General features: G+C 70.5%; 53 protein-coding genes and 1 riboswitch (2 of these 54 running past the window's edge). Of the genes, 23 read left to right on the top strand and 30 right to left on the bottom strand.

Annotated elements, in window-relative coordinates; genetic code table 11:
* From QFW77_RS08275 to QFW77_RS08245, 7 genes are all read right to left on the bottom strand, one after another.
* On the bottom strand, positions 1–56 hold the 5' portion of the coding sequence (locus QFW77_RS08275) for a glycosyltransferase family 2 protein (protein WP_280574014.1). Its footprint begins 892 nt before the window's first position; only the first 56 of its 948 coding nucleotides appear in the window; it begins with the start codon at positions 54–56; its stop codon lies off the left edge, out of view.
* A complete protein-coding gene (locus QFW77_RS08270; RefSeq protein ID WP_280574013.1) occupies positions 53–835 on the bottom strand; it encodes a hypothetical protein in 783 nt (260 codons plus the stop codon). The genes QFW77_RS08275 and QFW77_RS08270 overlap by 4 nt, the downstream gene beginning before the upstream one ends.
* A gap of 143 nt (positions 836–978) precedes the next feature.
* Positions 979–1,593, bottom strand: coding sequence for a class I SAM-dependent methyltransferase (locus QFW77_RS08265; RefSeq protein ID WP_280574012.1), 615 nt, complete (start codon positions 1,591–1,593; stop codon positions 979–981).
* Between the two features lie 168 nt (positions 1,594–1,761).
* Positions 1,762–2,877 (bottom strand): non-hydrolyzing UDP-N-acetylglucosamine 2-epimerase, encoded by a 1,116-nt coding sequence (gene wecB, locus QFW77_RS08260; protein WP_345782117.1) that lies wholly within the window; start codon positions 2,875–2,877, stop codon positions 1,762–1,764.
* A 70-nt stretch (positions 2,878–2,947) separates the two neighbouring features.
* Entirely contained in the window at positions 2,948–3,886 is a 939-nt protein-coding gene (locus QFW77_RS08255; RefSeq protein WP_280574009.1) for an electron transfer flavoprotein subunit alpha/FixB family protein, read from the bottom strand.
* A 97-nt stretch (positions 3,887–3,983) separates the two neighbouring features.
* Positions 3,984–4,730, bottom strand: a complete 747-nt coding sequence (locus QFW77_RS08250; protein ID WP_280574008.1) for an electron transfer flavoprotein subunit beta/FixA family protein — start codon at positions 4,728–4,730, stop codon at positions 3,984–3,986.
* A 98-nt stretch (positions 4,731–4,828) separates the two neighbouring features.
* Entirely contained in the window at positions 4,829–5,740 is a 912-nt protein-coding gene (locus tag QFW77_RS08245) for an ATP-grasp domain-containing protein (protein ID WP_280574007.1), read from the bottom strand.
* Between the two features lie 96 nt (positions 5,741–5,836).
* Between QFW77_RS08245 and QFW77_RS08240 the strand changes: the two genes are divergently transcribed.
* From QFW77_RS08240 to QFW77_RS08230, 3 genes are all read left to right on the top strand, one after another.
* Positions 5,837–6,568 (top strand): CoA transferase subunit A, encoded by a 732-nt coding sequence (locus QFW77_RS08240; RefSeq protein WP_280574006.1) that lies wholly within the window; start codon positions 5,837–5,839, stop codon positions 6,566–6,568.
* A 143-nt stretch (positions 6,569–6,711) separates the two neighbouring features.
* The gene (locus QFW77_RS08235; RefSeq protein WP_280574004.1) at positions 6,712–7,344 is read left to right on the top strand and encodes a CoA transferase subunit B; all 633 of its coding nucleotides are present in this window, start codon (positions 6,712–6,714) and stop codon (positions 7,342–7,344) included.
* Between the two features lie 129 nt (positions 7,345–7,473).
* On the top strand, positions 7,474–8,811 hold the full coding sequence (locus QFW77_RS08230; protein ID WP_280574003.1) for a UDP-glucose dehydrogenase family protein: 1,338 nt from the start codon (positions 7,474–7,476) through the stop codon (positions 8,809–8,811).
* 36 nt (positions 8,812–8,847) lie between these two features.
* Here the strand turns inward: QFW77_RS08230 and QFW77_RS08225 are convergent, their stop codons facing one another.
* Positions 8,848–10,479 (bottom strand): electron transfer flavoprotein-ubiquinone oxidoreductase, encoded by a 1,632-nt coding sequence (locus QFW77_RS08225; protein ID WP_280574002.1) that lies wholly within the window; start codon positions 10,477–10,479, stop codon positions 8,848–8,850.
* Between the two features lie 258 nt (positions 10,480–10,737).
* Here QFW77_RS08225 and QFW77_RS08220 point away from each other — a divergent pair, with 258 nt between their 5' ends.
* A complete protein-coding gene (locus tag QFW77_RS08220; RefSeq protein WP_280574001.1) occupies positions 10,738–11,328 on the top strand; it encodes an alpha-ketoglutarate-dependent dioxygenase AlkB family protein in 591 nt (196 codons plus the stop codon).
* 162 nt (positions 11,329–11,490) lie between these two features.
* Here QFW77_RS08220 and QFW77_RS08215 read toward each other — a convergent pair whose 3' ends face one another.
* From QFW77_RS08215 to metF, 4 genes are all read right to left on the bottom strand, one after another.
* Positions 11,491–12,402 (bottom strand): branched-chain amino acid transaminase, encoded by a 912-nt coding sequence (locus QFW77_RS08215; RefSeq protein ID WP_280574000.1) that lies wholly within the window; start codon positions 12,400–12,402, stop codon positions 11,491–11,493.
* Positions 12,403–12,506: 104 nt separating this feature from the next.
* Positions 12,507–13,757 (bottom strand): M12 family metallo-peptidase, encoded by a 1,251-nt coding sequence (locus QFW77_RS08210; protein WP_280573998.1) that lies wholly within the window; start codon positions 13,755–13,757, stop codon positions 12,507–12,509.
* A gap of 245 nt (positions 13,758–14,002) precedes the next feature.
* Entirely contained in the window at positions 14,003–14,590 is a 588-nt protein-coding gene (locus tag QFW77_RS08205) for a DUF4124 domain-containing protein (protein ID WP_280573997.1), read from the bottom strand.
* Positions 14,591–14,644: 54 nt separating this feature from the next.
* A complete protein-coding gene (gene metF / locus QFW77_RS08200) occupies positions 14,645–15,484 on the bottom strand; it encodes a methylenetetrahydrofolate reductase [NAD(P)H] (RefSeq protein WP_280573996.1) in 840 nt (279 codons plus the stop codon).
* Positions 15,485–15,602: 118 nt separating this feature from the next.
* Here metF and QFW77_RS08195 point away from each other — a divergent pair, with 118 nt between their 5' ends.
* Positions 15,603–16,730 (top strand): GGDEF domain-containing protein, encoded by a 1,128-nt coding sequence (locus QFW77_RS08195; protein WP_280573995.1) that lies wholly within the window; start codon positions 15,603–15,605, stop codon positions 16,728–16,730.
* Between the two features lie 92 nt (positions 16,731–16,822).
* On the opposite strand, the gene ahcY is transcribed toward QFW77_RS08195, so the two are convergent.
* The gene (gene ahcY, locus QFW77_RS08190) at positions 16,823–18,277 is read right to left on the bottom strand and encodes an adenosylhomocysteinase (RefSeq protein WP_280573994.1); all 1,455 of its coding nucleotides are present in this window, start codon (positions 18,275–18,277) and stop codon (positions 16,823–16,825) included.
* A 50-nt stretch (positions 18,278–18,327) separates the two neighbouring features.
* Positions 18,328–18,424, bottom strand: a riboswitch (S-adenosyl-L-homocysteine riboswitch).
* A gap of 206 nt (positions 18,425–18,630) precedes the next feature.
* Between ahcY and QFW77_RS08185 the strand changes: the two genes are divergently transcribed.
* Positions 18,631–20,349 (top strand): LysM peptidoglycan-binding domain-containing protein, encoded by a 1,719-nt coding sequence (locus QFW77_RS08185; RefSeq protein ID WP_280573993.1) that lies wholly within the window; start codon positions 18,631–18,633, stop codon positions 20,347–20,349.
* A gap of 16 nt (positions 20,350–20,365) precedes the next feature.
* Here QFW77_RS08185 and metK read toward each other — a convergent pair whose 3' ends face one another.
* Positions 20,366–21,586 carry a methionine adenosyltransferase gene (gene metK / locus QFW77_RS08180; RefSeq protein ID WP_280573992.1) on the bottom strand — a complete coding sequence of 407 codons (1,221 nt, stop codon included), beginning with the start codon at positions 21,584–21,586 and terminating at the stop codon, positions 20,366–20,368.
* Positions 21,587–21,855: 269 nt separating this feature from the next.
* Here metK and olsF point away from each other — a divergent pair, with 269 nt between their 5' ends.
* From olsF to QFW77_RS08165, 3 genes are read left to right on the top strand one after another with little or no spacing between them, the layout of a single operon-like run.
* Positions 21,856–23,577: a bifunctional ornithine lipid synthase OlsF gene (gene olsF, locus QFW77_RS08175; RefSeq protein ID WP_280573991.1), complete on the top strand. Its 1,722-nt coding sequence runs from the start codon at positions 21,856–21,858 to the stop codon at positions 23,575–23,577.
* A complete protein-coding gene (locus QFW77_RS08170; protein WP_280573990.1) occupies positions 23,574–24,389 on the top strand; it encodes a UDP-2,3-diacylglucosamine diphosphatase in 816 nt (271 codons plus the stop codon). Before olsF ends, QFW77_RS08170 begins: the two co-directional genes overlap by 4 nt.
* Positions 24,390–24,426: 37 nt before the next feature.
* Positions 24,427–25,521: a metal-dependent hydrolase gene (locus tag QFW77_RS08165; RefSeq protein ID WP_280573989.1), complete on the top strand. Its 1,095-nt coding sequence runs from the start codon at positions 24,427–24,429 to the stop codon at positions 25,519–25,521.
* Here the strand turns inward: QFW77_RS08165 and dusB are convergent.
* The 5 genes from dusB to QFW77_RS08140 form a co-directional block, all read right to left on the bottom strand.
* Positions 25,470–26,480, bottom strand: coding sequence for a tRNA dihydrouridine synthase DusB (gene dusB, locus QFW77_RS08160; RefSeq protein WP_280573988.1), 1,011 nt, complete (start codon positions 26,478–26,480; stop codon positions 25,470–25,472). The two genes, QFW77_RS08165 and dusB, sit on opposite strands and share 52 nt — an antisense overlap.
* 60 nt (positions 26,481–26,540) lie before the next feature.
* Positions 26,541–27,485, bottom strand: coding sequence for a ribokinase (locus QFW77_RS08155; RefSeq protein ID WP_280573986.1), 945 nt, complete (start codon positions 27,483–27,485; stop codon positions 26,541–26,543).
* Between the two features lie 10 nt (positions 27,486–27,495).
* Positions 27,496–28,791 (bottom strand): NupC/NupG family nucleoside CNT transporter, encoded by a 1,296-nt coding sequence (locus QFW77_RS08150; RefSeq protein ID WP_280573985.1) that lies wholly within the window; start codon positions 28,789–28,791, stop codon positions 27,496–27,498.
* Positions 28,792–28,866: 75 nt separating this feature from the next.
* The gene (locus QFW77_RS08145) at positions 28,867–30,000 is read right to left on the bottom strand and encodes a GGDEF domain-containing protein (RefSeq protein ID WP_280573984.1); all 1,134 of its coding nucleotides are present in this window, start codon (positions 29,998–30,000) and stop codon (positions 28,867–28,869) included.
* Between the two features lie 40 nt (positions 30,001–30,040).
* A complete protein-coding gene (locus QFW77_RS08140; protein WP_280573983.1) occupies positions 30,041–30,604 on the bottom strand; it encodes a TMEM165/GDT1 family protein in 564 nt (187 codons plus the stop codon).
* 309 nt (positions 30,605–30,913) lie between these two features.
* Here QFW77_RS08140 and QFW77_RS08135 point away from each other — a divergent pair, with 309 nt between their 5' ends.
* From QFW77_RS08135 to QFW77_RS08115, 5 genes are all read left to right on the top strand, one after another.
* Positions 30,914–31,885, top strand: coding sequence for an aldo/keto reductase (locus QFW77_RS08135; RefSeq protein WP_280573982.1), 972 nt, complete (start codon positions 30,914–30,916; stop codon positions 31,883–31,885).
* Positions 31,886–31,942: 57 nt separating this feature from the next.
* Complete coding sequence (locus QFW77_RS08130) at positions 31,943–32,158, top strand: hemin uptake protein HemP (RefSeq protein ID WP_331487898.1); 216 nt, start codon at positions 31,943–31,945, stop codon at positions 32,156–32,158.
* A gap of 161 nt (positions 32,159–32,319) precedes the next feature.
* Positions 32,320–34,536: a TonB-dependent hemoglobin/transferrin/lactoferrin family receptor gene (locus QFW77_RS08125; protein WP_280573981.1), complete on the top strand. Its 2,217-nt coding sequence runs from the start codon at positions 32,320–32,322 to the stop codon at positions 34,534–34,536.
* 2 nt (positions 34,537–34,538) lie between these two features.
* Positions 34,539–35,189 carry a Hemin transport protein gene (locus QFW77_RS08120; protein ID WP_280573980.1) on the top strand — a complete coding sequence of 217 codons (651 nt, stop codon included), beginning with the start codon at positions 34,539–34,541 and terminating at the stop codon, positions 35,187–35,189.
* Entirely contained in the window at positions 35,186–36,160 is a 975-nt protein-coding gene (locus QFW77_RS08115) for a DUF6607 family protein (protein ID WP_280573979.1), read from the top strand. Before QFW77_RS08120 ends, QFW77_RS08115 begins: the two co-directional genes overlap by 4 nt.
* Before the next feature lie 22 nt (positions 36,161–36,182).
* On the opposite strand, the gene QFW77_RS08110 is transcribed toward QFW77_RS08115, so the two are convergent.
* The 4 genes from QFW77_RS08110 to QFW77_RS08095 are packed head-to-tail and all read right to left on the bottom strand — an operon-like array spanning position 36,183 to position 38,798.
* On the bottom strand, positions 36,183–36,434 hold the full coding sequence (locus QFW77_RS08110; RefSeq protein ID WP_280573978.1) for a hypothetical protein: 252 nt from the start codon (positions 36,432–36,434) through the stop codon (positions 36,183–36,185).
* Positions 36,431–37,552, bottom strand: a complete 1,122-nt coding sequence (locus QFW77_RS08105) for a PDZ domain-containing protein (RefSeq protein ID WP_280573977.1) — start codon at positions 37,550–37,552, stop codon at positions 36,431–36,433. The genes QFW77_RS08110 and QFW77_RS08105 overlap by 4 nt, the downstream gene beginning before the upstream one ends.
* 24 nt (positions 37,553–37,576) lie before the next feature.
* Positions 37,577–38,149 carry a hypothetical protein gene (locus QFW77_RS08100; RefSeq protein ID WP_280573976.1) on the bottom strand — a complete coding sequence of 191 codons (573 nt, stop codon included), beginning with the start codon at positions 38,147–38,149 and terminating at the stop codon, positions 37,577–37,579.
* A complete protein-coding gene (locus QFW77_RS08095; RefSeq protein WP_280573975.1) occupies positions 38,142–38,798 on the bottom strand; it encodes an RNA polymerase sigma factor in 657 nt (218 codons plus the stop codon). The genes QFW77_RS08100 and QFW77_RS08095 overlap by 8 nt, the downstream gene beginning before the upstream one ends.
* A 122-nt stretch (positions 38,799–38,920) precedes the next feature.
* Here QFW77_RS08095 and QFW77_RS08090 point away from each other — a divergent pair, with 122 nt between their 5' ends.
* Entirely contained in the window at positions 38,921–39,880 is a 960-nt protein-coding gene (locus tag QFW77_RS08090) for an SPFH domain-containing protein (protein WP_280573974.1), read from the top strand.
* Between the two features lie 3 nt (positions 39,881–39,883).
* The gene (locus QFW77_RS08085) at positions 39,884–40,318 is read left to right on the top strand and encodes an NfeD family protein (RefSeq protein WP_280573973.1); all 435 of its coding nucleotides are present in this window, start codon (positions 39,884–39,886) and stop codon (positions 40,316–40,318) included.
* A gap of 165 nt (positions 40,319–40,483) precedes the next feature.
* Here QFW77_RS08085 and QFW77_RS08080 read toward each other — a convergent pair whose 3' ends face one another.
* The gene (locus QFW77_RS08080; RefSeq protein WP_280573972.1) at positions 40,484–42,319 is read right to left on the bottom strand and encodes a M48 family metallopeptidase; all 1,836 of its coding nucleotides are present in this window, start codon (positions 42,317–42,319) and stop codon (positions 40,484–40,486) included.
* Positions 42,320–42,366: 47 nt separating this feature from the next.
* A complete protein-coding gene (locus QFW77_RS08075) occupies positions 42,367–42,969 on the bottom strand; it encodes a LemA family protein (protein WP_425603296.1) in 603 nt (200 codons plus the stop codon).
* An 82-nt stretch (positions 42,970–43,051) separates the two neighbouring features.
* Between QFW77_RS08075 and QFW77_RS08070 the strand changes: the two genes are divergently transcribed.
* Positions 43,052–44,443, top strand: a complete 1,392-nt coding sequence (locus QFW77_RS08070) for a serine hydrolase domain-containing protein (protein ID WP_331487895.1) — start codon at positions 43,052–43,054, stop codon at positions 44,441–44,443.
* Between the two features lie 118 nt (positions 44,444–44,561).
* On the opposite strand, the gene QFW77_RS08065 is transcribed toward QFW77_RS08070, so the two are convergent.
* The 4 genes from QFW77_RS08065 to QFW77_RS08050 all read right to left on the bottom strand — a co-directional run bounded on the left by QFW77_RS08065 (position 44,562) and on the right by QFW77_RS08050 (position 49,231).
* Positions 44,562–45,020, bottom strand: coding sequence for a hypothetical protein (locus QFW77_RS08065; protein ID WP_280573970.1), 459 nt, complete (start codon positions 45,018–45,020; stop codon positions 44,562–44,564).
* Between the two features lie 1,127 nt (positions 45,021–46,147).
* Positions 46,148–46,543, bottom strand: coding sequence for a glycine cleavage system protein GcvH (gene gcvH, locus QFW77_RS08060; protein ID WP_280573969.1), 396 nt, complete (start codon positions 46,541–46,543; stop codon positions 46,148–46,150).
* A gap of 140 nt (positions 46,544–46,683) precedes the next feature.
* Entirely contained in the window at positions 46,684–47,790 is a 1,107-nt protein-coding gene (gcvT, locus tag QFW77_RS08055; protein ID WP_280573968.1) for a glycine cleavage system aminomethyltransferase GcvT, read from the bottom strand.
* Positions 47,791–47,974: 184 nt separating this feature from the next.
* Positions 47,975–49,231 (bottom strand): 6-phosphofructokinase, encoded by a 1,257-nt coding sequence (locus QFW77_RS08050; RefSeq protein WP_280573967.1) that lies wholly within the window; start codon positions 49,229–49,231, stop codon positions 47,975–47,977.
* Positions 49,232–49,364: 133 nt separating this feature from the next.
* Between QFW77_RS08050 and QFW77_RS08045 the strand changes: the two genes are divergently transcribed.
* The 4 genes from QFW77_RS08045 (at position 49,365) to QFW77_RS08030 (ending at position 52,554) form a co-directional block, all read left to right on the top strand.
* Positions 49,365–49,946 (top strand): adenylate kinase, encoded by a 582-nt coding sequence (locus QFW77_RS08045; protein WP_280573966.1) that lies wholly within the window; start codon positions 49,365–49,367, stop codon positions 49,944–49,946.
* A gap of 3 nt (positions 49,947–49,949) precedes the next feature.
* On the top strand, positions 49,950–50,459 hold the full coding sequence (locus QFW77_RS08040) for a hypothetical protein (protein WP_280573965.1): 510 nt from the start codon (positions 49,950–49,952) through the stop codon (positions 50,457–50,459).
* A gap of 70 nt (positions 50,460–50,529) precedes the next feature.
* Complete coding sequence (gene mpl / locus QFW77_RS08035; RefSeq protein WP_280573964.1) at positions 50,530–51,903, top strand: UDP-N-acetylmuramate:L-alanyl-gamma-D-glutamyl-meso-diaminopimelate ligase; 1,374 nt, start codon at positions 50,530–50,532, stop codon at positions 51,901–51,903.
* A gap of 72 nt (positions 51,904–51,975) precedes the next feature.
* Positions 51,976–52,554 carry an LON peptidase substrate-binding domain-containing protein gene (locus tag QFW77_RS08030; protein ID WP_280573962.1) on the top strand — a complete coding sequence of 193 codons (579 nt, stop codon included), beginning with the start codon at positions 51,976–51,978 and terminating at the stop codon, positions 52,552–52,554.
* Positions 52,555–52,566: 12 nt separating this feature from the next.
* On the opposite strand, the gene QFW77_RS08025 is transcribed toward QFW77_RS08030, so the two are convergent.
* Positions 52,567–54,576, bottom strand: coding sequence for a bifunctional DedA family/phosphatase PAP2 family protein (locus tag QFW77_RS08025; RefSeq protein WP_280573960.1), 2,010 nt, complete (start codon positions 54,574–54,576; stop codon positions 52,567–52,569).
* A gap of 109 nt (positions 54,577–54,685) precedes the next feature.
* Here QFW77_RS08025 and QFW77_RS08020 point away from each other — a divergent pair, with 109 nt between their 5' ends.
* Both QFW77_RS08020 and QFW77_RS08015 read left to right on the top strand, forming a co-directional pair.
* Positions 54,686–55,348, top strand: a complete 663-nt coding sequence (locus QFW77_RS08020; protein WP_280573958.1) for a protein kinase family protein — start codon at positions 54,686–54,688, stop codon at positions 55,346–55,348.
* Positions 55,349–55,447: 99 nt separating this feature from the next.
* A protein-coding gene (locus QFW77_RS08015; protein ID WP_280573957.1) for an SDR family oxidoreductase crosses the window boundary here: on the top strand, positions 55,448–55,905 show its 5' portion. Its footprint extends 361 nt past the window's final position; only the first 458 of its 819 coding nucleotides appear in the window; it begins with the start codon at positions 55,448–55,450; the stop codon falls past the right edge of the window.

Here is a 55,905-nt window from a genome sequence, read left to right as displayed (position 1 = left end):
CTTGTAGCGAGCGTCTCGGCTTCATTCCAGCATGGGATCTGGATAATAAGCTTCATCTGCCGGCATCCTCTCTCTTGTTGTCTGGCCTTGAGACGCGATAGCGTGAGCCGATCAAACTGCCGGCGATAAACGCGACGAAATCCCCGCCAAGGGTGATAAGTCGAAATAGTACGATGGACGCAGCGACAGCTGCCTCCTGGGGACTATGGCCGGCACCAATTGTCAGCGCAGCTTCCCTGACCCCCGCACCAGCAGGCGGTCCGGGAATGATGAAGCCGACGACCCAAGCAGCTGCAGCCGAGCCGACTACAGCTACGAGGTCGGGCGGTGACCCAGTGACCCATGTCAAGGAGAATACATAAAGGACGCCGAACATGAGAAAAAAGGTCAGGTAGCAGGCACAGACTGCAGCGACCGTTGCAGTGGGCATACGAGGAAGCCAACGCAATCTGGGTGCGAGCCGGCCGGGTAGCGAGACGGCAAAAGCAGCAATCAACGGAAACGCACCGAGCCACTTGGGAAGCGACGGCCACGCAGGAACCGCGTCCGCCAACGCCACTGTCCCCGTGGCGATCGCTAGTGCTCCCCCGCAACAAAGAAGCAGGTAGATCTCGGCGAATGCGGCTCCGACGAGGCCTTGGTGGCTTGCGCCAGCGGCAGCCCCCATGCCGTGCCGCGCTGCATATTGAAAGATGTTGCCTGGAAGATACTTCGCGAATTGCCCCACTAGGTAGCTTGCCATGAGCGCCAGAGGTTCCGCACGCCCGGCATCCACGCGCAACATGCGCAGCCAAGCCAACGCCAGTACGAATACCGCGAGGGCGTAGGTGATCATACTGCCAATCAGGAAGCCCGCGGTTGCGCTCGCGGAGCGATCCGGTACAGCCAAGCCTACCTGCGCGACATGACGTATGAAGAAGACCAAACACGCCAAACTCAGGATCCAACCGGCGATTCTCGCGAGCTTCTTAAGGGGCATTAACGTCTGGGGCGGCAAAGCGCCATCGTCCAGGGGAGAGGTCGGCGTAGTTCTACAATTTCAAAGCGACGTTCAAGGAGGGCAACGAAGGCTCCGCTCGACCAGTGCTGGTAGTGACCAGGCGTGTTTCCGAAGTCTCGCCAGTACTTACCGCGCGCCATGTTCAGGATCCTCCATAGTGGCTCGCGCGGCACGCTCGCGATCAGGTATTGGCCGCATACAGAAGCAAGCTTGTCGATCGCGACGTTCGGTTCGTCCAAGTGTTCGAGGACTTCACAGCAAATCACCAAATCCGCACTGTCCCGCTCAGGCACGAGTTCATAGATACTGTCCGTGCGAAGGTCAACACGATTGGACAACTCCGCTGCCGCAATACGCCTTTCCGCCTCTGCTACGACATTGGGGGAGATGTCGAACGCACGGATGCGAGCGCCAGTGCATTGGGCGGCCCGAATAGTAAGTTCGCCTTCTCCACACCCGGCTTCCAGAGCAGTCGCGCATCCCCCGACGCGCTGGAGCAGCGTGTCGAATGAATCCAGAAATCCCGTCATGAGCCAACGCGCAAGTGGGTTCTTGGTGTGGTACTTATCGTAGAAATTACCGGCTGGTTGCATGTCAGCGTCCAATTGTGACCGGCAGCCTTATGCCGCCGGTTCATGCGCGGAGTTGCCGAAGCATCTCCCTTCTAGTGTTTCCTGAATCCAACTTGTGTCTTCGGCGAGATGTGCCGACTCCGATAACAACAAGCAGAGTTCATATTATGGGTGTGGATACCGATTCGTTTAGCTTAGGAGAAATCCCGCGACCACTTGGCCGATGCGACGAGCGGCTTCCCCATCACCGTAGGGGTTGTGCGCTTGAGCCATCGACTGGTACCTCGGAATGTCATCGAGCAGTCGCACGGTTTCGGATACGATGCGCTCACGGGAGGTGCCGACCAGGCGCACGGTACCCGCATCCACCGCCTCCGGTCGTTCTGTAGTCTCTCGCATTACCAGTACCGGTTTGCCCAATGACGGCGCTTCTTCCTGAACGCCTCCCGAGTCGGTAAGGATCACGTGAGCACGAGACATTAGATAGACGAAGGGAAGGTAATCCTGTGGCTCGATGAGCCTTACCCTGGGATGACGCGAGAGGATACGGTTTGCCGGTTCGCGCACGTTCGGATTCAAATGTACCGGATAAAGCACTTGCACATCCTCTCGGGCAGCGATGTCGGTCAATGCAAGGCAGATCTGCTCGAAACCGTGCCCAAAGCTCTCGCGGCGATGGCCGGTCACCAGGATGAGCCGCTTGTCAGGATTGATAAACGGAAACTGACAGGCCAGCCGCGTCGCTAAATCTGGCCGCTCCTCAAGCCGAGCGACCACGTCGAGTAGAGCGTCGATGACTGTATTGCCCGTTATGTGAATTTGCGATTCGTCGATGCCCTCGGCCAGCAAATTGCGCGCGGCCCGCTCGGTAGGCGCGAAATGCAGTTCTGCCAGAGGAGCGGTGAGCCGACGGTTGGCCTCTTCCGGCCAAGGTGAATGGATGTCTCCAGTCCGTAGACCCGCTTCAACGTGTCCTACAGGGATTTTGGAATAGAGTGCGGCGAGTGCGGCGGCCAGAGTAGTGCTGGTATCGCCGTGAACTAAAACCAGATCGGGACGGTGTTCCGCGAGTGCACTCGACATACCTTCGAGGATACGGCCGAAAACCTGGGGCAGCGTCTGGCCGTGACGCATTACGTCGAGATCGATGTTGGGTGCGATCTCGAAAAGCGTTAACACCTGATCGAGCATCTCCCGATGCTGCGCAGTTACTGCGACCAATGTATCAATACCCGAGATAGCGCGGAGTACCGCTACCACCGGGGCCATCTTGATTGCTTCCGGTCTGGTGCCGAAAACGACCATAACCTTTTTTGGGATCATATGGTTGCCACGAGGTCGGAGGTCGTCGATGCGGACGAGTCGCTTCCCGAGGTCAAAGTGCCGCTTCGAGCTCGGGGAGTACCTTAAACAGGTCCCCCACCAGCCCGATATCCGCGATCTCGAAGATCGCCGAATCCGGATCCTTGTTGATCGCGACGATGGTGCCGGCGTCCTTGATCCCTGTCAGGTGCTGGATCGCCCCGGAGATGCCGATGGCGATGTACAGCTCGGGAGCGATGATCTTGCCGGTCTGTCCTACCTGCAGCTCGTTGGGCACGTAGCCGGCATCGACCGCGGCGCGGGAGGCGCCGACCGCCGCGCCGAGCTTGTCGGCGAAGTCGAAGATGATCTTGAAGTTCTCCTCCGAGCCGACCCCGCGGCCCCCGGAAACCACGCGCTTGGCGCTCTGCAGGTCGGGGCGGTCGGAACTGCCGGCCGCCAGCTCGACGAAGCGGGTGTGTGTGGGCAGCTCCGCATCGACGTCTGCGGCTTCGATGCTGGCGCTGCCGTCGCGCGCTGCCTCGCGCCAGGAGGCGGTGCGCACGGTCGCCACCACCGGGCGGTCGGTCGGGGCCTTCACCGTGATGATCGCGTTGCCGGCGTAGATGGGGCGGGTGAACTCGTGGCTGGACTCGACCGTCATCACATCGGACACCTGGGCGGTGCCGAGCAGGGCCGCCACCACCGGCATCAGGTCCTTGCCGAAGGTGGTGGAGGGGCCGAACACGTGGCTGTAGTCCCCGGCGAGTTTCGCCACCTGCGGCCCGAGCACCTGGGCGAGCGGATGGGCATTGGCCTGGTCGGCAACGGTGAGCACCTTGCGCACGCCGGCGAGCTTGGCCGCCTCGGTGGCCACGGCGGCGGGATCGGCCGCGAGCACGACGACGTCGATGGCGTCGGGCGAAAGCGCCTGCGCGGCCGCCACGCACTTGGCGGTCGAGCCGTTGAGCCGGCCGTCGAGGTGTTCGGCGACGATGAGGACGTTGGACATTCGGTATCTCCGTGAACGGTTCGGGCGGGTCGCGTCAGCGTGGTGCTTCGCGCCCTCGCCCCTGGCCTCTCCCGCGGGAGAGGGGGCCGGAAGCAGGCTACAGCAGCCCCTTTTCCTTCAGCATCGCGACCAGCTCGGCCGCGTCCTTCACCATCACGCCCTTGCTGCGCTTCGGCGGCGCGGCATGGGCGGTGGTTTCGAGGAAATCGCCGGACTCGACGCCGAGGTCGGCGAACGGAATCGTCTCCAGCGGCTTGCTCTTGGCCTTCATGATGTCCGGCAGCTTGATGAAGCGCGGCTCGTTCAGGCGCAGGTCGGTGGTCACCACCGCGGGCAGATCGACCTCGAGCGTCTCCAGCCCGGCGTCGACCTCGCGGGTCACCGTGGCCTTGCCGTCGGCGATCTCGAGCTTCGAGGCGAACGTGGCCTGCGGGCGGCCCCACAGCGTGGCCAGCATCTGGCCGGTCTGGCTGGCGTCGTCGTCGATCGCCTGCTTGCCGAGGATCACCAGGTCCGGCTGCTCCTTCTCGATCAGCTTGAGAAAGGTGCGGGCGGCGGTGAGCGGCTGCACCGGCTGGTCGGCGACCACGTGCACGGCGCGGTTGGCGCCCATCGCCAGGCCGTTGCGCAGGTGCGCCTGGGCGTCGGCCGGGGCGATGGTGGCGACCACCACCTCGCTCGCCACGCCCTGGTCGCGCAGCCGCAGCGCCTCCTCCAGGGCGATATCGTCGAACGGGTTCGGCGAGAGCTTCACGCCGTCGGTGACCACGCCGGAGCCGTCCGGCTTGACCTGGATGCGGACGTTGTAGTCCACCACGCGCTTGTAGCCGACGAGGATCTTCATCGTTGCGGGGGTTCCTTTGGATGCGGCGGCCAGCGGCCAGCCTGGGTGCAGAACCCCTGGATTTTACCGGTTCGGCAGGGGCGGGCGCGAATCCGCCTTCACAGGCCGGTTTCCAGCCTGGCGACCAGGGCGGCCACCAGGCGCGCGGCCGCGCCCGGCGCCTGCGGCAGGAACAGCGAGGGCTCGGTGAGTTCGAGCTCGAGCAGCCGGGGGGTGCCGTCGGCGGCGGCGATCAGGTCGACGCGGGCATAGGGCAGGGGCGCTTCGAGCGCGAACCGGCGCCGGAGAGCGTCCAGCGCCGTGTCGGCCAGCTGGCGCTGCGCCGGCGAGGCCTCGGCGGGCGTGATCGTCTCCGGCGCCAGCGGCGCGCCGTCGGCGTCGCAGCCCTGGCCGAGCAGCGCCGCCTTGCGGGCGGCGTGGCTGAACGTGCCGCCCAGATACACCAGGGCGGTTTCGCCGTGGCGGTCCACCTCGGCCAGGTACGGCTGCAGCAGCACGCTGCGCCCCGCGTCGAGCAGGCGCGCGAGGTGGCCGGCCGCCGCCACTTCCTGCTGCGCGGTGTGGCGCTGCGCATCGCGCGCGCCGGCGCCGACCGCCGGCTTGACGACGAATCCGTCGTCGTGGCCGCCGCCCTCCAGAAATGCCTGCAGCGCCGGTATCGGCTCGGCATCCGGTTCCACGAAGGTGCAGGGAATGACCGGCAGTCCATCCGCCGCCAGGTCGGCCAGGTAGTGCTTGTCGGTATTCCACTCCAGGATCGGCGCAGGGTTGAGCAGGCGGGTGCACGCGGCCACCCGTCCGCACCAGTCGAGGAATTCTGCGCGCCGCAGCGCGTAATCCCAGGTCGAACGCAGCAGCACCAGGTCGAAGCGGGACCAGCCGACGCTGGGGTCGTCCCAGGCCAGGGCCTGCGCGTCGAGCCCCGCCCGGGCGCACGCCTCCAGCAGCAGCGGCATGTCGGGGTCGTGGCCGGTCGTGGCGACGGCTGTGGCGAGGGCGATCCGGGGCATCCGGCAAGTCTACCGGCGCGCCCCTGTCCGAAGGTACGGTCGGCGGCGCCGGCACCAGGCGGTAGACTGTGCGCTTTCCGCCCGAGGAGCCGCCCGATGGCCGAGGCCGTTGCCCCGTCTACCGATGCCCGGAACAAGCTCTACCCCGATGCGGCTGCCGCGCTGGATGGCCTGGTCGCCGATGGCCAGACCCTGGCAGTCGGCGGGTTCGGCCTGTGCGGGATTCCGGAAGCCCTGATCGCCGCGCTGCGCGATTCCGGCGCCAAGGAGCTGACGGTGATCTCCAACAATGCCGGCGTCGACGGCTTCGGCCTCGGCCTGCTGCTGGAGACCCGGCAGATCCGCAAGATGGTGTCCTCCTACGTCGGCGAGAACAAGGAATTCGAACGCCAGTTCCTGGCCGGCGAACTCGAGCTCGAGTTCAATCCGCAGGGCACCCTGGCCGAACGGCTGCGCGCCGGCGGCGCGGGCATCCCCGCCTTCTTCACCCGGACCGGCTACGGCACGGTGGTGGCCGAGGGCAAGGAGACCCGGCAGTTCGGCGAGCACCACTACGTGATGGAAACCGCGCTCACCGCCGACCTGGCGCTGGTCAAGGCGTGGAAGGCCGACCGCGCCGGCAACCTGGTGTTCCGCAAGACCGCGCGCAACTTCAACCCCGCCTGCGCCACCGCCGGCCGGGTCTGCGTGGCCGAGGTGGAGGAGGTGGTGGAGACCGGCGCGCTGGACCCGGACCACGTGCACCTGCCCGGCATCTACGTCGACCGCATCGTCCACAACCCGACGCCGGAAAAGCGCATCGAGCAGCGGATCGTGCGCGAGGCCTGAGGCCGGACGCCGGACCAGGCGGCGACGCCTGCCGGCATCCGCTGAAACGCCAGCCACCGGCATGGATGGCCGCCTGGAGCGGATCGACCGCCGCGCCGCCGCGACAAAGGCGACAACCCCCGAACAGGATGGAGAACCGACCAATGCCCTGGAACCGCGACCAGATGGCCCGCCGCGCCGCGCAGGAGCTGACCGACGGCGCCTACGTCAACCTCGGCATCGGCCTGCCGACGCTGGTGGCCAACCACCTCCCGGACGGGGTGGACGTGTGGCTGCAGTCCGAGAACGGCCTACTCGGGATCGGCCCGTTCCCGACCGAGGAAGAGGTCGACGCCGACCTGATCAACGCCGGCAAGCAGACCGTCACCGCGCGCAGCGGGGCGAGCTATTTCGGCAGCCACGACTCCTTCGCGATGATCCGCGGCGGACACGTCGACCTAGCGATCCTCGGCGCGATGCAGGTCACCGACAAGGGCGATCTGGCCAACTGGATGGTGCCGGGCAAGATGGTCAAGGGCATGGGCGGGGCGATGGACCTGGTCGCCGGCGTCAAGCGCGTGGTGGTGCTGATGGAGCACGTGGCGAAGGACGGCAGCCACAAGATCCTGCCCGAATGCAGCCTGCCGCTGACCGGTGTCGGCGTGGTGGACCGGATCATCACCGACCTGGGCGTGCTCGACGTGACCCCCGAGGGGCTGAAGCTGGTGGAACTGGCGCCGGATGTCGCCGAGGACGAGTTGCGCGCCAGCACCGGCGTCCCCGTCGCCTCCCGCTAGCGCTGCCTGGCGGCACGTTTGTCCGCGCCCACGGTGCACTGCGAGAAGCGCCTTCGAGGCGGTACGGGCGCCGGCCCCGGCCGAGGTCCAGATAGACTATCCCCCTGACCGCAGTCGGAAACCAGATCGATGAAAGTGAGCATCTTCGGGACAGGCTATGTGGGCCTGGTGACCGGCACCTGCCTGTCCGAGATCGGACATGACGTGACCTGCGTGGACGTGGACGAGGCCAAGATCGAGGGGTTGAGGCAGGGGCGCCTGCCGATCTACGAGCCCGGGCTGGACTCGATGGTCGTCAGGAACGGCAGCGATGGCCGGCTGCACTTCACCACCGACGCCGCGGCAGCGATTGCAGGTGCTGAGATCGTTTTCATCGCCGTGGGCACTCCGCCGGACGAGGACGGCAGTGCCGACCTGCAGTACGTGCTGAGGGTGGCGAAGACCATCGGCGCCAACCTCCGAACGTCCGCGATCGTGGTCAACAAATCCACTGTGCCGGTGGGCACCGCGCAGTTGGTGAGGGGCGCCATCGCCGGCGAGCTTTCGCAGCGTAAGGTCGAGATCGACTTCGAAGTCGTGTCGAATCCAGAATTCCTGAAGGAAGGAGATGCGGTCAACGACTGCATGCATCCCGACCGGATCGTCATCGGTGCGACCGCGGATGCTGCCGTGGATAAGCTCAAGCGCCTCTATGCGCCGTTCGTCCGCAATCACGACCGCTTCGTGGTGATGGACGTGCGCTCAGCGGAGCTGACCAAATATGCGGCGAACGCCATGTTGGCGACCAAGATCAGCTTCATGAATGAAATCTCCAACATCGCCGAGCGCGTCGGCGCGGACATCGAGATGGTCCGCCGTGGCATCGGTTCGGACCCCCGAATCGGGTGGCAATTCATCTACCCCGGGGTCGGGTACGGCGGGTCATGTTTCCCCAAGGACGTGCAGGCCCTCGCTCGCACCGCGCAACAACACGGCTACCGCCCGCAACTACTGGACGCGGTGGAAGAGGTCAACGAACGCCAGAAGGCGCACCTGTTCGAGCTCATCCATCGACACTTCGACGGGCAATTGTCCGACCGGACCGTGGCGATCTGGGGGCTGGCCTTCAAGCCCGACACGGACGATATGCGTGCCGCATCCAGCCGGCGGCTGATGGAACAGCTTTGGGCGGCGGGCGCGCGGGTCCGGGCCTATGATCCCGAGGCGATGGATGAGGCGCGGCGAATCTACGGAGAACGCGTGGACCTCGTGCTTTGCGACTCGATGGAGGAAGCCTTGCGCGGCGCCGACGCGCTGGCCGTGGTGACCGAGTGGCGGCAGTTCCGCAGCCCCGACCTGGCCGCATTCAGGACGCTCGGCGATGCGGTGGTCTTCGATGGACGCAACGTCTACGACCCCGACGAGCTGGAGCAGGCCGGCATCGCCTATTACGGAATCGGGCGCGGCCGTTCGGTCACCGGCGGATAGCGACCGTGAGCGGCCGGCCGGAAATGCGGTGGGCCGTTAGAGATTCTGGTAATTCGGCCCCGAGCCGCCCTCCGGCGCGACCCAGGTGATGATCTCGTACGGGTCCTTGATGTCGCAGGTCTTGCAGTGCACGCAGTTGGCGGCGTTGATCTGCAGGCGCCTGCCGTGCTCGGCGGCGGCGTCCTCGACGATCTCGTAGACCGCGGCCGGGCAGAACCGGGTGCAGGGGTTGCCGTACTCCTCCGCGCAACGGGCCACGCAGACCTCGGTGTCGTGCACGATCAGGTGGACCGGCTGGTCCTCGTCGTGCTCGGTCGCGGCGAAATACACCCCGGCCAGGCGGTCGCGCGGCGGCAGGTCGCGCCGGACGTAGTCGCGCTCCGGCTGCTCGTGTTCCCCGAGCTTGTCGAGCGCGCACCAGTCCGCGCTCACCTTCAGCGTCCACGGCGACAGCCCGGCGGTGGCGGTCTCCCAGGCGCCGTTGGCGAGGCCGAACCACAGGCCCTTCTTGAAACCGGGCTTGATGTTGCGGACCTTGCGCAGTTCCTTCATCGCCTCGGAGGCGCGCAGTTTCGCGTCGAACCCGGCCGGCTTCAGCTCTCCGGCCGCCAGGTGCTCGGCGGCGAGCATGCCGCTGCGAATCGCCTGGTGGGTGCCCTTGATCTTGGGCACGTTGAGCAGGCCGGCGGTGTCGCCGATCAGCAGCGCGCCGGGCATTTCCACCTTCGGCAGCGACTGCCAGCCGCCGGTGACGATGGCGCGAGCGCCGGCCGAGAGGATATTGCCGCCGTCCAGCAGCGGCTTGACCGTCGGGTGGTGCTTCCACTGCTGGAACGCCTCGTAGGGCGCGTAGTTGGGGTCGGCATAGTCCAGGCCGCTGACGTAGCCGATCGCCACCTGGTCGTTCTCCAGGTGGTAGATGAAGCTGCCGCCGTAGGTGCGGTTGTCGGCCGGCCAGCCGAGCGTGTGCACGATCTTCCCCGGGCTGCCGCGCCCGGCCGGCAGCTGCCAGAGTTCCTTGATGCCGATCGAATAGGCCTGCGGGTCGCTGTCCGCGTCCAGCGAGAAGCGCTTCACCAGGCGCTTGGTGAGGTGGCCGCGGGCGCCTTCCGCCAGCACCGTCACTTTCGCGCGGATATCGATGCCCGCGGTGTAGCCGGGCTTGCGCGCGCCGTCCTTCGCAATGCCCATGTCGCCGATGCGCACCCCGATGACGGCGCCATCGTCGTCGTGCAGGGTTTCGGCGGCGGCGAACCCCGGAAAGACCTCGACACCCAGCGCCTCGGCCTGCGGCGCCAGCCACGCGCACATCGCACCGAGCGAGACGATGAAATTGCCGTGGTTGCGCATGCCGGGCGGGACGATCGGCGCCTTCCGGCCGCCATCCTTAGACAGCAGCCAGAACTCGTCCTCCGCGGCCGGCACGCACACCGGCGGCGGATTGTCGCGCCAGCCGGGCAGCAGCGCGTCGAGCGGGCCGGGCTCGATCACCGCTCCCGACAGGATGTGCGCCCCGATGGTGCTCGATTTCTCGATCACGCAGACCGAGATGTCCGGGTTCAGCTGCTTGAGGCGGATCGCGAACGACAGCCCTGCGGGCCCCGCGCCCACGGTCACCACGTCGTACTCCATCACGTCGCGCGCTTCGGCTTCGGCTGGCTGGTTCATGCTGGCTTCCCGGATGGCATCGGGCGATTGTCGCGGGTTTGCCGCGGGCCCGGCAAATCGCGCGGCGACGCGCGCAGTCCGCGCAGGGGTGCGACACTGTCACCAACAACAGCCTGCGCCGTGCCCGTGGCGGCGGCGGTGAACAACCGGAACAGCGGCCGCTCGCCGCGGGGACCGGCGGCCGGCACTGGCGTACCGCTGGCCCGGCCCGCGTTCCGCCGTGCACCGCGGAGGCCCTGCGCGAGCCGGAGACGACCTTTGCCCCTGACCCCGATCGCACTGCCAGGCGCCGACCTGGCCTTCGATTCCGCCTGGCTCGGCCCGGCGCGGGCCGACGCGCTGTTCGCGAGGCTGTTGGCCGGCGTCGAGTGGCGGACGCACCGCATCCGCATGTTCGGCCGCGAGGTGGACAGTCCCCGACGCAGCTGCTGGATCGGCGACCCGGGCGCCGGCTACCGGTATTCTGGCGCGCGCTTCGAACCGCATCCCTGGCCGAGGGCCCTGTTGCCGCTGCGCGCGCGGCTGCGGGATGAAGTCGGCGTCGATTTCAACAGCGTGCTGGCCAATCTCTATCGCGATGGCAGCGATCGGATGGGCTGGCACTCGGACGACGAGCCGGAACTCGGCCCGCGACCCTGCATCGCCTCGGTCAGCCTGGGCGCCGCCCGGCGCTTCCTGCTCAAGCATCGCGAGGGCGGCGAACGCCTGGCGGTGGAACTGCCGCACGGCAGCCTGCTGCTGATGCGCGGCGACACCCAGCGCCACTACCGGCACGCGCTGCCGGCCACCGCGCGTCCGCTGGGGCCTCGGATCAACCTGACCTTCCGGCGGGTCGCGGTCGACAGGTGAAGCCTCGGAACGTCGAACGAGCGGGCGCCTCCGGTTGGGTTGGCGGTGATCCCGGGCGCGGCCGGTCGCGCCGGCCTTCGCGGGCATGGCACGCTCCTACGGATCTCGACCGCGGCGGCGGGGTGCCGCGGTCGTGTTGCGCGGTGCCCGGTTGGCCCGCGGCTACACGTGCTCGAGCCAGCCGTGGCGGTCGGGTGTGGTGCCGTCGAACAGACCGAAGAACAGCGCCTGCAGCCGCTGGGTCACCGGGCCGGGGCGGCCGCTGCCGACCTGGCGGCCGTCGACCGAACGGATCGGGGTGATCTCGGCGGCGGTGCCGCACATGAACAGCTCGTCGCACAGATACAGGTACTCGCGCGGCAGGTCGCGTTCGACCACTTCCAGACCCTCCTCGCGCGCCAGGGCGATCAGGCTGTGGCGGGTGATCCCGTCGAGCAGTGCGGCGCTGGAGGGCGGCGTGTGCAGCACGCCATCGAACACCAGGAACAGGTTTTCCCCAGCGCCCTCGCTCAGCAGTCCGGTGGAGGCCAGGGCGATGCCCTCGCCGAACCCGAGCCGCCGCGCCTCGCGCGCGATCAGTTGTCCGGACAGATAGTTGCCGCCGGCCTTGGCGCCCGCCGGAATGGTGTTGGGAGCGAAGCGCTGCCAGCTGGACACGCAGGCATCGATGCCGGTCTCCAGCACGCCTTCGCCCAGGTAGGTGCCCCAGGTCCAGGCCGCCACGGCCACGTCCACCGGCGTCTCCGCCGACAGGCCGAAGCCGCCGAGGCCCCGAAACGCCACCGGGCGCAGATAGGCCGCGCCGAGTGAGTTACGCACGAGCACCTCGCGACACGCGGCGTTGAGTTGCTCCAGCGTATGGGGGATATCGATCTCGTGGATCTTCGCCGAGGCGAACAGCCGGCGGTTGTGGTCGGAGAGGCGGAAGATCGCCGGACCCTGCGGGGTGCGATAGCTGCGGATGCCCTCGAACACGGACGAGCCGTAGTGCAAGGCGTGGGCCATGACGTGGGTGGTGGCCTCGGCCCAGGGCTTGATGGCGCCGTTGTGCCAGATCCATTCCGGGTACTGCATGGGGCCGCCTCGTTGGGGACGGCGCATTCTGCCAGAACGGCGGCCCGCACCGCGCGGGCCGCCTGGGGCGGCGAGGGAGGCCCGGCACCGTGGCCGGGCGGGACTCAGCGGAAACCGGCCACGGTGCCGCGACGGCCGTTGAGCAGTCGTGCGTTGTCGTGCCGGGCAGTGGTGCCCATGGCCGCGCCCCCGTAGGTGCGGTTCGGGTTGGACCAGTAGTTGATGCGGCTGCACCCCGACGAACAGTTGTAGGCCATGATCGTGCGCCACGCCGATCCAGGATGCAGGTACCCGTGCCCGTAGGCGTAGGTGGTGTTGTTGGCCGGCGCCTCGGGATTGTGGTGGGCGCCGAAATTGTGGCCGATCTCGTGGCCGAAGCTGTAATAGCCGGTCGCGCAGCTGTAATGCACCACGCTGAAGGCGCTGTTGGCGTTCGAGTTCATGTAGCCGATGCCGCAGGAGGAGCTGTTGTTGATCACCAGCACGTTGACGTCGGCGGCGATGCTGTTGCGGGTGGCGTGCCAGCCGTCGAGCTGGCCGTCGCCGTTGGCGGCGAAGCGGTACAGGTCGTTGCTGAACCCGGCGCTGTTGTAGGCCGTGGTGTAGACCCCGGCCAGCTGCAGGGTGACCTGTACGCCGCTGTTGGCGAAACCCTGGTTGCTCTCGGCCACCGCCAGGTTGGCGAATCCGGTGACGTCGCCGATGGCGCTGGCCGCGGAGTTGGCCACCAGTACGCCGACCCGGATCACGGTGTTGGCCTTGTCGGCGAGCATGGCCGGATCGAGTTCGATCGCCGATGCGGGCCGGGGCCGGTAACCTGCGGGATGGTCCGCCGGCATCAGCGCTTCGTCGACGCGGGCGACGACGTGGCCGCCGCCTGCGAGCGGGCTGATCCTGTAAAGGCGGGCGCCGGCGCGCACCGTGCCGGTGAGGCGATCGCCGTTGCGCACGATCAGCACCGAGGCCTCGGGCGCATCGGCCACTTCCGCATCGCCGAACAGCCGCAGCCGCGCGCGGGTCTCGTCGGCGTCGAGCAGGCCCGACCAGACGATGGTCCCGTCGGGGTTGCGGTAGGCGATCTGTCGCTCGCCGCGCACGGTCAGGCCGGGCTCCAGCTCGAGCAGCAGCAACTCGGTGGACTCGGCGACCTGCGCGGCGTTGGCCGCCACCAGGCGGCTGGCGACCACGGCCCGATCGGCCCGGATCGCGGTCAGCACCCGGTCCGAACCGGCCGTGGCCGCGACGCTTTCGGGCAGTGGCGAGAACAGGGTGGGGGGCTCGGCGGCGCTGGCATCGGTGCCGAGGCAGGCGGCAAGCGCAAGCGCGAGGGCCGCTGAAAGCTGGCGTTGGGACATGACTCTCTCCGGTTGGGGACCGGGGCGCACCGCGCGCACCGGCGGCGGGATCGCGAAATTGCGGGGGAAACGCGAGCCCTGCAGCGACGCTACGCCCGCGCCGCGTCGCTCACCATGGTGTCCGTGCGCTTCTGTGAAATGACGCCTGAACCGCTGTGACGCACGCCGTTGGGAGATTCAACGATGTGATGACGCCTTCACGGCAGCGCGGAGGGGAAGGCGCGTCGAACGCCCCGCTGCTGCCTTCAGAGGCTGACCCACCAGCAGTCCATGTGCCGTCGCAGGCCGAAGATGGTCCGCACCGGCGCCGCGCTGTCGCCCGCGGTCTGTTCCACGCGCAGCGCCACCGGGCGGCGGTCGCCCGCCACCCGCACGCTCGAATCCGCGGTCACCCGTGCGCTGATGCCGGCCCGCTCCACCACCACCACCGGCGTGGCCGGGCGCAGCGCCACGATATCGACCAGAGGCTGCTGCACGATGCGGTCCAGCCGGTCCATGGTGCCGTAGCCGGCGCGGTGCGACATGCCCGGCCAGTGGTACACGCCGGCCAGGCGGTTGACGTCGCGGCTGTCGATGGCCACGGTCATCTCGTGGATCAGGTCGTGGAGGTTGCGGGCGCAGCCGCCACGGTAGCCGCGGGCCTGGCCACCGCTGCCGTCGCGCGGCAGCCGTTCCACCGCCCCGAGATCGCTGCACTTGCGGTCGGTGTAGACCGTGCCCCCATCCGCAGTGGTGCAGCGGTTGATCTGCGCCGCGGCCGGTTCCGCGGCGAACACGAACAGCGCCGAAACCAGGACGGCGATCTGGGCACCGATGATCGGGCTGCGGGGCATCGCCCCAGCGTAGCGCCGGCGGCCGGCACCGGGAAGTGGAACGGCGGCGCCCGTTCAGGCTGGTCTGCGCTCGCCCAGCCGATCGAGCAGCGTCTGCGTCGGCCGCGCCAGGTTGAGGGTGTAGATGTGCAGGCCGGGCGCGCCGCCGGCGATCAGCCGCTCGCACAGCCCGGCCACCACGTCGGCACCGAAAGAGCGCACCGACTCGGCGTCGTCGCCGTAGGCCTGCATGCGCCTGCCGATCCAGCGCGGAATCTCCGCGCCGCAGGCTTCCGAGAAACGGCGCAGCTGGGTGAAGTTGGCGATCGGCATGACCCCCGGCACGATCGGAATCCCGATGCCGGCCTTCCGCGCCGCATCGACGAAGTGGAAATAGGCGTCGGCGTTGTAGAAGTACTGGGTGATGGCGGCGTCGGCCCCGGCCTCCACCTTGGCCTTGAAGTGGCGCAGGTCGGCGAGCGCGTCGTCGGCCTGGGGGTGGGTCTCCGGGTAGCAGGCCACCTCGATCCGGAAGGCGTCGCCGAACTCGGCGCGGATGAAGGCCACCAGGTCCGAGGCGTAGCGCAGCTCGCCGGGGTGGCCCATGCCGGAGGGCAGGTCGCCGCGGAGGGCGACGATGCGGCGGCAGCCGATCGCGCGGTAGTGCTGCAGCAGTTCGCGGATCTCGGCGCGGGTGCCGCCCACGCAGGACAGGTGGGGTGCCGCTTCGAGGCCGTGCACCTGGTGAAGCCGGCGCACGGTTTCGGGCGTGTAGCTGAGGGTCGAGCCGCCGGCGCCGAAGGTGCAGGAGACGTATTCGGGTCGGTATTCGCTGAGCTTGCGTGCGCTGCGATCCAGCTGCGTGCGCTGGTCCTCGTTCTTGGGCGGGTAGAACTCGAAGGAGATCGGGGTCATCGCGGCAGGCGGGGCGGGCTCCCGTGAATGGTATCGCTTTATCGCGATGGAAGTGAATCGCGGGTGCCCCGCGGCGCGGCAAGTGCCGCCGGCGGCCGGTTCCGCTTACCCTGCATGGATGCCCGAACGTCCCGTCGCCCAGGAACGCAGCCGACTGCGCGCCCGCAACCTGCTCGTCCAGGAGGTGGCCGAGACCCGGCAGCGCGCCAGGCTCGGCGGCGGGTTCTACGGCATTGCCGCAGCGCTCGCATTCGGCGTGACCGGCTTCGCACCACCGTACCGGTGGTCCGGGCTGCTGGTGGTCGGGACGCTCGTGTTGCTGGCGGTGGCGCGGGTGCTGCTACCGGTGCCCGCCGCACCGGGCGAAGCGGAGGCGCGTCGCTACCTGCGCAGGATCTGGGGCGTGATCCTGGCGACCGCGGTGGCGTGGGGCTCGTTCAGCGCATGGAGCCAGACGACGCTGCCGGCGCCCGCGCCGCTGATCACGCTGCTGTTCTCGGGAGCGTTCGGCATGGCGATCGCACATACCCTGTGCATGCGCCGGCTGCCCGCCGCGATCGCGATCGCAGCCGTGATGGCGCCCACCCTGGTGGTGCTCTGGGGGGAGGTGGCCTTCGGCGTCGGCGCCACCTGGCTGGTCTACATGGCCTACATGTTGCTGGTGATGGGGCGCAGCCACCGCGAGTACTGGGAGCGGCTGGAACTGGAGGAAGAGCTGCGCCAGCAGCGCGACGTGTTCGCCACCCAGAGCCGCGTCGACGGCCTGACCGGGCTGCCCAACCGGCGCGAGTTCTCCGAATCCCTCGAACGCGCGATGGAGGCGGCAGGGGGCGGCCAGTCGCTGTCGCTGCTGATCCTCGACATCGATCATTTCAAGCGGATCAACGACAGCTTCGGCCACCTCGCCGGCGACGCCTGCCTGCTGCGGTTCGCGGGCCGGCTGCGCGAGGCGTTTCCCGGCGAGGGCGAACTGTGCGCGCGGCTCGGCGGCGAGGAGTTCGGCGTGGTGCTGCCGGTCGACCGCGCCACGGCGCGCGCCCGCGCCGAAGGCTTCCGCGAGGCGCTGGAGCGGGTGCCGCTCGAGTTCGACGGCGTGCAGCGGACGGTCACCGCGAGTATCGGCTGCTGCGGCTTCGATGTGCGGCGGCATGCGGATGCCGACGCGCTGTACCGGGAGGCGGACGCGGCGCTCTACCGCGCCAAGGTCGGCGGCCGCAACCGCACCGAGTGCGCGCCCGCCGCTTGAGCCGTCGCGGCCAGCCGCGCCGATGCGCCTGAAATGAAACGGGCGCCTCGCGGCGCCCGTTTCAGTGTATCCGGCCTGTCCGGCAGCCGCGCTCAGTACCGGTAGTGCTCCGGCTTGAACGGCCCGTCCACGGGCACGCCGAGGTACTCGGCCTGGTCCCGGGTGAGCTTGGTCAGCTTCACGCCGATCTTCTCCAGGTGCAGGCGCGCGACCTCCTCGTCGAGCCGCTTGGGCAGGATGTAGACCTTGGGATCGTAGCGATCCTTGTTGGCCCACAGGTCGATCTGCGCCAGGGTCTGGTTGGCGAAAGAGTTGGACATCACGAAGCTCGGGTGGCCGGTGGCGCAGCCCAGGTTCACCAGGCGGCCCTCGGCCAGCAGGAAGATCGCGTGGCCGTTGGCGAAGACGAACTTGTCGACCTGCGGCTTGATGTTGATCGTCTCCACGCCGTCCAGCGCCTTCAGCGCATCCACCTGGATCTCGTTGTCGAAGTGCCCGATGTTGCAGACGATGGCCTGGTCCTTCATCGCCTGCATGTGCTGCACGGTGATGATGTCCCTGTTGCCGGTGGTGGTGACGTAGATGTCGGCGCGGCCCAGCGTGTCCTCGATCGTGGTGACCTCGAAGCCCTCCATCGCCGCCTGCAGCGCGCAGATCGGATCGATCTCGGTGACGATCACCCGGGCCCCGTAGGCGCGCAGCGATGCCGCGCAGCCCTTGCCGACGTCGCCGTAGCCGCAGACCACCGCCACCTTGCCGGCCAGCATCACGTCCAGGGCGCGCTTGAGGCCGTCGGCCAGCGACTCGCGGCAGCCGTACAGGTTGTCGAACTTGCTCTTGGTGACCGAGTCGTTGACGTTGATCGCCGGCACCAGCAGCTTGCCCTGCTCGGCCAGCTGGTAGAGGCGGTGCACGCCGGTGGTGGTCTCCTCGGAGACGCCCTTCCAGTCCTTGACCACGGTGGTCCAGAACCCCGGCCGCTCCTGCTGCACGCGCTTGAGCAGGTTCTTGATCACCTGCTCCTCGTGGCTGGAGGAGGAAGACCCGACCCAATCGCTGCCGTTCTCGAGCTCGTAGCCCTTGTGGATCAGCAGGGTCACGTCGCCGCCGTCGTCCACCACCATCTGCGGGCCGAGAAAGCCGCCCTTGCCGTCGGGGAAGCTCAGCGCGTCGAGGGTGCAGTCCCAGTACTCCTCCAGCGTCTCGCCCTTCCAGGCGAACACCGGGGTGCCGGTGGCGGCGATCGCCGCGGCGGCATGGTCCTGGGTGGAGAAGATGTTGCAGGAGGCCCAGCGCACGTCGGCGCCGATGTCCTTGAGGGTCTCGATCAGCACCGCGGTCTGGATGGTCATGTGCAGCGAGCCGGTCACGCGCACGCCCTTGAGCGGGGCGGCGGCGGCGTGCTTGCGGCGGATCGACATCAGGCCGGGCATCTCGTGCTCGGCGATGTCGATCTCCTTGCGGCCCCAGTCGGCCAGGGAGATGTCGGCGATGCGGTAGTCGCCGCTGGACGAGGTGTCGGCGGCTGGCTTGGCGACAGCGTTCATGGGTTCTGCTCCGGTTCGTGGCGCCCGCGCGGAACGCGGGGCCGGATGAAGGCAACCGGGCGCCGTTGATGCGTGGAACCCGCCGAGCCTGGCCGTGCTTCGCCTGCATGAATAGGCAGGCGGCCGGTCGCAGCGCCCCTCGGCGGACCCGGCGATTATATCGCCTCTTGCGGATGGAAAGATGGCCGGGTCGCCGTGTCCGCCCGGGCTGGGCCGGGCGCCAACGCCGTTTGCGACGCCGGCGCTGAACGGCGGGCGCGCACACGCGCCCCGGCTGGGGGCAACCCCAGGTTCCGTGCGCCGACGCCCGGCGCCACACTGGGTCCTTCCGAATCCACGAACCGAGGTTCGTCATGGCCGTGACCGCGATCGACGGCGGCGGTTCCACCGCTGGCCCGCCCCAGGATCTCTCCCAGGTCCACCGCTTTGCCGCAGGCGAGAGCCTGACGTCGCTCGCCGAGCGCTACGGCGTCACTCCGCAGGCGATCCGCGAGGCGAACCCGCAGATCTTCCAGGAAGCCTCGCAGATCCGACAGCAGAATGCCCGGGAGACCGGCAGCGTCATCTACACCGGAGAGGAAGTCACCATCCCCGCGCCGCCGATGAGCGTGGGCGAAGACCCCATCACCGGCGAGGCCGACCACCCCTCGCTCGACTGGGAGGTCGGCGTCGAGGTGGAGGGCGAGCTGGGCGGCAGCGTGACCTGGAACCCCGACGGCGGTGAGATCACCCTCAGCCAGAGCCAGACGCTGGCACCGCCAAGGCAGACCGAGAATTCCCCGGTGCGGGTCGAAGCCAGCCGCCAGACCGACGTCACCCTGGGCACGAGCAGCAGCGACGGCACCACCTCGTTCACGGCCTCGACCCGCGCAAGCACGTCGTTCAGTACCGAGGTCGAAGCCGGCCGCCGCAGTGGCGGGTTCGAAGCCGAAGCCAGCGCGGGCAGCGGGTTCACTGCCGAGTACAAGGTCACCCTGCCGGGCGAGAACCGGCCGGTGACCGAGGCGATGGGCGTCAACCCGTTCGACCCGACCACGATTCCGGTCGGCGGCAGCGTGACGCTGAACGGCGAGGCATTCGCCGAGACCGAGCTGGCCGGTTCCTTCCGCTACATCGGAACTGAGACCGCGATCGAGAATTCGGCCGGGGTCAGTTACAGCGTCGCCCGCACCGACCAGCACACGGTGACCGTGACCATGGGCCCGACCGAGGCGATCGAGGCCTTCAACGGCGTTGGTGTGCGTGCCGGCGACCTGTCGGTGATGGTCGGACGCCAGGACAATCTGTCGGGCGCCACCCTGCGCACCGCCGAGTTCGACATCTCCACGCCCGGCGGGCAGGCCGCGTATGCGCACTTCAGCGCCACCGGCCAGGTCGCGCACGAGACCCCGGGTGTCGACAACGTGGCTACCATCGAGCGGGTCGACTACTCCTCGCAGACCCAGCTGCGCGCCGATCTGGGCCCGGTGAGCGCTTCCTTCGGTGGCCCGCAGAACCTGGGCAGCGTGGTCCAGACCACCTATCCCGACGGCTCCTACGCGCTGACCACGGAACTGCAGTATTCGGGCAACGTGCCGCTTCAGGTCACCCAGCGCTTCGACGCTGCGGGCGACGAAGTGGTCACCGAGCGCTCCTACCAGTTCACCATCGACGGCGACCGGCCGGAGTACGGCTGGTTCGACCGCTTCCTGGGGGCGAACGAGGGTGCCGAGGAGGACATGATCGCCTCCAATCTCAACCTTGCGCTGACCGGCAACCCGGATGGGGCTGGCCCGGTCGAGGCCGGCGACAAGACCGAGATCGTTTTCAGCGAGGGCCAGCTGCAGGCGCTGATGTCGCAGACCCGCAGCGCTGGCGAAGTGTTGCATCCGAGCAGCCCGCTGAACCTGCTGGTTGGCGGCAGCGATGGCCAGCCGCCCGCGACGACATTCGATTTCGCCGTGGCGATGGCCCGCAACCTGGGCGGTGACCCGTACGGGTTCGCGGATCGGCTCGCCCAGGTTTCGCAGATGGCCGACGGCGACGTGCGTAACGGGTGGGATCGAATCGACGCCGAGGTGCGGACCCCGTAAGTCCGGTGCGGCCCGCTTACCTGATCCCGGCGGCCTTGCGCAGCTCTTCGGCGCGGTCGGTCTTCTCCCAGGAGAACGCGGTCGCGGTCTGCTGCTTGCCGGCGCCGTCGAGGTAACCCACCTCCTTCGGTTTGCGGCCGAAGTGGCCGTACGCCGCCGTCGCCTGATAGACCGGGTGGATGAGGTCGAGCATCTTGACGATGCCGTACGGGCGCAGGTCGAAATGCGCACGGATCAGCTTCTCGATCTTCTCGTCGCTGATGTGGCCGGTGCCGAACGTGGTCACCGAGATCGAGGTCGGCTCGGCGACGCCGATCGCGTAGCTGACCTGCACTTCGCACTTGTCGGCCAGGCCCGCGGCGACCACGTTCTTGGCGACGTAGCGCGCGGCATACGCGGCCGAGCGGTCGACCTTGGACGGGTCCTTGCCCGAGAACGCGCCGCCGCCGTGACGGGCCATGCCGCCGTAGGTGTCGACGATGATCTTGCGGCCGGTCAGACCGCAGTCGCCGACCGGTCCGCCGATCTCGAACAGGCCGGTCGGGTTGATGTGCAGCTTCCGCTTCGGCAGCGCGTCCATCCACTTCTTCGGCAGCACCGGCTTGAGCACGTGCTCGCGCACGGCCTCGATCAGATCTTTCTGGCGGATGCCGGGATCGTGCTGGGTCGACAGCACCACCGCGTCCAGTCCGACGATGCGGTTGTCGCTGTCGTAGCGCAGGGTCACCTGGCTCTTGGCGTCGGGGCGCAGCCACGGCAGCGGCGAGTTCTTCTTCTTGCGCACCTTGGCCTGCTGCTCGACCAGGCGATGGGCGTAGTAGATCGGCGCCGGCATGTACTCCGGCGCCTCGTTGCAGGCGTAGCCGAACATCAGCCCCTGGTCGCCGGCGCCCTGTTCCTCGGGCTTCTTGCGGTCCACGCCCTGGGCGATATGGGTGGACTGCTTGCCGATCAGGTTGAGCACGCCGCAGGTCTCGCCGTCGAAGCCGACCTGCGAGCTGTCGTAGCCGATACCGGTGATGACCTTGCGTACCAGCGCCTCGAGATCGACCCAGGCGGTGGTGGTGACCTCGCCGGCGACGATCGCCACGCCGGTCTTGACCATCGTCTCGCAGGCCACCCGGGCGCGCTTGTCCTGGGCGAGCATCGCGTCCAGCACGGCGTCGGAAATCTGGTCGGCGACCTTGTCGGGGTGGCCTTCCGAGACCGACTCTGAAGTGAAGAGATAGCTGGACATCGACTTGTATCCCTGTATTCGGATGAAAGGATGGCCGGCATGATACCGCCTCGCCGGCGCGCGCGCGAGCGCGCGTGGCGTCCTCCGGCCGCGGCCGGCGGGGATCTCGGGAAGCGGGAGCAGCGGCGCGGGCGGCGGCCGGGGCGGGCGATCCCGGGGTTTCGCCGTGCGCGGCGGAAAGCCGTGTCACGGCGGCGCAGCATTGCCGCAACCGGAGCGTCGCGGGCCCGGCGCAGGCTGGCGGCCGTCAGGGCAACTCACAGCGCGTCATGCTCCAGCTCGAACAGCGCCTGCAGCAACGCTTCCCGCACTGGTTCCGCGGGCGCCGCGTGCGTCTGGTGCGGCCGCTGTTGCGCACGCTGGGGCGCTGGTCGCGGCTGGAGGACATCGATGCCTTCCTCGGCGGCCACCGGCACGTGCGCGGCCTCGACTTCGTCGCGGCGGCGTTGCGTTTCCTGCAGGCGCGGTACCACGTGGCCGACGACGCGCTGGCGCGGATTCCTCGCGCGGGGGGGCTGCTGGTGGTCGCCAACCACCCTTCCGGGGCGCTCGACGCGCTCGCGCTGCTCGATTGCGTGGGGCGGGTGCGACACGATGTGCGTATCCTCGCCAACGACCTGCTGATGGCGATCGAACCGCTGCGCGAGCTGCTGCTGCCGGTGCGGACCCTGGGCGGACCCGCCGACGCCGCCGGCCTGCGCGCGGTCGGCCGCGCGCTGGCCGCGGGCCACTGCGTGATCGTGTTTCCGGCCGGCGAGGTGTCGCGGCTGGGGTGGCGCGGGGTGCGCGACGGGCGCTGGCGCCACGGCGTGGTGCGCTACGCGCGGGCCGCGGCGGCGCCGGTCCTGCCGGTGCGCATCGTGGCGCGCAACTCGGCCCTGTTCTACGGCGCCTCGGCACTGTACAAGCCCGCCGCCACCGCGCTGCTGGCGCGCGAGATGTTCGCACGCCGGTCGCGTCCGCTGCAGCTGTGCATCGGCCAGCCGCTGCAGGTCGGCGAGGGCGATGCGGCCTCGGCGCTGCGCCCGATCCGTGCCGCGCTGTACGCGCTGGGCCGCGAGCGGCGTGCGCGGGCCGCGCCGCAGGCGCTCGCCGCGGCGCTCGACCCGCTGCGGTTGCGGCGCGCGCTCGCGGCGACGGAGCTGCTGGGCACGACCGTCGATGGGATGCAGATCCGGCTGCTGCAGGGGAGCGCGAGGTCGCTGCTGTTGCTGGAGATCGGCCGGCTGCGTGAGTTGACCTTCCGCCAGGTCGGCGAGGGCACCGGTCGCAGCCGCGACCTCGATCGCTTCGACGCCCACTACGAGCACATCCTGGTGTGGGATCCGGCGCGCTCGCGGATTGCCGGCGCCTACCGCGTGGTCCGCGTCGCGCCCTTGCTGGCCCGGCACGGACTGCGCGGCCTCTACAGCGCCTCGCTGTTCCGCTATGCCGACGACGCGGTGCCGAGGCTGGCCGAGGGCCTGGAGCTGGGGCGCAGCTTCGTGGTGCCGGACTACTGGGGCGGCCGTAGTCTCGATCATCTGTGGCAGGGGATCGGCGCCTACCTGCGGCGCTGGCCGCAGGTGCGCTATCTGTACGGCGCGGTGTCGATCAGCGCGGCGCTGCCCCTGGCCGCGCGCGAGCAGCTGGTGGCCTACTACCAGCGCTACTACGGCAGCGACGAGCCGCTGGCGGCGTCGCTGCGGCCGTTCCGCTATTTCGCCGCGCCGCCGTGCTTCGGCGAACTGGACGCGGACACCGCCTTTCGGACGCTCAAACAGAACCTGGCCGCGCTCGGTAGCACGGTACCGACGCTGTACAAGCAGTACACCGAGCTGTGCGAAGCCGGGGGGGCGCGGTTCCTGGCGTTCGGGATCGATCCGGACTTCAGCGATTCGATCGACGGCCTGATCGAGGTCGACGTGCGGCGGTTGCTGCCGAGAAAACGGCAGCGCTACCTGGGGGAGCGCGCGGTCGCGTGCGCGGAGCGGCAGGAGGCGGCGGCATGAGCGCGACGGCGCCGGTGCGGCGGGCGGTATTCGTTTCCGACCTCCATCTGGGCTCCAAGCACTGCCATGCCGCGGAGCTGGCGGAGTTCCTGGCAGGCGTGCGCTGCCGGCGGCTGTATCTGGTCGGCGACGTCTTCGACCTGTGGTGGATGGCGCAGCGGCGCGCGCACTGGGGCGTGGCGCAGCAGCGGGTGATCGAGGCGCTGCACGCGCAGCATCGCGCCGGTGCGGAACTGATCTACGTGCCGGGCAACCACGATCGCGCCGTGCGCCGCTTCTGCGGGCTGGCGCTGCCGGCGATGCAACTGCGCCGGCGCGCCATCCACGTCACCGCCGATGGCCGCCGGCTGCTGGTCACCCACGGCGACGACTACGATGCGATCACCCACTTCGGCGGGCTGCAGGAGAAATTCGGCGACTGGCTGTACTACCGCATCCTTACCGGCAACCAGGCGCTCAATCGCGTCCGCCGGCGGCTGGGATGGCGCTACTGGTCGCTGGCGGAATTCCTCAAGCGCCGCAGCGGTGCCGCCGAGCGCTACATCGAGCGCTTCGTGGAGGCGGGGCTGGCCGATGTGCGCCGGCGCGGCCTGGACGGAATCGTCTGCGGGCACATTCATCGCGCGGCGCTGCTGCAGCGCGACGGCCTGGTCTATGCCAACGACGGCGATTGGGTGGAGAGCCGGACCGCCCTGGTGGAAGAGACCGACGGTTGCCTGCGCCTGCTCTCTCATCGTGGCGAGGTGCTGGCCGAACTGCCGCCGCGCCTGCGGCTGGCGGCCGCCGATGCCCGGCTGCCGCGTGCGGCTTAGCGCCGGGCGGGACGCGGCCGCCTGCTAGCATCGCGGCATGGATTCCCTCACCCAGATACTGCTCGGCGCCTCCGTCGCCGCGGCGGTGGTCCCGCAGCGCCACCGCCGCCCCGCGCTGATCGCCGGCGCCGCGCTCGGCACCCTGCCGGATCTGGACTCGCTGCCGATCATGCTGCTGACCGACGACCCGGTCGCGCTGATGACCCTGCATCGCGGGCTCAGCCATTCGCTGCTGGTGCTGCCGTTGGTGGCCTGGGCGATCTGGGCCGCGTGCCGAAGGCGCGGTGGCCGCGTCGCGGAGGCGCCGGCGCGCTGGTTCTGGGCGATCCAGCTCGCGCTGCTCACCCACCCGCTGCTGGATGCCTTCACCGTGTACGGCACCCAGCTGCTGTGGCCGCTGCCGCTGCCCCCGGTGATGTGGTCGAGCGTGTTCATCATCGACCCGATGTACACCCTGTGGCTGTTGCTCGGCGTACTGGTGGCCGTTTTCGCCGGCGCGCGCCCGCTCGCGCAGCGCGCGCTGGTGCTCGGGCTGGCGTTGAGTTCGGCCTACCTGGGCTGGTCGCTGCTGGCCAAGGGGATGGTGGAGCGGGAAGCCACAAGGGCGCTGGCGGCGATGGGACTGGCGGACGCGCCGCGGTTCTCGGTGCCGATGCCGCTCAACACGCTGCTGTGGCGGGTGGTGGCGATGACCCCGGACGGCTTCGTCGAGGGCGAGCGCTCGCTGGTGGCCGACCGCGGCCCGATGCGCTTCCGGCGCCACGCTTCCGCAACGCAGGCGCTGGCCGAGGTCGCGGACCTGCCGTCCGTGCGCCGGCTGGCCTGGTTCAACCACGGTTTCATGAAGGCCGCGGTCCGCGACGACGGCCTGGTGCTGAGCGACCTGCGCATGGGCGCAGAACCCGACTACAGCTTCAATTTCGAGGTCGCCCGGCGCGATGCCGGCGGCTGGCGCGGGGTCCCGCCCCGGCAGCTGGAATGGGCCACGCCGCGGCGCGACCAGTTGGCGCGGATGTGGACCCGGATCTGGAACGAACCGCGGCTGGCGGACGGACCGGTGCCGGGCAACGAGGTGCCGATTCAGGCCGCGACCGGCAGCCGCGTCCGGCCGGAGACCAGCGCGTCGAAGTAGTCCCCGGTCAGGGCGATCTGCGCCCCGGCGGTCTCGGCACGAACGACCGCGGCGCGGAAGGCGGCGCGTTGTTCGTTCGAGTGTTCCGGCCGGTCCTTCGCGTACCAGCCCAGGTGCTTGCGGGCGATGCGCACCCCGGCCGGCTCGCCGTAGAACGCGTGCAGCGCCCGCAGGTGGCCGAGCAGCACCTCGCGCACCTCGACCAGCGACGGCGGCGGCAGCGGCGCTCCGGTCGCCAGGAAGTGCGCGATCTCGCGGAAGATCCAGGGGCGGCCCTGCGCCGAGCGGCCGACCATCACCGCATCGGCGCCGGTCAGGCGCAACACCTCCGCGGCCTTGTGCGGCGAGTCGATGTCGCCATTGGCGATCACCGGGATCGATATCCGCGCCTTGATCGCGGCGATGGTGTCGTACTCGGCCTCGCCGCGGTACTGCTGGTCGCGGGTGCGGCCGTGGATCGCCAGTGCGGCGATGCCGCTGGCCTCGGCGATGCGGGCGATCTCGGGCGCGTTGCGGCGCTGCGCGCACCAGCCGGTGCGGATCTTCAGCGTCACCGGCACCTCCACCGCGGCGACCACCGCCTCGAGGATGCGCGCGACCAGCGCCTCGTCCTGCATCAGCGCCGAGCCGGCCCATGCATTGCAGACCTTCTTCGCCGGGCAGCCCATGTTGATGTCGACGATCTGCGCGCCGTGGCCGACGTTGTGGCGGGCGGCCTCGGCCATCGCCGCCGGTACCGTGCCGGCGATCTGCACGCTGACCGGGTCGGGCTCGCCGGCGTGGTCCATGCGGTGGCGCGACTTGCGGGTGTGCCACAGCCGCGGATCGGAGGTGGTCATTTCCGACACCGCCAGCCCGGCGCCCAGCCGCTTGCACAGTTGCCTGAACGGCTTGTCGGTGACCCCCGCCATCGGCGCGAGGATCACGGGCGGGTCGATGCGGTGGCGGCCGATCTGCATGGTGGCATTGTCGCCGATCGGGACCGCGACGGCACAAGCGGCGTGCGCCGCGCGCCAGGATCAGGGAGCGAGGTGGGGCATCGCCGCCGCCGCCCCCTCGCGCTCGGTGGAGGCCCCCGCGTAGCGGGTGGCGAAGCCGACGTGCGTTGTGAACGGCGCCTCCGGCCGCAGCGCCAGCGACGCCGCCAGCGCGCCGTTGAAGGCATCGCCGGCGCCGGTGGTATCGACCACACGGGCGGGCGCAGCGGCGGCCCTGTAGCACGCGGCCTCGTCTCCGCGGCGCCGGTCCTCGGCATGGGAGACGAAGCAACCGGCGCCGCCGAGGGTGAGCACCACGGTGCCGTGCGGAAGCAACTCGCGGCACAGTGCGTGCAGCTGCGCATCCGGCAGGGTGCCCGCTCCGGCATCGGGCGGGGCGCGGCCGACGCGCCGTTCCAGCAGCCCGGCGAACTCTGTTTCGTTGGGAGTGACGATGTCGCTGCTCGCCAGCAGCTCGGCGCCGACCTCGGCGTTCGCCGGGGCCGGGTTGAGCATCGCCAGCGAGCCGGCGGCGCGCGCGCGCCGCAGCGCCGCCAGGATCGCCGGCGCCGGCGATTCCAGCTGCACCAGCACCACCGCCGCATCGGCGAACGCGTCCGCCTGCGCCGTCACGAACTCTGCGCTCAGGTGGGCGTTGGCGCCGGCGCCGATGACGATGCTGTTGTTGCCGGCCTCGTCCAGGTAGATGCCGGCGGTGCCGGTAGGCGCGGCGCTCGGCGCCTCGCGCAGATCGATGCCGTCGGTGCGCGCCAGCGCGCGCGCCAGCTCGCCGCCGGCGTCGGCGCCGAGCGCGCAGAGGAAACTGGTGTCGGCGCCGGCGCGCCGCGCCGCCACCGCCTGGTTGAAGCCCTTGCCGCCGGGGCCGGTGGCGTAGCGGCCGGCCAGGGTCTCGCCGGGCCGCGGCAGCCGTGCGGCGGTCCAGACGTGATCGACGTTGAAGGAACCGGCGACGAGGACGCGGGGCATGGCGGCAGCCTCAGGCGAACAGGGTGAGGACGCCGGCGATGGTCGCCGTCATCATGGTCGCGATCGAGCCGCCGAGCACCGCGCGCAGACCGAACCGGGCGAGGTCGGCGCGGCGCTCGGGCGCGATCCCGCCGATGCCGCCGATCTGGATCGCGATCGAGCTGAAGTTGGCGAAGCCGCACAGCGCGTAGGTGGCGATCAGCGCACCTTGCGGGGTCAGCGAGACGCCCTCGACGCTGCCGCGCAGGATCTCGCCGAGCTGCACGTAGGCGACGAACTCGTTGAGCACGACCTTGGTGCCGATCAGGCCGCCCACGGTGGCCGCGTCCTGCCACGGCACGCCGATCAGCCACGCCAGCGGCGACAGCACCCAGCCCAGCAGCGCGGACAGGTCGGTGGGACGCCCCAGCGCCGCCTGCAGCCCGGTGACCTCGCCCAGCCACACCAGCGGCCAGTTGATCAGCGCGATCAGGGCGATGAAGGCCAGCAGCATCGCGCCCACGTTCAGCGCCAGCTTGAGCCCGTCGGCGGCGCCGGCGGCGGCGGCGTCGATCACGTTCGCGGTGGTCTTCTCCACCTCGACGCGCACGCTGCCCAGGGTGAGCGGTTCGCGCGTCTCCGGTACCAGGATCTTCGCGATCACCATCGTCGCGGGGGCCGCCATGATGCTGGCGGTGATCAGGTGCTTGGCGAAGACCGCCTGCTGCACCGGATCGCCGCCGCCGAGCAGCAGGACGTAGGCGCCGAGCACCCCGCCGGCGATCGTCGCCATTCCGCCGACCATGAGGGTCATCAGCTCGGACGGCGTCATCCCGGCGATGTAGGGCCGCACCACCAGCGGCGCCTCGGTCTGGCCGATGAAGGCGTTGGCGCAGACCGACAGCGTCTCGGCGCCGGACACCCGCATCAGCTTGGTGATCACCCAGGCCATGCCCTGCACCACCTTCTGCATCAGGCCGAGGTGGTAGAGCACGCTCATGAAGCTGGCGAAGAAGATGATCGTCGGCAGCACCTGGAACGCGAACACGAAGCCGAACTTCTCCGGATCGCTGAAGTCGCCGAAGATGAACCGGGCGCCCTCGGTGGTGAACCCGAGCAGGGTCACGAAACCGCTCGACAGACCATCGAAGATCCGCGCGCCCCAGGGCGTCAGCAGCACCAGGCAGGCGATCGCGATCTGCAGCGCCAGCCCGATCCCCACCAGTCGCCAGTCGACCCGGCGCCGGTTGTCGGAGAACACCCAGGTGATGCCCAGCAGCACAGCGAGTCCCAACAGGCCGAAACCGACCCGCGTCAAACCTTCCATCCGTTGCCCCTAGGCGTGATTTTTCCGGTCGGCGCAGGGTAAGGGGAGGGGGCCGGGGGGGCAACCGGCCGGCGATCACGCGTCCCGCGCCACCACCCGGTTGCGGCCCTCGCGCTTGGCCTGCTGCAGGCGGCGGTCGGCGGCACCGAGCAGCGCCGAGACGTCGGCGCCGTCCTGTGGCCAGGCCGCCAGGCCGGCGCTGAAGGTCAGGCGCTGCGGAGCGCCGCCGCGGCCGGCCTGGAACGGGCGCTCGCACAGCAGCCGCCGGCGGCGGTCCAGCCGCTCCCAGGCGCTGCCCACCGGGCAGCGCAGCAGCAGCACGAACTCCTGGCCGCCGATGCGGGCGATGTGCTCGTTCTCCTCCAGCATTCCGGACAGCTCCGCGGCGACCTGGCGGATCGCGCGGTCGCCGCCGCGGTGGCCGGCCTCGTCGTTGATCCGCCGAAACCCGTCCAGGTCCAGCATCGCCAGGGTCAGCGAGGCGCCGGAGGCGCGCGCCTCCTCGAACGTACGCGGCATGCTCTGCAGCAGCCAGGCGCGGTTGGGCAGCCCGGTCAGGCCGTCGCGGCCGGACAGCTCGACCAGCCGCTGCATCCGGTAGACGATGGTCGCGGTGACCAGGGTGACGATCAGCAAGAGCACCAGGCGTTCGGCCTGGCCGCCGATGGAGGCGCTGCCGTAGTCGATCGACACCAGCTGCCGGGGCGGCACCAGCAGGAAGATGGCCGCGACCAGGGCCAGGTACTGCAGCATCGCCAGCGCGCCGATGTACAGGGTCAGGCGGCCGTCGTTGCGCAGCGCGGTCAGGACGATCGCGATCACGTAGAAGCACCACACCACCGTGCTGTTCATGCCGGCGACCGGGTCGTACCAGCCCAGCAGCGCGAGCACGCAGCTGGTCACGGTGACGTCGTAGATGCTGGTCACGTGCGGCAGCCAGCGGTGGCGGCGCAGCGGCCGGGCCAGCGCCAGCCAGACCTGGGCCATCAGGTTGATGAAGATGGCGGCGCCCAGGCCGATCAGCACCTCCGTGGTGCTGGCGCCGCCGGCGGCGGCCAACAGCGGCAACAGCAGCACGATCGCGCACAGCAGCGCGCGCACCCGCGCCACCAGCAGCTCGCCGCCGGCGCCCAGTTCCAGCATCAGCTCGTCGGGCCGGGCCAGCAGGCTGGCGACGATCCCGGTTTCCCCCTTGTCGGCCTCGCGCATGGTCTCGGTCCCTCTGCAGCGCAGCATAGCGCGGCGAGGATCAGCCGATTCCGCGCAGCGCCACCCAGCCGGCGAGCAGCAGGAACAGCAGCGCCGCCGCCAGCCGTGCGGCGCGCAGTGGCAGGCGGTCGGCGAAGCGCGCGCCGAGCAGCACCACCGGCAGGTTGGCCAGCAGCATGCCCAGCGTGGTGCCGGCGATCACCGGCCCGAGGGCGTCGAACCTGGCCGCCAGCAGCACCGTCGCCACCTGGGTCTTGTCGCCGATCTCGGCCAGGAAGAACGCCAACGTGGTGGTCAGGAATGCGCCGCCCTGCGCGCGCGGCCGATCGGTTTCATCGAGCCGGTCGGGACGCAGCGTCCACAGCGCCACCGCCACGAAGCTCGCGGCCACCAGCGCCCGCAGCAGCCCCGCCGGCAGCCACTCCGACAGCGCCGCGCCGAACCATGCGGCCAAGGCGTGATTGAGCAGCGTCGCCAGCAGGATGCCGGCCAGGATCGGCCATGGCCGGCGGTAGCGCGCCGCCAGCAGCAGCGCCAGCAGCTGGGTCTTGTCGCCGATCTCGGCGACCGCGACGGCGAGGGTCGAGACGAACAGGGCGTCCAAGTCGGGGTCCGCAGCCGGGCGCCGGGGAACGGCAGGCGAACGCCAGCGCAGCCCGGCCGGGAATGCGCGACGTCTGCCTCCGGTCTTGCCCGACTCGAGGTCCCGCGCGCCATGGCGACTGCCAAGCGTGTTGACGCGCGGCCCCGCCAACGGCGGGTGGGCTACTCCCCGAAAGGAAGCAGGCCGATTGTACGGCAATCCGCACCGGGGCCCTCGTACGCGCAGGCCCGGGCCGCGCCCGGTCGACGGCCCTCGGCCGCCTGGTCGCGGTGGCCTAGACTGTCGGGCCAGCCCCCTGAGGAGCCCGCCATGCAGTACCGCCGCCTGGGCCATTCCGGCCTGCAGCTGTCCGCACTCTCGTTCGGCGCCTGGGTGACGTTCGGCAAGCAGGTGGGGCGCGGAGCGGCGCGCGAGCTGGTCGCCGCGGCCTGGGACCATGGGATCAACTACTTCGACAACGCCGAGGGCTATGCCAACGGCGAGGCGGAGCGGGTGATGGGCGACGCGATCGCCGACCTGCGGCTGCCGCGCGACGGCTTCTGCGTATCGAGCAAGGTGTTCTTCGGCGCCGCCGACGAGCCGCTGCCCACCCAGAAGGGGCTTTCGCGCAAACACGTCCACGATGCCTGCCACGCGGCCCTCAAGCGCCTGCGCGTGGACTACCTGGACCTGTATTTCTGCCATCGCCCGGACCCCGACACCCCGATCGCGGAGACGGTGTGGGCCATGGATACCCTGATCCGTCAGGGCAAGGTGCTGTACTGGGGCACGTCCGAATGGCCCGCGGCGCTGATCCGCGAGGCCGCCGACCTGGCGCGCAAGCACCGGCTGCATCCGCCGACCATGGAGCAGCCGCAATACAACCTGCTGCATCGCGAGCGGGTGGAACTCGAATACGCGCCGCTGTACGGGGAGATCGGCCTGGGCACCACCACCTGGTCGCCGCTGGCTTCGGGGCTGCTCACCGGCAAGTACAACGAAGGCGTGTCCGCCGACTCGCGCCTGGGCCAGGAGGGCTACCAGTGGCTGCGGCGCTGGGTCCTCGGCGACGCCGGCGAACGCCGCGTCGAGCGTGCCCGCGCGTTCACCGCCCTGGCCGCGGAACTGGGGGTGGCGCCGGCGCCGCTGGCGATCGCCTGGTGCCTGCGCAACCCGCATGTCTCCTCGGTGCTGACCGGCGCCACCGCGGTGGCGCAGTTGCTCGAGAACCTCGAGGCCCTGGAACTGGACGCGCGCGTCGACGACGCCGGCTGGAAACGGGTGGAGGCCGCGGTGCGCTGACCCTTGACAGTCAAATGAGAATCATTAGCATCAGCATCTCTTCCCGGGAGAACGCCGATGCTCGCCAGCCCTCCGCACGAGACCGCCTCCGCCCCGCGTGCCGCCGACAGCGGCGCCGGCCTGCCGGACCCCCGCACCGCCAGCCCCGCGCGCGATGACGCGCTCGACAGCGCGCGCCTGCTTCAGGGCCGCCGCGAGGTGACGATCCGGCACGGCGGGGAGTGCTACCGCCTGCGCCATACCCGCAACGACAAGCTGATCCTGACCAAGTGACCCCCGACCGGACGATCCGGTCCCGATGACCCGCCCGGCCCCGTCGGGGCCCAGGCCGGTTTTTCGGCGCGATCCCGCGCCGCCGATGCTCTTTCCAGGTTCGCCCGCCCCGGCCTCGCCGGACGCCAGCCGCCGCCCGCTTCTCCTTCTGCGAGCACGCCATGCGTCCGACCCCGTTGTTCCTTGCCCTGTGCCTGGCGCTGCCCGGTACCGCCCTGGCCGCCGGCGCGTCCGCGCCGGAAGCCGAAACCACCGAGTTCGACCGGGTGGTGGTCACCGCCACCCGCACCGAGCGCGCCATCGTCGATGTACCGAACACGGTCGACGTGATCGGGCGCGAGCGGATGGACGAGCTGCTGGTGCGCGACCTCAAGGACCTGTTCCGCCATGAGCCGGGGATCACCGTGACCCGGTCCTTCGGCCGGTTCGGGATCGGCGACATCCGCATCCGCGGCCTGGGCGGCAACCGCGTTCGCATCCTCACCGACGGTATCGCGGTGCCCGACGCCTTCGAGATCGGCAGCTTCTCCAACGCCAACCGCAACTTCGTCGATCCGGATACGCTCAAGCGCGTGGAGGTGGTGCGCGGGCCGGGCAGCGCGCTCTACGGCTCCGACGCGCTCGGCGGCGTGGTCTCGTTCGTGACCAAGGACCCTTCGGACTATCTGAAGCCGGGCAGGGACGCCCACTTCGGTATCAAACTCGGCGCCGAAAGCGATTGGGACGGACTCTTCGGAGCAGCCACCGCGGCCTTCGGCGGCGAGCGCTGGTCCGGGCTGGTGGTGGTCGGCCATCGTCAGGGCCGGGAACCGGAGAACCAGGGCACCAACGACAGCGCCGGCGCCGCCCGCACCCGCCCCAACCCGCAGGACCGCGACGGCCGCAGCCTGTTGTCGAAGCTGGTGTTCGAGCCCTCCCCCGGCCAGCGCTTCCGGCTGACGATGGAGGGCAACGAGGACCGCGCCGACACCCAGGTGCTGACCCAGCACGGTTTCCAGCCGCTGACCGGCGCCACCAACACGCTGGTGCTGGCCGACGACCACCAGACCCGCGCACGGGTGACGCTCGCGCACGAGATGGACGCGCCCGGCGCGGCGTTCGCCGACGCGCTGGACTGGCAGATCTACCGCCAGGACAGCGAGACCACCCAGGACACCCTGGAGGAGCGGATCACGGCGGCCGGCGCCCCGGAACGGCGCGAGCGCAGCTTCAACTTCGACCAGCGCGTGCACGGCCTGCAGGCGAACTTCGTCAAGGGCTTCGCCACCGGCGCGGTCCGGCACGACCTGGCCTGGGGCATCGACGTTGCGCGCACCGACACGCGGCAGAAGCGCGACGGCAGGGTCACCGATCTGGTCACCGGCGCCAGCACCAACATGATGCTGCCCGATGTCTTCCCGGTCCGCGATTTCCCGGTCAGCCGCACCACCACGGCCGCCGTGTACCTCCAGGACGAGATCGCCTTCGCCGACGGCGCGTTCCGGCTGGTGCCGGCGCTGCGGGTCGATCGCTACGAACTGGAACCGGAGGTCGACGCGATCTTCGCCGAGGACAACCCCGGGGTCGAGGTGGCCGGCCTCACCGAGACCGAGGTGCTGCCCAAGCTCGGTGCGGTGTGGAAGTTCGGCGGCGACTGGTCGTTGTTCGGCGGCTACGCCCGGGGTTTCCGTGCGCCGCCGTACAGCGACGTCAATATCGGCTTCACCAACCTCATGTTCGGCTACACCGCGATCGCCAATCCGGCGCTGAAGCCGGAGACCAGCGACGGGCTGGAGGCCGGGATCCGCTTCGCCGGTGAGGCCGCATATGCCGCCTTCACCGGCTACCACAACCGCTACGACGACTTCATCGAGTCGTTCCGCTTCATCGGCTTCGACGACCGCGGGTTGATGGTGTTCCAGTCGCAGAACGTCGCCGAGGCGCGCATCTACGGCGTGGAGCTGAAAGCTGGCGTCGAGCTCGGCGCGCTGGCCCCGGCTTGGGCCGGGTGGTCGGTGCGCGGCGCGGCAGCGTGGTCGCGCGGCGACGACCGCACCGCGGACGTGCCGCTCGATTCGGTGGACCCCCTGACCGCGACGCTGGGCCTCGGCTACGCCACCGACGCGTGGGGCGTCGAGCTGGCCGGCCGCTTTGCCGGCAGGAAGCGCCGCGTGTCCGACCCCGAGCTCTACCGCACCGCGGGATACGGCGTGCTCGACCTGTACGCGCACTGGGCGTTCGCGCCGGGCGCGCGGGTCAACTTCGGGTTGACCAACGCGACCGATCGCAAGTACTGGGCCGCCGGGGACTTGCCGCTGGTGGTCGCCACCAGCGGCACGCTCGATCGCTACACCGCGCCGGGCCGCAATGTCGCTGTCAGCCTGGCAGTGGACTTCTGAGCATGGCGCGTGCCTGCTCGATCGGTGGGGTCCCCGCCGCGTGGGAGCCGTCCGGGGCGCTGCCGCGGCCCCGCGAGCTGGCCGCGCTGGGCACCGTGGCCTGCCTGTATCCCGCCCAGCCGGGCGGCGAACTGGCTGGCTGGTGCCGGGCACACCGGGCCGTGGCGCGCAGCGTCATGGACAGCGACGGGCTGCAGGCCAGCCTCGACTTCCACGACGGCGGCGGCGGATGCTGCTGGCGGCTGTTCCTGCTTCCCGATTCCGATTTCCTGGCCTGGGAACGGCTCGCTTCGCGATTGCCGGCCGCCGCGCCCCCGGCCGCGGCCGGCATCGCCGACCGGTTGTGGCGCGGGCTGGCCGGGCGGCTCGGCACCCCCCGCTGGCAGTGCAGCGTGCTGCGGCTGGACGTCTCCAATCCGGGGCCGGGCTTTGCCGGCCATGCGCTGCTGTCGGCAAGCCTGGCCACCGTCTCCGACCTGGGCGCGGCGATGGCCGAGCGGATCGCTCGCCAGCATGCCGCCGGCAACGCCGCCCAGGTCCATGAGTGCTGCTGCGAGCGCGCCGCGCGCGTCTCGCCGCCCGCCGTCGGTGCCGCACGGCACCGCGCCACGCCGCCCCCCGACCGCCAGTCCGCAACGAGGATCCCCTCATGACGCCAGCCAAGTTAGAAATCCTTTCGCCCGTCGCCGCCTTGCTGCTGTGGCTGTCGGCCGCGACCGCCGCCGCGGAACCTTCGCCGCCGGCACCCGATCCGCAGCGCGACCGTGAGGCCATCCTCGCCATGCAGGGCGAATACGACGTCGACTTCAGCTTCGACGAGACCGTGTTGCTGGCTCCCGGCTACGAGCGCGCGCCGGCCAAGCGCAGCGGCGGCAGCGAGATCGTGATCGTGGTCGAGGACGGCCCGGAGCGGATCGTGCTGCAGCACATCCTGGTCGATCCCGGGAGCGGCCACGTCACCAAGCACTGGCGGCAGGACTGGGAATACGAGGCGCCGCGGCGCTTCGAGTTCAGCGCCGACCAGACCTGGCAGGTCCGCGATATCGCCCCGGACCTCACCCGCGGCGCCTGGACCCAATGCGTGTACGAGGTCAGCGACGCGCCACGCTACTGCGGGACCGGCCGCTGGAACCACCGCTACGGGGTCGCCACCTGGACCTCGGACCGTACCTGGCGGCCGCTGCCACGGCGCGAGTACACCACGCGCGAGGATTACAACGCCCTGAACGTGGAGAACCGTCACACCATCGTGCCGGGCGGCTGGACCCACGAGCAGGACAACACCAAGGTCGTGCGTGCCGCCGACGGCAGCACCGTGCGCACCATCGCCCGCGAGTTCGGTTTCAACGACTACCGCAGCGACGCCGGGGTCGACTTCACCCCGGCCATCGACTACTGGCGGGCGACGGAGGACTACTGGGCCCGGGTACGCGCGCGCTGGAACACCTACCTTACGCAACCGCCGGGATTGCGCCTCAAGACCGAGGTCGACGGCATGGCGATGATCATCCCGCTGTTCGAGCAGGCGCAGCGCGTGCAGGACGGCGACGCCGTGAGCGATGCGGAAATCGGCCGGGTCTTCGCTGAGTGGGTGGAAGCCGCGCCGCCCGAGGCACGCGACTGACGACACGAACGGCGGACGGAGGTCAGGGCTTGCGCGGGGCGTCGAGGCAGCGCCCGGTCAGGCCGATGGCCAGGCGCGGCTGGCCGCGGGCGTCGTGGATGACCAGGCCACCGGCCCGTGGGCCGCATGCCCCGGGCGTCGCCGCGAGGTAGCCCGCGACCACCGCGGCCGCGAGCAATAGCGCGGCCGCGGCGCCGCGACGGTGTGCCAGGCGACGTCGCGGCTGGGCTGGACCGGTGCGGGTATCGGTCGGCCGCATCGTCGCGGCGCTCACGCCGACGTCGTCGTCGGCGCGATGCCCGCCGACGTCCGCGGTGGCGCGGGTGGCGCGGGCGGCGCCGCGGGCGCCGGCGGGGGATTCCCTGCGGCGCCGGGCGCGGGCGGGCGCGGCGGTGCCGGCGGCACCGGGATCCGTAACGCGCGCAGTTCCGGCACGGTGATCCGGGTCGTGGCGGGCTTGCGATCGCGCAGGTAGCCGACCTCCACCCGCGCATCGGCAGGCTGGTCGCGCAGCGCCGCCATCGCCTCGCGCGGCGTGCCGACCTCGCGCCCGTCGATACGCTGGATCACGTCGCCCGGCTGCAGTCCGTCCAACCCGTCCGCGGACAGCACCAGGACCCCGCGCTCGGCACCGAAATAGCGTCCCAGCTGCGGGTCGACCTCGGCCAGGTTGAGGCCGTGCCAGCGGAATGCGGACAACAGCATCGGCGGCGCGCAGGCCTCCCCCTCGCAGTCGCTGTCGAGGCCGGACTGCGCCAGCGCCGCGCGCACTTCGGCGGCGATGTCGGGCATCTGGATGTCGCGCATCGCGGCGGCCGCCAGGTCCAGTCCCTCGGAAGCGCCCGCCTGCGCCGCCCGCACGACCTCGGCCATGTCGATATCGGTGCCGCGCAGCACCGCGACCGTGCGTTCGGTCCGCGGCGTCACCGCCACGTTCACGACGCGGCCGTCGCGCTGGTAGCCGATCCGGACCGGCGTCTCGGCGGACAGCCTGCCGAGCAGCTTGCGGGCGTTGGCTGCGCGCAGCTCGCCGCTGCTGCCGAGAATGCGGGTGCCGTCGACGGAGACCAGGCGGTCGCCGCTGCGCAGGCCGGCCTCGTCGGCGGCGCTGCCAGGGGTGACGCCGGCGATGCGCACGCCGGCCTCGGCATCGGCGGCCAGCACCACGCCGAGCACCGGCCGCCCGGCCAGGCGTTCGCGCAGTTCGGCGATGCGGGCCTGGCCGGCCACGCTGTTTTCCGACAGTTCGGCCACGCGCGCAGCGGCGCGGGCCAGCTCGGCGCGGGCCTCGGCAAGGGCGTCGCGGTCGCTGCCGTCCTGGGCCCAGGCGGCACCGGCGAACACCGCCAGGGCGACGGCCAGGGCGCAACGATTGAACGGGAATCTGGTCATCTCGGCTCCGGGGTCATGAGGGGGTCAATACACGCGTACCAGCGCCGGGTCGTAGTGGTCGCCGTTGGCCGCCATCCAGCGCCGCGTGCCTTCGAATCCGGCCAACGCGCGCAGCGTGTCCACGCGCGCCTGCCACAGCTGGAACTCGCGGTCCGGCGAAAGTTTCGGCTGCGCCAGTTCCGCATCGAGCAGCGCCAGGCGGCGTTCCAGTTCGCCGGTCAGCAACGCGGCGGTACCGCTGGACATACGCATGTCCTGGACCAGCGGCAGCAGCGATTCGAGCTGCGCGGACTCGCCCTGCAACGCCGCGAGCCGGGCGTCGCCCGGTACGGATTCGACCATGGACGCGGCGGGCCGGGCCTGCGCGGCTCGAGCCGGTTGCGAGCTGGCATCGCCCGGCGTCAGCAGCCGCCACGGCAGCGCCACCGCCAGCAGCATCGCGGCCACCGCCGCCAACGGCAGCCAACGCGGGCGCCGACGCCGCTCCAGTCTGGCGGAGAGCGCGTGCCAGCCCCCGGGTGGCGGCGCCTCCTGGGGCAGGGCCGCGAAGACGGCGCTCCAGCCGCCGGATTCGGCGCGGTCGCGGCGCTCATCCATGGACGGCCTCCGCGGTGATGGCCGGGGCATCGAGCAGCGCCCGCAGCCGCCGGCTGCCGCGCGCCAGTTGCGACTTGGAGAAGCTGGGCGTGCGTTCCATCAGCGTGGCGATCTCCTCGTGGGTATAGCCCTCGGCGTGGTACAGCCACAGCACGCTGCGGGTGGCCGCGGGCAGGGTCGCCAGCGCGCGCTGCAGCCGCGCCGCGTCGGCGGCCGCCGACGGTGGCGGCTGGTCGCCGGCCGGCTCGTGCTCGTCCAGGTCGAGCGCCTCGCCGATGCGGCGATGGCGCCGCAGGCGCATCAACGACTCGTTGACCGCGATCTGCCGCAGCCAGCCCCAGAAGGGGCTGCTGCCGCGGAACTCGCCGATCCGGTCGATCATCTTCAGCATCGTGTCCTGCAGCACTTCGAAAGCCTCCTCGCGGTCGCCGCAGATCCGCAGCGCCAGGGTGAATGCGGGCCGCTCGAACCAGCGGTAGATCTGCTCGAGCGCCGCGTGCTCGCCGCATCGTGCCCGCGCCAGCAGTGCCGCCGGCACTTCGATCGCGAAGCTCGAGCGCGGCCCGGACCCGGCGACGACCGCGGCGGCGCAGCCGCCGGTGGCGGCAGCCGGGGCGGGACGGGCGGGTTGCGGGGATTCGGCGGCCATTCCCCATTCTGGATGCGCCGGGGGGCGAAAGCGTCGCAGCCGCGTTCGCGCCTGCCCGGGGCCGACAGGTCCTATACTTGGCGCCAGCCGGGGGGAGCCGCGCTGAGAACGGGGAGAGGACGATGGGGGCATCGGGATTTCTGGCGGCGGTACTGCTGATCGCCGGCATCATCGTGCTGTTCAAGACGGTGCGGATGGTGCCGCAGGGCTACGAGTGGACCGTCGAACGGTTCGGCCGGTACATCCACACCATGGAGCCGGGGCTGCATTTCCTGATTCCGGTGGTCTACGGCGTCGGCCGCAAGATCAACATGATGGAGCAGGTGCTGGACGTGCCCAGCCAGGACGTGATCACCAAGGACAACGCCGTGGTGAAGGTGGACGGCGTGGTGTTCTTCCAGGTGCTGGACGCCGCCAAGGCCGCCTACGAGGTCGCCAACCTGGAGGTCGCCACCATCGCACTGGTGCAGACCAACATCCGCACCGTGATCGGCTCGATGGACCTGGACGAGTCGCTGAGCAACCGCGAGACCATCAACGCCCAGCTGCTCAACGTGGTCGACCAGGCCACCAACCCCTGGGGCATCAAGGTCACCCGCATCGAGATCCGCGATATCCAGCCGCCGCGCGATCTGATCGATTCGATGGCCAGGCAGATGAAGGCCGAGCGCGAACGCCGGGCGGTGATCCTGGAGGCGGAAGGGCACCGCCAGTCGGCGATCCTGCGCGCCGAGGGCGAGAAGCAGGCGGCGATCCTCGAAGCCGAGGGCGAGAAGGAGGCGGCGTTCCGCGAGGCCGAGGCGCGCGAGCGCCTGGCCGAGGCGGAGGCCAAGGCCACCGGCATGGTGTCCGAGGCGATCGCCCAGGGCGACGTGCAGGCGATCAATTATTTCATCGCGCAGAAGTACGTGGAGGCGTTCGAGAAGCTCGCCACGGCGCCCAACCAGAAGTTCGTGCTGATGCCGATGGAGGCCAGCGGCCTGATCGGCACCATCGGCGGGGTGGCCGAGCTGGCGAAGGAGGCGCTGGGCAAGCAGCAGTCGGCCACGCAGACGCGGCTGGCGCCGCACCAGGGGGGCTGAGCCGTGCGCTGGGACGTGGTGGCCTGGGCGGCGATCGCGCTGCTGCTGTTCGCGGCCGAGACCCTGGCGCCGGGCGCGTTCATGCTGTGGATGGGCTTTGCCGCGGTGGCGGTGTTCCTGGCGGTGCTGTTCGTGTCGGGCATTCCGCTGCTGGTGCAGATCGGCGCGTTCGTGCTGCTCAGCTTCGTCTCGATCCAGGTCTACCGGAAGTGGTTTCGCCAGCGCGCGCGCCAGAGCGACCGTCCGACGCTCAACAAGCGCGCAGCCCAGCACGTCGGCCGGGTGGTGCCGCTGGAGCAGCCGATCGTCGCCGGCCGCGGCCGGGTCAAGATCGGCGACGCCTTCTGGGTGGTCGAGGGCCCGGACCTGGCGGCCGGCGTGCCGGTGCGCATCCTCGACACCGACGGGGTGGTGCTGAAGGTCGACGCGCAGGCCTGAACGGGATCATCGCCGCGGGTGGCCGGGGGCGGGATAGCCGGTGATGCGCCGGGGCGGGCCGGGGGATACGTGCCAAGTCGCTCCCCGATACTCGCTTTGTCGCGGCTCCACCCCCGCCCGATGGCCCCAGGTGTCTTCCGGCCGTTCGTTCGAGCGGCTGTGGCCTCAGCCGCGGTCGAGCATCGGCGGCAGCGGGCAGTGCAGCACGCCGCAGATGGTGCGCAGCAGCTCCGCCTCGGCCACCGAGACGCGGCCGTCGTGCATCGCCGCGGCGGTGACCGCCTCCACCATCACCTGCTTGGCCAGGGGCGCCAGACGGTCGAGCGGTTCCCACACCGCGTCCAGCGCCCGCACCCCGTGCGCGGGCGGCTCGTAGGGCATGTGATCGCGCGGTAGGACCCGCTGCAGCCCGGCCAGATAGGCGCGTTTCGCTTCGGCCGGGTCGGCATGGCCGGCCTGGGCGACCACCGCCAGCAGCGTCGAGAATTCCTGCTTGACGCTGCCCGGCTTGCCCCGGCCGGTGCGCGCATGGCGCGCCGGATCCAGGGTTTCGCGAACCTGGGTCTCGAGCAGCGTGCCCAGGCAGTACTCGAACAGCGAGACCTGGTCGTCGGCGTGGACCACCGCATGCACGGTGTCGAGGAAGGCATCGAGGTCGGAGCGCGGCCGCAGCCGCAGTACCGGAAAGGCCAGGGAGGCCAGCGGCAGGCGCTGCATGGGGTGCAAGTCCTGCAGGCCGGTCTGGCGCAGATGCGCGGCACGGTCGGCGGCGCGCGCGCCCAGCCGCGCCGAGATCTCCTGGTGCTGGCGCCGGCGCACCTCGCCGTCGCCGTCGAGCAGCAGCGCCAGCAGCAGCGGCATGACGTTCTCGCGCTCGCGCGCCAGCACCCGCAGGGCTTCTGGCATCGCCGCCACCAGTGCATCCGCGCGCCGGTAGTCGTCGTCCCGCGGATGCGCCACCTGTGCCGAGACCATCGGTGGGGTCAGGTCCATTTCGGCGGTGGCGCCGGGCAGGGCGCCGTGGTCGCGCGCGGCCAGGCCCAGTTGTACGTCCTCCTCCAGCCCGTTGGGCGGCGCCGCCAGCCACTGCGCGCGCAGGCGCTGCACCTGCTCGGGGCGGAAGGAGGGGTCCAGCGCCTGGATTCGCTGCAGGATCGGCGGGTGGGTGGCGAACAGCCCACGCAGGCCGACGCCGTCGCCGAATAGCATGTGGCTCACCTCCTCGGCGTCGCCGCGCTGTTCCAGCTGCGAGCCCTCGCGCAAGCCGGCGATCTTCTTCAGGGCCCCGGCCAGGCCGCTGGACTGGCGCGTGAACTGCACCGCCGAGGCATCGGCCAGGACCTCGCGCGAGCGGCTCACCCCGGCCTTGATCATGCGCCCGAAGAACACGCCGACGTAGCCGATGACCAGCGCGACGATCGCCGCGCCCAGGATCCCGAGCGCGCCGCGCCCGCGGATGCCGTAGCTGTGCATGAGGATCTTGCGGCCGATCAGCCCGAGCATCAGGATTCCGAACAGGATCCCCATCAGGCGGATGTTCAGGCGCATGTCGCCGTTGAGCACGTGGCTGAACTCGTGCGCCACCACACCCTGCAGCTCGTCGCGGTTGAGGCGGTCGAGCGCGCCGCGGGTCACCGCCACAGCCGCGTCGGAAGGCGAGTACCCGGCCGCGAAGGCATTGATGCCCGCTTCGTGTTCGAGCACGTAGACCTTCGGCACGGGCACGCCCGATGCGATCGACATCTCCTCCACCACGTTGCGCAGCCTGCGCAGTTGCGGATCGACGGTGTCCTCGGCGACGGCGACGCCGCCCAGCTGCATCGCCACCGCCTCGCCGCCGGCGCCCAGCGTGGAGATCCGGTAGAGCGAGCCCAGGCCGATGACCGCCACGGTGGCGGCGGTGGCCAGCAGCAGCGTCCCCGGCCGGGGCCCGGCGAACGCCAGCACCACCAGGTTCACCGTCACCACGATGCCGATCACCGCAAGCGCGAACAGCAGCACCAGCCGGGTGGTGCTGCGGCGCGCCTGGGCCTGGCGTTCGAAGAAGTTCAGAACTCGACCTTCGGCGCCTCGCGCACCTCGGCCTTGTCCTCCGGGATCTCCAGCAGCGCGGCGGGGGCGAAGCTGAACATGCCGGCGACGATGTTCGAGGGGAACACCTCGCGGCGGTTGTTGTAGGCCATCACGGCGTCGTTGTAGGCCTGGCGCGCGAACGCGACCCGGTTCTCGGTGCTGGTCAGCTCCTCGGTGAGCTGCATCATGTTCTGGTTGGCCTTGAGGTCCGGATAGGCCTCGACCACCACCATCAGCCGGCCCAGCGCACCGTTCAGGGCGCCCTGGGTCTGGGCCAGTTCGGCCATCGCCGCCGGGTCACCCGGGCTGGCACTCGCCGCCGACAGCCCGGCCTGCGCCGCCGTGCGCGCCGCGGTCACCGCCTCGAGCGTGCCGCGCTCGTGGGACAGATAGCCCTTGGCCGTCTCCACCAGGTTGGGAATCAGGTCGAAGCGCCGCTGCAGCTGCACGTCGATCTGGGCGAAGGCGTTCTTGAAGGCGTTGCGGGCCGTGACCAGGCCGTTGTAGATGCCGACCGCCCACAGTGCGAAGGCTACCAGGATTCCGAGAATTACCAGCAGGATCAGCGCGCTACCCATCGAAGCTCCCCTTGTTCATGCAAATCCGGACTCAGGCGCTATGATCGGCCCGCAGGTCAAGCATACGCAGGGGGCAGACCCGATGAAAGACAAAGCGCAGCGGCGCCGTCGGCACTGGGGACGGGCCTGGCAGGCGGGGTTGGTGGGGCTGTTGCTGCCGGTGGCGTTGGGAAGCGCGGCGCAGACGCCGACCGTGGTCCAGAAACGGCCGGCCGGCGCCCATCCGGAAACCATGACCGCGTTCCCGGCGCCGACCGACGGCCGTCCCAGGCAGATGCCGCCGCCGGCCACCACGATGCCGTTGGCCGCCGATTTCGACGTGCGCCGGTTCGAGGCGATGGCGCAGGCGATGGTCGCCGACCAGCGGGTGCCGGGACTGGCGATGGCGATCGTGCACAACGGGCGGGTGCTCAGCGCGCGCGGCTACGGCATCACCGACGTGCGCGCCGCCGAACCGGTCGATGCCCATACCGTGTTCCGGCTCGCTTCGCTGTCCAAGTCGTTCGCCGGCACCCTGGCCGGCGTGCTGGTGTCCGAAGGCGCGCTGCGCTGGGACAGCAAGGTGGTCGACTACATGCCCGGGCTGCAGTTGTCCGATCCCGGGGCCGCCAGTCGCGTGACCGTCGCGGACGTGCTCAGCCACCGCGTCGGACTCGGCCGCCACACCTACGACCGCGACATCGAGCGCGGCGCCGACTACAACGCGCTGGTGCAGAAGCTGGCCCAGGCGCCGATGACCTGCGAGCCGGGCGACTGCTACAGCTACCAGAACGTCGCCTTCAGCCTGGTCGGGGACGTGGTGTTCGCCACCTCGGGCCAGTTCTACAACGAGGCGGTGTCCAGGCGCCTGTTCAAGCCGCTGGGCATGAACGACGCCAGCCTCGGACTTGAGGGGATCCAGGCCAGTCCGCGCTGGGCGAAGCCGCACGTGCGCGCCGGCAAGGGATGGAGCTCGCTGATGCCCAAGCCGACCTATTACCGCGTCTCTCCGGCCGCCGGCGTCAATGCCAGCATCGCCGACATGGCGCAGTGGCTGATCGCGCAGGGTGGGCACCGCCCGGACGTGCTGCCGGCCCCGCTGCTGGCCACGCTGCACGCCCCCATTGTCGGAACTCCCGGCGAGATGCGCAGCCGCGCCGCGTCCTGGCGCAGCCAGCGCCTCAACGCGGCCGGCTATGGTCTGGGCTGGCGGGTCTACGATTACGCCGGCCACCGCATGGTCTTCCACGGCGGCGCGGTGCAGGGCTATCGCGGGGTGATGGCGCTGTTGCCCGAGCGCGACCTCGGACTGGTGATCCTCTGGAACAGCGAGAGCAGCCTGCCCTCGGGGCTGCTGCCCACGGTGCTCGACAGCGCGATCGGGTTGCAGTCCGACCAGTGGCTGGATCTGGATGTCGAAGCGCTGTACGCGGCGAGCGATCGGCCCGGCCGGGCCGGCGGCGCGGCCACCGTCTCGCGCGCGAAACCCGAATAGGATCCCGGGCGGTGCCAGCGGCCGTCGGCACCCCCCGTCGCGGCCGCCCATGAAAAAACTCCCTCTCCGCCTGGGCACGCGGAGAGGGAGTCCTGACCTACGAACAATCGGGGCTTGCTTACATCAGCGGAGCGGGCGCCGCCGGAATCACGACCGGAGCCGCCTTGCCGGCACGCCGCGCAGGCTTGGCCTTCTTCTTCGCGGCCTTCTTGGCCGGCTTCTTCTTGGCCGCCTTCTTGGCGCGCTTCTTGGTGGCGGTCTTGGTTGCCGCCTTCTTGGCCGGACGCTTCTTGGCCGCCTTCTTGGTGGTCTTCTTGGCCGACTTCTTGGTGGCCTTCTTCGCAGTCTTCTTGGCCGCCTTCTTGGCGGTCTTCTTGCGGGCTACCTTCTTGGTCGCGGCCTTCTTGGCGGTCTTCTTCTTGGCTACCTTCTTCTTGGCTGCCTTCTTGGTCGCCGGGCGCTTGGCGACCTTGCGGGTTGCCTTCTTGGCGGTCTTGCGGCTCGCCTTCTTCGCCTTGGCGACCTTCTTGGTCGCCTTCTTGGCGGGACGTTTCTTTGCAGCTTTCTTAGTGGCCATGGGATGGCTCTCCTCGTCAGTGGACTTGCTTTGCTTCTAGTGCCCAGAACGCAAACGCATCGCGGGTATCGGACCCGCGATCAACCGCCGACGCGCACCGCGCATCGGGACGGATGAGGTGCCGGCGCGAAGTCCGCCGGCGGCCGCGGACAGGGTCCGCGTCGAACGAAAGCACCCGCGACGCGATGCGTCGCGGGTGCGGTGTCGGAATGAATGTCGTTTTTGCAGGAGAGACGAAGGCTGATTCCACCTTTGGCAAGTTCGGGGCGGAAGGCTGAGTTGTCTGGTGCGTTTTTCGTCTTGACTCGGATCACTCGTTCCTGCAGCAACGTCTGCTTGGGCGAAACCTAATCACGGTTTTTTCAACTGTCAACACCCCGACGCGATAATTCTCGGCCGCCGGTCAGGGCGGATCGCCGGTCGGGGCGCTGCAACCGCGGCCGGCGACAACGCTGGCTTCGCGGCCGCGCCATCGCCCCCTTCATCGCGCTCGCAGGAAAGCGCTTTTTTAAAGCACTTTTCCGCGAAGCGTGCATGCGCGGCCGAGGGACGTGGCACGGCGCTGCGCGCAACGCGCGGAACCGGCGCGCGTCCGTCGCCGCCCGACCGGCAGATGAAAATGGGCAGAGCAACGGAGGTCGGATTTCGCATCGCACAAGTCCGTTTGCGCGAAAGTGCGCGAACTTCGCGCCGTCCGCGAGCGCGCCTTTCCGCTCGTGCGGACGTTTCCCGCGGCAGTGCCAGGCACGTCGGCGCGAGCAACGCGACGGCGTTCGAGGTTCGCCAACCGAGCTCGAGACACGGGCCCGGACCGATCGACGCGCTCCGGTCGGCCAGGGTGCATGGTTCGCGTGACGAGGATCGATGGGGCGCGCGGGCGCGCGGAGGCGATGCACGGCCGGGCGGGAGCGGGACGGCCGGCGCCGAAGCCGTCAGGCCAGGCGGAAACGCCCGACCGCATCGGCGGCGCATCGGTTCGGGAGCCCGGTACGCGGTGGCGTACGCCAGTCGATGCCTGCACGCCCCGCGGGGCAGGGGGTTCCGTCGGGGAAGCGGCTACTGCGGCCGCGGCGCGAGTCGGGCTCCGGCCGGGGACGGCCTGCCGTCGCCCGGACGGAACGCGGGGATCAGAGGTCGTCGTCCTCGAGCAGGGACGCGTAGGCGTCCGGGTCGAGCAGTTCGTTGAGCTGGTCGCTGTCGTCGGCCTGGATCACGAAGATCCAACCCTCGCCGTAGGCGTCCTCGTTGATGGTTTCCGGCTTGTCGGCCAGGTCGCCGTTCACCGCGACGATGGTGCCGGACACCGGCGCGTACACGTCGGAGGCCGCCTTGACCGACTCGACCACCGCGGCGGCGTTACCGGCTTCCACGGCGTCGCCGACGTTCGGCAGATCGACATAGACCAGATCGCCGAGCAATCCCTGCGCGTGGTCGGAAATGCCCACGGTCACCTTGCCGTCGTCCTCGACGCGCGCCCACTCGTGGGACTTCATGAACTTCAGGTCGCCTGGGATCTCGCTCATGTCTGGCTCCGGGGTTGCGGGGATCGCGATGTCGGGGAAGCGGACGCTAGTGTAGCGAAGGTGATGCCGGGGTTGTCAGCCCGGCGCATCGCCGGCGTCGCGTGCGGTCGGCGACCGAGGCGGCGGCCGCGCAGGCATGCCTAGCCGAGTACGCCTGGCTGCGCCTGGCCCTCGCGCACGAACGGAAACTTCACCGTCCGCAACGGAACCTCGCGGCCGCGGATGTCCACGCGCACGGCACCGGGATCCCCGGCCGGCACGCGCGCGAACGCGATCGCCTTGCCGAGCGTGGGCGAGAAGGTGCCGGAGAGGATCTCGCCCTCGCCGTTGCCGGTCAGCACCCGTTGGCCATGGCGGAGCACGCCGCGCTCGTCCATGACCAGGCCGATCAGCTGGCGCGGCGCCCCTTCTGCGTGCTGCCGCTCGAGCGCCGGTCGACCGATGAAGTCGCGGCCCTCGTCGAGCGCTACGGTCCAGCCCAGGCCGGCTTCGTAGGGGCTGACGGTCTCGTCCATATCCTGGCCGTAGAGCGCCATGCCCGCCTCCAGCCTCAGGGTGTCGCGCGCCCCCAGACCGGCCGGCGCGACGCCCGCCTCGAGCAGCGCGCGCCAGAACGCCGCGGCATCCGCGTCCGCGATCACCACCTCGAAGCCGTCCTCGCCGGTGTAGCCGGTGCGGGCCACGAACACCGCGGCGCCGGACGCGGTCCGCGCCTCGATGGCGGCGAAGCGGCCCAGCTTCTCCGCCGCCGCGCGATCGTCCGCGTGCAGGAGGCCGATCACCCGCGCCCGCGCCTGCGGCCCCTGCACCGCGATCATCGCCAGCTCGGGGCGCTCGGTCACCTCGACGCCGAACTCGCCGGCGTGCCGGGCGATCCAGGCCAGGTCCTTGTCGCGGGTGGCGGCGTTGACCACCAGGCGGAAGAAGCCGTCGCCGAGGAAGTAGACGATCAGGTCGTCGATCACCCCGCCATCGGGGTTGAGCATGCAGCTGTACAGCGCCTTGCCGGGCTTCTTCAGCTTGTCGACCGAGTTGGCGAGCAGCCTGCGCAGGAACTCGCGAGCGCGGGCGCCGCGCAGGTCGACCACGGTCATGTGGCTGACGTCGAACATTCCGGCCTCGCGGCGCACCTGGTGATGCTCCTCGATCTGCGAGCCGTAGCTGAGCGGCATGTCCCAGCCGCCGAAGTCCACCATCCGGGCGCCGAGCGAGCGGTGGCTGTCGTTGAGGATGGTCCTGCGGGTCATGGCGGCGGCTCGTCTGCGGAGGCCGGGCATTATCCCAGATGCGATGGCGGCGGTCCGGAGGGGCCGTTCGCGACCGCGTCCGGCCGCGCCTGGGCGCGCGCGACCAGCGGCGAGGCGCTGGTCGCATCGCATCCTCGCATCCTCGCGGCCGGGCGGCTGGGCTGCTACCCGGCACCCCTTTCCGTCAGCCGTTCCAGCCGGGCAGCTTTCTCTTGATCGCGACGTTCTTCAGGGTCACGTACGCGGGAATGCCGTCGCGCCCATAGGGCGGGTAGGCCTCGCCGCGGATCAGCGGCTCGAGGTAGCGGCGCGCGGTGGCGGTGATGCCGAAACCGTCCTTGCGCAGGAACCCGGCCGGCATCTTCTTCTCGTGGTTGGCCACCTTTTCCAGCGGCGCGCTCTCGATCTTCCAGCGATAGGGCCTGTCGGAAGTGCGGCGGATCACCGGCATGGTGGCGTTGCGCCCGGCCAGCGCGAACTGCACCGCGGCCTTGCCCACCGCCTGCGCCTGCAGCAGGTCGGTCTGCGAGGCGATATGACGCGCCGAGCGCTGCAGGTAGTCGGGCAGGGTCCAGTGCACCTTGAAGCCGAGCTCGTCCTTGACCTTGCCGGCGAGGTACGAGGCGACCCCGCCGAGCTGGGTGTGGCCGAACGAATCCTTGCCGCCGCCGGCGTCGGCGACGAAGCGGCCGTCGGCGCTCTGGATGCCCTCGCTGGCCACGACCACGCAGTAACCCACCTTCGCCACCACCTTCTCCACCTGGGCGAGGAAGGTCGGCTCGTCGTAGGCCCGCTCGGGGAACAGGATGATGTGCGGCGCGTCGTCCGGTCCCTGGCCCGCGAGTCCGGCGGCCGCCGCCAGCCAGCCGGCGTGGCGGCCCATCGCCTCGTACACGAACACCTTGGTGGAGGTGTCGGCCATCGCCGCGACGTCCAGCGCGGCCTCCCGCACCGAGACGGCGGTGTACTTGGCGGCCGAGCCGAAGCCGGGGCAGCAGTCGGTCACCGCCAGGTCGTTGTCGATGGTCTTGGGCACGCCGATGCAGGTCAGCGGGTAGCCGAACTCGGCCGCCAGCCGCGACACCTTGAGCGCGGTGTCGGCCGAATCGTTGCCGCCGTTGTAGAGGAACCAGCGCACGTCGTGGGCGCGCAGCACCTCGAGCAGGCGCTCGTAGCGGGCGCGGTCGGCGTCCAGCGACTTGAGCTTGTAGCGGCACGAGCCGAATGCCCCACCCGGGGTATGGGCCAGGCCGCGGATCGCCGCGGCCGATTCCTTGCTGGTGTCGATGAGATCCTCGCGCAGGGCGCCGAGGATGCCGTTGCGGGCTGCGAGGACCTTGACCTTGCGCGCGCGCGCCTCGCCGATGACGCCCGACGCGGTGGCATTGATGACTGCGGTGACGCCGCCCGACTGGGCGTAGAGCAGGGTTCCGGATGGCATGGCGGACTCTCGTGGAGGAAAGGAGGGCCGGAAATCGCCGGCGGATACGGTAAGCTGGCGCCTGCGTCGGCGCCCGTGTGGCAGTGTAACGCCACCCCGGCGCCGTCCGGATTCCGTCCGTGTGGAGCGAGCGATGCGACTGGTTCTTCTAGGTGCGCCCGGGTCGGGCAAGGGCACGCAGGCGGCGCGGCTGAAGGACGCGCTGAAGGTGCCGCACATTTCCACCGGCGACCTGCTGCGCGCCGAGGTCGCGGCTGGCACACCGCTGGGGCTGCAGGCGAAGGAAGTGATGGCCCGCGGCGACCTGGTCTCCGACCAGATCCTGCTGGGCATGCTGGAGGAGCGCTTCTCGCGCGACGACACCCGCGCCGGCTTCATCCTCGACGGCTACCCGCGCAACCTGGCGCAGGCCGCGGCGCTCGACGCGCTGCTGCAGCGGCTTGGGCAGCCGTTCGACGCGGCGGTGCAGCTGGCGGTGGACAACGAACTGCTGATCGAGCGCCTTGCGGGTCGTGCCCAGGCCGAGGGCCGGGCCGACGACCAGCCCGATTCGGTGCGCAAGCGCCTGCAGGTCTACGACGAGCAGACCGCGCCGGTGATCGAGTTCTACCGCGAACATGGCCAGCTGACGGTGGTCGACGGGGTCGGCTCGCTGGACGAGGTGTTCGAGCGCATCCTGGCGGCGATCGCGCCGGCGGCCACGACCGCCGGTTGAGCCTTGCCGAACCCGTGGCTGCGGTTCCTCATCCTGCGCGGGCCCCTGCAGGCGCTGCCGCCTGCCTGGCCGCCCACGCTGTTGCTGTGGGGACTGGCGATGGCGGCGGCCGGGCTGGTCGCGCCGCGCGCGCCAGGCGCCGCCTCGCCGATGTTCGCCCTGGCGGCCGTGGAGATCGCGCTGTGCGCGTTGCTGTTGAGCGCAGCGGGGCGCCTGGCGCTGCTGCTGCCGGCGCTGCAGGCGCTGGCGATGGCGGCACTGGCGCGGACCGCGGCAGCGCTGCCGCTGCTCTGGCTGGCGACCCGGCCACCGCCCGCTCCGGACAGCGCCGGCGCACTGCTGCTGGCCGCGGCCGGGGTGCTGGCGCTGGAGGCGGCGCTGCTGGTGTGGTTGCTGCGTTACTGGTACAGGCTATGGCGCGAGGCACTGCTGGCGTCGCGTGCCAGGGTGGCCGCGATCACCGCGGGAATGGCGGCGGCGGGCCTGCTGCTGCACCTGGGCTTGGGGTGGTGAGCGGTTGTGGCGGGTCCGGCGCGGGGAGCGGCGCGCGGCGGCTTGGCGCGGTGACCGGAACGGAGGCGGCTTGAAGATCCACATCCTCGGAATCGCCGGCACGTTCATGGGCGGCGTGGCGGCACTGGCGCGCGAGCTCGGTCACAGCGTCGAAGGCAGCGACCAGGCGGTCTATCCGCCGATGTCGACCCAGCTCGAGTCGCTGGGCATCGGTCTTCGCCAGGGCTACCTGCCCGGGCACCTCTCGCCGGATTGCGATGCGGTGGTGGTCGGAAATGCGCTCTCGCGCGGCAACGCCGCGGTCGAACACGTGCTGGACAGCGGCATGCGCTACACCTCCGGTGCGCAATGGCTGGCCGAGGAGGTGCTGCCGGGGCGCGAGACGATCGCCGTCGCCGGCACCCACGGCAAGACCACCACCACGGCGATCCTGGCCTTCCTGCTGCAGGCCGCCGGACGCGAACCCGGCTTCCTGATCGGCGGCGTCGCCGGCGACTTCGACGCGTCCGCGCGGCTCGGCAGCGGCCGCGAGTTCGTGGTCGAGGCGGACGAGTACGACACCGCGTTCTTCGACAAGCGCAGCAAGTTCGTGCACTACCGGCCGCTGGTGGCGGTGCTCAACAACCTCGAGTTCGACCATGCCGACATCTTCCCCGACGTGGCGGCGATCCAGCGCCAGTTCCATCACCTGGTCCGCACCGTGCCGCGACGGGGGCGCCTGATCGTCAACGGCGAGGACGCGCGCCTGGCCGAGGTACTCGACATGGGCCGCTGGACACCGGTCGAGCGCTTCGGCATCGACGGTCGCTTCGAGTGGAACGCCCGCCTGGAACGGGCCGACGGCAGCGCGTTCGCGGTGCTGCGCGGCGGTCGCCAGGTCGGTACCGTGCGCTGGTCGCTGCTGGGGCGCCACAACGTGATGAACGCGCTGGCGGCCATCGTGGCCTGCGCCGCGGTGGGGGTCGATGTCGCCGCGGCGATCCCGGCGCTGGCCGGGTTCCGCGGCATCCGCCGGCGCATGGAGCTGCTGGGCGAGGCCGACGGGATCTCGGTGTACGACGATTTCGCCCACCATCCCACCGCGATCGCCACCACCCTGGCGGGCCTGCGGGCGCGGGTGGGAGACGCGCGGGTGGTGGTGGCGATCGAGCCGCGCAGCAACTCGATGCGGCTGGGCGCGCACGCCGAGGCGCTGGCGCCGGCACTTTCCGGCGCCGACGCGGTGGTCTTCCTGCACCGCCCGGAACTGGCGTGGGATGCCGGCAGGGTGGTCGAGGCGGTGCGTGGCCATGCCGAGGCGGTGGCCGATGTCGACGCGCTGATCCGCGCGCTGGGCGGGTTGGCGCGGGGCGGCGACCATGTCGTGTTCATGTCCAACGGCGGTTTCGACGGCGCTCCGCAGCGCTTCCTGGCCGCCCTGCGCGGCGAGCAGGCCGGCGCCTGAGGTCGCGTGCGGGCGCGCCGCCCGACGCGGTGGCCGGTGTTCATCGGCGCCGATCCGTGGCACAACTCCCGCATGAGCGAGCCTGAAACGCTGCCGCTGTTTCCGTTGCACTCGGTGCTGGTGCCGGGAGCGGCGCTCGGGCTGCGGATCTTCGAGCCGCGCTACCTGGACCTGGTGCGCGACTGCGGCCGCAGCGGCGGCAGCTTCGGCATCTGCCTGATCCTCGACGGCGAGGAAGCCGGCGCGCCGGCTTCGCCCGCCGCCTACGGCACCGAGGCGCTGATCGAGGACTTCGATCGAGGCGCGGACGGCTTGCTGTCGCTGCGGGTGCGCGGCGCGCGCCGCTTCCGGGTGTGCAGCACCCGGGTGCGCGACAACGGCCTGGTGGTGGCCGGGATCGCGTGGCAGGACGATGACCCGAGGGTGGCGCTGCTGCCCGAACACGCGCTGCTGGCGGAGCTGCTGCGGCGGATCCTGGAGCATGCCGGTGCGGCGGTCTCGGCGGTGCCCAAGGCCCGCTTCGACGATGCAGGTTGGGTCGGCTGGCGCCTGGCCGAGCTGCTGCCGCTGGAGGATGCCCAGCGGCAGGCGCTGCTGCAGGAGGCCGACCCGCACCGGCGGCTGCAGCGGTTGCTCGAATTCGTCTCCTGAGGCCCGGCCGGGTCAGCCGGGCGGAGGGACCGGCGCCGCGGCGGTGCGGACCCGCAGCACCGGCCTGCCGGACGGTCGCTCGACGTCGCTGCGCGCCTCGAGACCCCGGACGTCCTCGCGCAGCCGTTCCCAGGCCCCGGCGCCTCCGTCGCTGCGCGGCTGCCACAACCCGAACAGGCCGAACGGCCGGGTGTAGTCCAGGGTCTGCGCCGAGCCGATCCAGAGCGGCGTCCCGCCGCTCAGGCGCGCCGGCGCCCGCCAGAGCCGCAACACCTGGACGCGTCCGGGGGCGAGCTGGCGACGCAGCAGCAGGGTCTCGGCGCTGGTTTCGAGGGTGGCCGGCAGCACGGGCTGGTCGGCGGGGGGGAGGTCGTCGTCGAGCAGGCCCAGGGTCGCGGTCCAGTCGGCCTGCGGCTGTACCCGCCAGCCGTGCGCTTCCAGATGCGCCTGCAGCGCCGGCAACGGCCCGGCCACCTGGACGTCGAGCGGCCAGCGCAGCGCGCTGTCGCGTTCGTTGCGCTGCGCCGGCAGCCGCTGCCAGCCATCGCGCCACCATGCGGCCGGGCTCATCGCCAGGCTCGGCAGCGGCGGGGTGAAGCTCGCCAGCAGCGGATCCACCGCGCGCGGCGCATGCCATGCCGCCGCCAGCGCGAAACAGCCGTAGAACACCCAGGCCAGCGGCCGCATCCAGAACGAGCGCGCGACGTGGCGCCGATAGGCGATCCCCAGCGCCAGCAGCCAGACGATCCCCAGCAGCAGCCCGCCCACCACGTCGCTCAGCCAATGCGCGCCCAGGTAGATCCGCGAGAAGCCCAGCAGGGCCACCACCACGCCCGCGACGAGATAGGGCCACACCCGGCTGCGGCCCGGCAGCTCGCGTGCGATCAGCACCGCGAAGAATCCGAAGGCGATGGTGGTCATCGTCACCGCCATCGACGGGAAGCCGAAGCCGAGGTGCGCGGTAGGCGGCTGCGGCATGTCGATCAGCCGTTCCAGCACCGTGGTCAGCACCAGCCCGAAGGCCAGCGCCGCCAGCCAGTGCGCTGCGGCGATCCAGCGCCGCCGCCACAACAGCCACAGCGTCGCGAGCCCGGCCGCCGGCACCAGAACCGCCGCGTCGCCGATCGAGGCCAGCCCGGCGAGCATGCGGTCGGCCAGCGGATTGCGCAGGGAGACCATGAACTCGTACACGCTGCGATCGAGCATCAGCGGCTCGCCGCGCATCAGCACCGTGGTCAGCAGCGCGAACCAGGCCCAGGCGATCGCCAGCAGGCACGCGGCGAGGATCGCCAGCGATGGCGACTCCGGCCGGTTCGGGTCGATCAGCGCCGCCGCGTAGCGGCCCAGGCGGGGATGGGCACGGGTCCACTTCAGCGCCCGGGCCAGCAGCGCGTTGGCGTGGCCGTCGAACCAGCGCCAGGTGTAGAGCACGCTCGCCCAGGCCAGCGCCATCACCGCCAGCATCGCTCCCAGCACCAGCGCCAGGCGGTCGGCGACCGCCGCCACCGCATCGTAGGAGGCCCCGAACAGCCAGCCCGGGGCCAGGAACGCGGCCGACCAGGACGCCGCCGCGAACAGGCTCACCGGCACGTAGCGGCGCAGCGGCATCCGCAGCATCCCCGCGATCGCGGGGACGAACGGCCGCACCGCCCCGACGTAGCGCGCGATCAGAATGCTCTTGCTGCCGTGCCTGCGGAACAGGGTCTCGCCGCGTTCCAGGAGTTGCGGATAGCGGCGGAACGGCCAGTGGGCATGCATCTGGGCGCCCCAGCGGCGCCCGACCCAGAAGCTGAGCGCATCGCCGGCGAAGGCGCCCGCGGCGGCGCAGGCGATCGCGTAGCCGCCGTCGATGTGGCCCAGGCCGATCAGCGTCCCCACCGCGAACAACAGCGGCAGCGCCGGCACCACGATCCCCAGCACCACCAGCGAATCGAGGAACGCGATCAGGAAGATCAGGCCGCCCGCGGCGACGGGGTGGGCGCTGATCCAGGCGAGGATGCTGTCGAACCAGGCATCTGTCATCGCCCAATTATGGCAGCCGCGCTGGGTGCGGCGGTCCGCGCTCGAACAGGGTGGCGTGCCGGGTCGGCCGGGCCGCGCCCTCCCTGGGGGTAGCGCCTACAATGCAGCGATGGCACGCGAGGAAGCGATCGAGATCCAGGCGCTCAAGGCCGACAGCTTCGGCCGCATCGCGCTGATGCGCGACGCGCGAGGCCTGTTCGTACGCCGCGATCTGGCCCACGTGCCGCTGTGGCTGCGGCTGCCGGCCTGGTGGCTGGCGCGACGCGAGGCGCGCGGCCTGCGCCGGGTGGCCGGGCTGGCGGCGGTCCCGCAGCTGCTGGGCTGGGACGGCCGGCGCCTCGATCGCAGCCACCTCGCGGGCGCGGCGATGTACCAGCGCCCGCCGCGCGGCGACCTGCGCTATTTCCGCCAGGCCAGGCGGCTGCTGCAGGCGCTGCACCGCCGGGGCCTGGCGCACAACGATCTGGCCAAGGAGGCCAACTGGCTGGTGCTGGAGGACGGCAGCCCGGGGATCATCGACTTCCAGCTCGCCGCCTGCGGCGACCCGCGCGCGCGCTGGATCCGCCTGCTGGCGCGCGAGGATCTGCGCCACCTGCTCAAGCACAAGCGCATGTACTGCCGCCAAGCGCTGACCCCGGTCGAGCGGCGCCTGCTCAAGCGCCACTCCTGGCTGCGCGACCTCTGGTTCCGCACCGGCAAGCCGGTCTACCGCTTCGTGACCCGCCGCCTCCTCAAATGGGAGGACAATGAGGGGCAGGGGCCGAAGCCCTGAGAGCCGGGATCGGTCATTGACGATTTGTTGTTCGCGAGAGCATCGGGCCGGGTGCGCTAGCATCCGGCGAAACACGAATCACGAATAACGGACGCCCCTATGGCCACCCTGGCAGGCAAGACCCTCTTCATCACCGGCGCCTCGCGCGGGATCGGGCTGGCCATCGCGCTGCGCGCGGCGCGCGACGGCGCCAACGTGGCGATCGCCTCCAAGTCCGACGTGCCCAACCCGAAGCTGCCCGGCACCATCCACAGTGCCGCGCAGGCGGTGGCCGACGCCGGGGGACAGGGGCTGGCGCTCAAATGCGACGTCCGCGAGGAGGAGCAGGTGCGCGCGGCGGTGCAGGCGACGGTCGACGCCTTCGGCGGCATCGACATCCTGGTCAACAACGCCAGCGCGATCTGGCTGCGCGGGGCGCTGGAGACGCCGATGAAGCGTTTCGACCTGATGCAGCAGGTCAACGCGCGCGGCAGCTTCCTGTGCGCGCAGGCCTGCCTGCCGCACCTGCTCGAGGCCGCCAATCCCCACATCCTGACCCTGGCGCCGCCACCGTCGCT

Origin of the sequence: Luteimonas endophytica (assembly GCF_029887875.1) — a bacterium.
GTDB classification, from domain to species: Bacteria; Pseudomonadota; Gammaproteobacteria; order Xanthomonadales; family Xanthomonadaceae; genus Luteimonas; species Luteimonas endophytica.
This window is presented reverse-complemented; position numbering and strand designations above follow the sequence as displayed.

Coding starts and splice junctions, on each gene's coding strand:
- QFW77_RS08270 (WP_280574013.1), bottom strand. CDS start 835: ATGATCACCTACGCCCTCGCGGTATTCGTACTGGCGTTGGCTTGGCTG.
- QFW77_RS08265 (WP_280574012.1), bottom strand. CDS start 1,593: ATGCAACCAGCCGGTAATTTCTACGATAAGTACCACACCAAGAACCCA.
- wecB (WP_345782117.1), bottom strand. CDS start 2,877: ATGGTCGTTTTCGGCACCAGACCGGAAGCAATCAAGATGGCCCCGGTG.
- QFW77_RS08255 (WP_280574009.1), bottom strand. CDS start 3,886: ATGTCCAACGTCCTCATCGTCGCCGAACACCTCGACGGCCGGCTCAAC.
- QFW77_RS08250 (WP_280574008.1), bottom strand. CDS start 4,730: ATGAAGATCCTCGTCGGCTACAAGCGCGTGGTGGACTACAACGTCCGC.
- QFW77_RS08245 (WP_280574007.1), bottom strand. CDS start 5,740: ATGCCCCGGATCGCCCTCGCCACAGCCGTCGCCACGACCGGCCACGAC.
- QFW77_RS08240 (WP_280574006.1), top strand. CDS start 5,837: ATGGCCGAGGCCGTTGCCCCGTCTACCGATGCCCGGAACAAGCTCTAC.
- QFW77_RS08235 (WP_280574004.1), top strand. CDS start 6,712: ATGCCCTGGAACCGCGACCAGATGGCCCGCCGCGCCGCGCAGGAGCTG.
- QFW77_RS08230 (WP_280574003.1), top strand. CDS start 7,474: ATGAAAGTGAGCATCTTCGGGACAGGCTATGTGGGCCTGGTGACCGGC.
- QFW77_RS08225 (WP_280574002.1), bottom strand. CDS start 10,479: ATGAACCAGCCAGCCGAAGCCGAAGCGCGCGACGTGATGGAGTACGAC.
- QFW77_RS08215 (WP_280574000.1), bottom strand. CDS start 12,402: ATGCAGTACCCGGAATGGATCTGGCACAACGGCGCCATCAAGCCCTGG.
- QFW77_RS08210 (WP_280573998.1), bottom strand. CDS start 13,757: ATGTCCCAACGCCAGCTTTCAGCGGCCCTCGCGCTTGCGCTTGCCGCC.
- QFW77_RS08205 (WP_280573997.1), bottom strand. CDS start 14,590: ATGCCCCGCAGCCCGATCATCGGTGCCCAGATCGCCGTCCTGGTTTCG.
- metF (WP_280573996.1), bottom strand. CDS start 15,484: ATGACCCCGATCTCCTTCGAGTTCTACCCGCCCAAGAACGAGGACCAG.
- QFW77_RS08195 (WP_280573995.1), top strand. CDS start 15,603: ATGCCCGAACGTCCCGTCGCCCAGGAACGCAGCCGACTGCGCGCCCGC.
- ahcY (WP_280573994.1), bottom strand. CDS start 18,277: ATGAACGCTGTCGCCAAGCCAGCCGCCGACACCTCGTCCAGCGGCGAC.
- QFW77_RS08185 (WP_280573993.1), top strand. CDS start 18,631: ATGGCCGTGACCGCGATCGACGGCGGCGGTTCCACCGCTGGCCCGCCC.
- metK (WP_280573992.1), bottom strand. CDS start 21,586: ATGTCCAGCTATCTCTTCACTTCAGAGTCGGTCTCGGAAGGCCACCCC.
- olsF (WP_280573991.1), top strand. CDS start 21,856: ATGCTCCAGCTCGAACAGCGCCTGCAGCAACGCTTCCCGCACTGGTTC.
- QFW77_RS08170 (WP_280573990.1), top strand. CDS start 23,574: ATGAGCGCGACGGCGCCGGTGCGGCGGGCGGTATTCGTTTCCGACCTC.
- QFW77_RS08165 (WP_280573989.1), top strand. CDS start 24,427: ATGGATTCCCTCACCCAGATACTGCTCGGCGCCTCCGTCGCCGCGGCG.
- dusB (WP_280573988.1), bottom strand. CDS start 26,480: ATGCAGATCGGCCGCCACCGCATCGACCCGCCCGTGATCCTCGCGCCG.
- QFW77_RS08155 (WP_280573986.1), bottom strand. CDS start 27,485: ATGCCCCGCGTCCTCGTCGCCGGTTCCTTCAACGTCGATCACGTCTGG.
- QFW77_RS08150 (WP_280573985.1), bottom strand. CDS start 28,791: ATGGAAGGTTTGACGCGGGTCGGTTTCGGCCTGTTGGGACTCGCTGTG.
- QFW77_RS08145 (WP_280573984.1), bottom strand. CDS start 30,000: ATGCGCGAGGCCGACAAGGGGGAAACCGGGATCGTCGCCAGCCTGCTG.
- QFW77_RS08135 (WP_280573982.1), top strand. CDS start 30,914: ATGCAGTACCGCCGCCTGGGCCATTCCGGCCTGCAGCTGTCCGCACTC.
- QFW77_RS08130 (WP_331487898.1), top strand. CDS start 31,943: ATGCTCGCCAGCCCTCCGCACGAGACCGCCTCCGCCCCGCGTGCCGCC.
- QFW77_RS08125 (WP_280573981.1), top strand. CDS start 32,320: ATGCGTCCGACCCCGTTGTTCCTTGCCCTGTGCCTGGCGCTGCCCGGT.
- QFW77_RS08120 (WP_280573980.1), top strand. CDS start 34,539: ATGGCGCGTGCCTGCTCGATCGGTGGGGTCCCCGCCGCGTGGGAGCCG.
- QFW77_RS08115 (WP_280573979.1), top strand. CDS start 35,186: ATGACGCCAGCCAAGTTAGAAATCCTTTCGCCCGTCGCCGCCTTGCTG.
- QFW77_RS08105 (WP_280573977.1), bottom strand. CDS start 37,552: ATGACCAGATTCCCGTTCAATCGTTGCGCCCTGGCCGTCGCCCTGGCG.
- QFW77_RS08100 (WP_280573976.1), bottom strand. CDS start 38,149: ATGGATGAGCGCCGCGACCGCGCCGAATCCGGCGGCTGGAGCGCCGTC.
- QFW77_RS08095 (WP_280573975.1), bottom strand. CDS start 38,798: ATGGCCGCCGAATCCCCGCAACCCGCCCGTCCCGCCCCGGCTGCCGCC.
- QFW77_RS08090 (WP_280573974.1), top strand. CDS start 38,921: ATGGGGGCATCGGGATTTCTGGCGGCGGTACTGCTGATCGCCGGCATC.
- QFW77_RS08075 (WP_425603296.1), bottom strand. CDS start 42,969: ATGGGTAGCGCGCTGATCCTGCTGGTAATTCTCGGAATCCTGGTAGCC.
- QFW77_RS08070 (WP_331487895.1), top strand. CDS start 43,052: ATGAAAGACAAAGCGCAGCGGCGCCGTCGGCACTGGGGACGGGCCTGG.
- QFW77_RS08065 (WP_280573970.1), bottom strand. CDS start 45,020: ATGGCCACTAAGAAAGCTGCAAAGAAACGTCCCGCCAAGAAGGCGACC.
- gcvH (WP_280573969.1), bottom strand. CDS start 46,543: ATGAGCGAGATCCCAGGCGACCTGAAGTTCATGAAGTCCCACGAGTGG.
- gcvT (WP_280573968.1), bottom strand. CDS start 47,790: ATGACCCGCAGGACCATCCTCAACGACAGCCACCGCTCGCTCGGCGCC.
- QFW77_RS08050 (WP_280573967.1), bottom strand. CDS start 49,231: ATGCCATCCGGAACCCTGCTCTACGCCCAGTCGGGCGGCGTCACCGCA.
- QFW77_RS08045 (WP_280573966.1), top strand. CDS start 49,365: ATGCGACTGGTTCTTCTAGGTGCGCCCGGGTCGGGCAAGGGCACGCAG.
- QFW77_RS08030 (WP_280573962.1), top strand. CDS start 51,976: ATGAGCGAGCCTGAAACGCTGCCGCTGTTTCCGTTGCACTCGGTGCTG.
- QFW77_RS08025 (WP_280573960.1), bottom strand. CDS start 54,576: ATGACAGATGCCTGGTTCGACAGCATCCTCGCCTGGATCAGCGCCCAC.
- QFW77_RS08020 (WP_280573958.1), top strand. CDS start 54,686: ATGGCACGCGAGGAAGCGATCGAGATCCAGGCGCTCAAGGCCGACAGC.